The sequence below is a fragment of the Halopelagius inordinatus genome, assembly GCF_900113245.1.
Classification (GTDB): Archaea; Halobacteriota; Halobacteria; order Halobacteriales; family Haloferacaceae; genus Halopelagius; species Halopelagius inordinatus.
Genome location: NZ_FOOQ01000002.1, coordinates 606491 through 661182, shown reverse-complemented (window position 1 = coordinate 661182; position 54692 = coordinate 606491). Strand labels below are relative to the sequence as shown.

The 54692-nt window shown below is 65.9% G+C and carries 63 protein-coding genes and 1 pseudogene (2 of these 64 running past the window's edge); 32 read left to right on the top strand and 32 right to left on the bottom strand.

Features of this window, described 5'->3' with window-relative positions; all coding sequences use genetic code 11:
* A protein-coding gene (locus BM167_RS11190; protein WP_092892468.1) for a four-carbon acid sugar kinase family protein crosses the window boundary here: on the bottom strand, nt 1–527 show its beginning. The gene continues 874 nt to the left of window position 1, outside the view; only the first 527 of its 1401 coding nucleotides appear in the window; its start codon is at nt 525–527; the stop codon falls past the left edge of the window.
* A 347-nt stretch (nt 528–874) separates the two neighbouring features.
* Between BM167_RS11190 and BM167_RS11185 the strand changes: the two genes are divergently transcribed.
* Nucleotides 875–1180 carry an IclR family transcriptional regulator domain-containing protein gene (locus BM167_RS11185; RefSeq protein WP_092892466.1) on the top strand — a complete coding sequence of 102 codons (306 nt, stop codon included), beginning with the start codon at nt 875–877 and terminating at the stop codon, nt 1178–1180.
* 117 nt (nt 1181–1297) lie between these two features.
* Nucleotides 1298–1705: pseudogene (locus tag BM167_RS11180) on the top strand (ADP-ribosylglycohydrolase family protein); the annotation flags it as partial.
* Nucleotides 1706–2458: 753 nt separating this feature from the next.
* On the opposite strand, the gene BM167_RS11175 reads toward BM167_RS11180, so the two are convergent.
* Together BM167_RS11175 and BM167_RS18520 are read right to left on the bottom strand one after the other, a co-directional pair.
* Nucleotides 2459–2947 (bottom strand): YciE/YciF ferroxidase family protein, encoded by a 489-nt coding sequence (locus tag BM167_RS11175; RefSeq protein ID WP_092893079.1) that lies wholly within the window; start codon nt 2945–2947, stop codon nt 2459–2461.
* A 212-nt stretch (nt 2948–3159) separates the two neighbouring features.
* Nucleotides 3160–3330: a hypothetical protein gene (locus BM167_RS18520; RefSeq protein WP_177213338.1), complete on the bottom strand. Its 171-nt coding sequence runs from the start codon at nt 3328–3330 to the stop codon at nt 3160–3162.
* A gap of 212 nt (nt 3331–3542) precedes the next feature.
* Here BM167_RS18520 and mbhE point away from each other — a divergent pair, with 212 nt between their 5' ends.
* From mbhE to arcD, 8 genes are all read left to right on the top strand, one after another.
* Complete coding sequence (gene mbhE / locus BM167_RS11170; RefSeq protein WP_092892462.1) at nt 3543–5939, top strand: hydrogen gas-evolving membrane-bound hydrogenase subunit E; 2397 nt, start codon at nt 3543–3545, stop codon at nt 5937–5939.
* Nucleotides 5936–6400: an MnhB domain-containing protein gene (locus BM167_RS11165; protein WP_092892460.1), complete on the top strand. Its 465-nt coding sequence runs from the start codon at nt 5936–5938 to the stop codon at nt 6398–6400. Before mbhE ends, BM167_RS11165 begins: the two co-directional genes overlap by 4 nt.
* A 46-nt stretch (nt 6401–6446) precedes the next feature.
* A complete protein-coding gene (locus tag BM167_RS11160) occupies nt 6447–6791 on the top strand; it encodes a sodium:proton antiporter (RefSeq protein ID WP_092892458.1) in 345 nt (114 codons plus the stop codon).
* Nucleotides 6788–8395: a complex I subunit 5 family protein gene (locus tag BM167_RS11155; protein ID WP_092892456.1), complete on the top strand. Its 1608-nt coding sequence runs from the start codon at nt 6788–6790 to the stop codon at nt 8393–8395. The genes BM167_RS11160 and BM167_RS11155 overlap by 4 nt, the downstream gene beginning before the upstream one ends.
* A complete protein-coding gene (locus BM167_RS11150) occupies nt 8392–9069 on the top strand; it encodes a Na+/H+ antiporter subunit E (RefSeq protein ID WP_092892454.1) in 678 nt (225 codons plus the stop codon). The genes BM167_RS11155 and BM167_RS11150 overlap by 4 nt, the downstream gene beginning before the upstream one ends.
* Nucleotides 9059–9355 carry an MrpF/PhaF family protein gene (locus BM167_RS11145; RefSeq protein WP_092893078.1) on the top strand — a complete coding sequence of 99 codons (297 nt, stop codon included), beginning with the start codon at nt 9059–9061 and terminating at the stop codon, nt 9353–9355. The genes BM167_RS11150 and BM167_RS11145 overlap by 11 nt, the downstream gene beginning before the upstream one ends.
* Before the next feature lie 75 nt (nt 9356–9430).
* Entirely contained in the window at nt 9431–9772 is a 342-nt protein-coding gene (gene mnhG, locus BM167_RS11140) for a monovalent cation/H(+) antiporter subunit G (RefSeq protein ID WP_092892452.1), read from the top strand.
* 212 nt (nt 9773–9984) lie between these two features.
* The gene (gene arcD / locus BM167_RS11135; RefSeq protein WP_092892450.1) at nt 9985–11439 is read left to right on the top strand and encodes an arginine/ornithine antiporter ArcD; all 1455 of its coding nucleotides are present in this window, start codon (nt 9985–9987) and stop codon (nt 11437–11439) included.
* Nucleotides 11440–11620: 181 nt separating this feature from the next.
* Here the strand turns inward: arcD and BM167_RS11130 are convergent, their stop codons facing one another.
* From BM167_RS11130 to BM167_RS11110, 5 genes are all read right to left on the bottom strand, one after another.
* Nucleotides 11621–11863 (bottom strand): hypothetical protein, encoded by a 243-nt coding sequence (locus BM167_RS11130; RefSeq protein ID WP_092892448.1) that lies wholly within the window; start codon nt 11861–11863, stop codon nt 11621–11623.
* A 381-nt stretch (nt 11864–12244) separates the two neighbouring features.
* Complete coding sequence (locus BM167_RS11125; protein WP_092892446.1) at nt 12245–12964, bottom strand: fumarylacetoacetate hydrolase family protein; 720 nt, start codon at nt 12962–12964, stop codon at nt 12245–12247.
* Between the two features lie 66 nt (nt 12965–13030).
* The gene (locus BM167_RS11120) at nt 13031–13267 is read right to left on the bottom strand and encodes a hypothetical protein (protein WP_092892444.1); all 237 of its coding nucleotides are present in this window, start codon (nt 13265–13267) and stop codon (nt 13031–13033) included.
* Between the two features lie 179 nt (nt 13268–13446).
* Nucleotides 13447–14418, bottom strand: coding sequence for an aldo/keto reductase (locus BM167_RS11115; protein ID WP_092892442.1), 972 nt, complete (start codon nt 14416–14418; stop codon nt 13447–13449).
* Between the two features lie 77 nt (nt 14419–14495).
* Nucleotides 14496–15029 (bottom strand): SHOCT domain-containing protein, encoded by a 534-nt coding sequence (locus tag BM167_RS11110; protein ID WP_092892440.1) that lies wholly within the window; start codon nt 15027–15029, stop codon nt 14496–14498.
* A gap of 111 nt (nt 15030–15140) precedes the next feature.
* Here BM167_RS11110 and BM167_RS11105 point away from each other — a divergent pair, with 111 nt between their 5' ends.
* Together BM167_RS11105 and BM167_RS11100 are read left to right on the top strand one after the other, a co-directional pair.
* On the top strand, nt 15141–15878 hold the full coding sequence (locus BM167_RS11105) for a GIY-YIG domain-containing protein (RefSeq protein WP_092892438.1): 738 nt from the start codon (nt 15141–15143) through the stop codon (nt 15876–15878).
* 204 nt (nt 15879–16082) lie between these two features.
* The gene (locus BM167_RS11100) at nt 16083–17111 is read left to right on the top strand and encodes a DUF2334 domain-containing protein (RefSeq protein WP_245781344.1); all 1029 of its coding nucleotides are present in this window, start codon (nt 16083–16085) and stop codon (nt 17109–17111) included.
* On the opposite strand, the gene BM167_RS11095 is transcribed toward BM167_RS11100, so the two are convergent.
* The 4 genes from BM167_RS11095 to BM167_RS11080 all read right to left on the bottom strand — a co-directional run bounded on the left by BM167_RS11095 (nt 17108) and on the right by BM167_RS11080 (nt 22069).
* Nucleotides 17108–18172, bottom strand: coding sequence for a deoxyhypusine synthase (locus BM167_RS11095; RefSeq protein WP_092892434.1), 1065 nt, complete (start codon nt 18170–18172; stop codon nt 17108–17110). The genes BM167_RS11100 and BM167_RS11095 overlap by 4 nt on opposite strands.
* 80 nt (nt 18173–18252) lie before the next feature.
* The gene (locus tag BM167_RS11090) at nt 18253–18978 is read right to left on the bottom strand and encodes a bacteriorhodopsin (protein ID WP_092892432.1); all 726 of its coding nucleotides are present in this window, start codon (nt 18976–18978) and stop codon (nt 18253–18255) included.
* A gap of 7 nt (nt 18979–18985) precedes the next feature.
* Nucleotides 18986–21214, bottom strand: a complete 2229-nt coding sequence (locus tag BM167_RS11085; RefSeq protein WP_092892430.1) for a methyl-accepting chemotaxis protein — start codon at nt 21212–21214, stop codon at nt 18986–18988.
* Nucleotides 21215–21304: 90 nt separating this feature from the next.
* Nucleotides 21305–22069: a Nif3-like dinuclear metal center hexameric protein gene (locus BM167_RS11080; protein WP_092892428.1), complete on the bottom strand. Its 765-nt coding sequence runs from the start codon at nt 22067–22069 to the stop codon at nt 21305–21307.
* A gap of 80 nt (nt 22070–22149) precedes the next feature.
* On the opposite strand from BM167_RS11080, the gene BM167_RS18515 reads away from it, so the two are divergent.
* The 3 genes from BM167_RS18515 (at nt 22150) to BM167_RS18510 (ending at nt 23019) form a co-directional block, all read left to right on the top strand.
* The gene (locus BM167_RS18515; RefSeq protein ID WP_177213337.1) at nt 22150–22287 is read left to right on the top strand and encodes a hypothetical protein; all 138 of its coding nucleotides are present in this window, start codon (nt 22150–22152) and stop codon (nt 22285–22287) included.
* A gap of 102 nt (nt 22288–22389) precedes the next feature.
* The gene (locus BM167_RS11075) at nt 22390–22758 is read left to right on the top strand and encodes a DUF8097 family protein (protein WP_092892426.1); all 369 of its coding nucleotides are present in this window, start codon (nt 22390–22392) and stop codon (nt 22756–22758) included.
* A 93-nt stretch (nt 22759–22851) separates the two neighbouring features.
* The gene (locus tag BM167_RS18510; RefSeq protein ID WP_177213336.1) at nt 22852–23019 is read left to right on the top strand and encodes a hypothetical protein; all 168 of its coding nucleotides are present in this window, start codon (nt 22852–22854) and stop codon (nt 23017–23019) included.
* Here the strand turns inward: BM167_RS18510 and speB are convergent.
* Both speB and BM167_RS11065 read right to left on the bottom strand, forming a co-directional pair.
* Complete coding sequence (gene speB / locus BM167_RS11070; RefSeq protein ID WP_092892424.1) at nt 23016–23846, bottom strand: agmatinase; 831 nt, start codon at nt 23844–23846, stop codon at nt 23016–23018. The two genes, BM167_RS18510 and speB, sit on opposite strands and share 4 nt — an antisense overlap.
* Nucleotides 23847–23851: 5 nt before the next feature.
* Nucleotides 23852–24226, bottom strand: coding sequence for a translation initiation factor IF-5A (locus tag BM167_RS11065; RefSeq protein WP_092892422.1), 375 nt, complete (start codon nt 24224–24226; stop codon nt 23852–23854).
* Nucleotides 24227–24409: 183 nt separating this feature from the next.
* Here BM167_RS11065 and BM167_RS11060 point away from each other — a divergent pair, with 183 nt between their 5' ends.
* Nucleotides 24410–24964, top strand: a complete 555-nt coding sequence (locus tag BM167_RS11060; RefSeq protein ID WP_092892420.1) for a hypothetical protein — start codon at nt 24410–24412, stop codon at nt 24962–24964.
* 67 nt (nt 24965–25031) lie between these two features.
* Here the strand turns inward: BM167_RS11060 and BM167_RS18505 are convergent, their stop codons facing one another.
* From BM167_RS18505 to BM167_RS11045, 3 genes are all read right to left on the bottom strand, one after another.
* A complete protein-coding gene (locus BM167_RS18505; protein ID WP_177213335.1) occupies nt 25032–25520 on the bottom strand; it encodes a DUF5518 domain-containing protein in 489 nt (162 codons plus the stop codon).
* A 65-nt stretch (nt 25521–25585) separates the two neighbouring features.
* Nucleotides 25586–27265, bottom strand: coding sequence for an ABC1 kinase family protein (locus BM167_RS11050; RefSeq protein ID WP_092892418.1), 1680 nt, complete (start codon nt 27263–27265; stop codon nt 25586–25588).
* A gap of 12 nt (nt 27266–27277) precedes the next feature.
* Nucleotides 27278–27646, bottom strand: coding sequence for an Hsp20/alpha crystallin family protein (locus BM167_RS11045; protein WP_092892416.1), 369 nt, complete (start codon nt 27644–27646; stop codon nt 27278–27280).
* Between the two features lie 135 nt (nt 27647–27781).
* Here BM167_RS11045 and BM167_RS11040 point away from each other — a divergent pair, with 135 nt between their 5' ends.
* From BM167_RS11040 to BM167_RS11030, 3 genes are all read left to right on the top strand, one after another.
* Complete coding sequence (locus BM167_RS11040) at nt 27782–29047, top strand: molybdopterin molybdotransferase MoeA (protein ID WP_092892414.1); 1266 nt, start codon at nt 27782–27784, stop codon at nt 29045–29047.
* Complete coding sequence (locus BM167_RS11035) at nt 29044–30936, top strand: molybdopterin biosynthesis protein (RefSeq protein ID WP_092892412.1); 1893 nt, start codon at nt 29044–29046, stop codon at nt 30934–30936. The genes BM167_RS11040 and BM167_RS11035 overlap by 4 nt, the downstream gene beginning before the upstream one ends.
* An 84-nt stretch (nt 30937–31020) precedes the next feature.
* The gene (locus BM167_RS11030; RefSeq protein ID WP_092892410.1) at nt 31021–31704 is read left to right on the top strand and encodes a HalOD1 output domain-containing protein; all 684 of its coding nucleotides are present in this window, start codon (nt 31021–31023) and stop codon (nt 31702–31704) included.
* 4 nt (nt 31705–31708) lie between these two features.
* On the opposite strand, the gene BM167_RS11025 is transcribed toward BM167_RS11030, so the two are convergent.
* The 7 genes from BM167_RS11025 to BM167_RS10995 form a co-directional block, all read right to left on the bottom strand.
* A complete protein-coding gene (locus BM167_RS11025) occupies nt 31709–32401 on the bottom strand; it encodes an HAD family hydrolase (RefSeq protein ID WP_092892408.1) in 693 nt (230 codons plus the stop codon).
* A 90-nt stretch (nt 32402–32491) separates the two neighbouring features.
* The gene (gene lwrS / locus BM167_RS11020) at nt 32492–32860 is read right to left on the bottom strand and encodes an LWR-salt protein (RefSeq protein WP_092892406.1); all 369 of its coding nucleotides are present in this window, start codon (nt 32858–32860) and stop codon (nt 32492–32494) included.
* Nucleotides 32861–32864: 4 nt separating this feature from the next.
* Entirely contained in the window at nt 32865–33140 is a 276-nt protein-coding gene (locus BM167_RS11015) for a 4a-hydroxytetrahydrobiopterin dehydratase (RefSeq protein WP_092892404.1), read from the bottom strand.
* Between the two features lie 42 nt (nt 33141–33182).
* Nucleotides 33183–34547, bottom strand: a complete 1365-nt coding sequence (gene hemA / locus BM167_RS11010; protein WP_092892402.1) for a glutamyl-tRNA reductase — start codon at nt 34545–34547, stop codon at nt 33183–33185.
* Nucleotides 34544–35194, bottom strand: a complete 651-nt coding sequence (locus BM167_RS11005) for a precorrin-2 dehydrogenase/sirohydrochlorin ferrochelatase family protein (RefSeq protein ID WP_092892400.1) — start codon at nt 35192–35194, stop codon at nt 34544–34546. Before BM167_RS11005 ends, hemA begins: the two co-directional genes overlap by 4 nt.
* A gap of 22 nt (nt 35195–35216) precedes the next feature.
* Nucleotides 35217–36287 (bottom strand): siroheme decarboxylase subunit beta, encoded by a 1071-nt coding sequence (gene ahbB, locus BM167_RS11000; protein ID WP_092892398.1) that lies wholly within the window; start codon nt 36285–36287, stop codon nt 35217–35219.
* A 97-nt stretch (nt 36288–36384) separates the two neighbouring features.
* Nucleotides 36385–36783, bottom strand: coding sequence for a DUF5778 family protein (locus BM167_RS10995; protein ID WP_092892396.1), 399 nt, complete (start codon nt 36781–36783; stop codon nt 36385–36387).
* 142 nt (nt 36784–36925) lie between these two features.
* On the opposite strand from BM167_RS10995, the gene uppS reads away from it, so the two are divergent.
* On the top strand, nt 36926–37858 hold the full coding sequence (gene uppS, locus BM167_RS10990) for a polyprenyl diphosphate synthase (RefSeq protein ID WP_092892394.1): 933 nt from the start codon (nt 36926–36928) through the stop codon (nt 37856–37858).
* Nucleotides 37859–37889: 31 nt separating this feature from the next.
* On the opposite strand, the gene BM167_RS10985 is transcribed toward uppS, so the two are convergent.
* Nucleotides 37890–38342 (bottom strand): response regulator, encoded by a 453-nt coding sequence (locus tag BM167_RS10985; RefSeq protein WP_092892391.1) that lies wholly within the window; start codon nt 38340–38342, stop codon nt 37890–37892.
* A gap of 97 nt (nt 38343–38439) precedes the next feature.
* A complete protein-coding gene (locus tag BM167_RS10980; protein WP_092892388.1) occupies nt 38440–39048 on the bottom strand; it encodes an undecaprenyl diphosphate synthase family protein in 609 nt (202 codons plus the stop codon).
* Between the two features lie 136 nt (nt 39049–39184).
* Between BM167_RS10980 and BM167_RS10975 the strand changes: the two genes are divergently transcribed.
* On the top strand, nt 39185–40492 hold the full coding sequence (locus BM167_RS10975) for a DUF92 domain-containing protein (RefSeq protein WP_092892385.1): 1308 nt from the start codon (nt 39185–39187) through the stop codon (nt 40490–40492).
* A complete protein-coding gene (locus BM167_RS10970; protein WP_092892383.1) occupies nt 40492–40902 on the top strand; it encodes a GNAT family N-acetyltransferase in 411 nt (136 codons plus the stop codon). Before BM167_RS10975 ends, BM167_RS10970 begins: the two co-directional genes overlap by 1 nt.
* Nucleotides 40903–40933: 31 nt before the next feature.
* On the opposite strand, the gene dnaG is transcribed toward BM167_RS10970, so the two are convergent.
* Both dnaG and BM167_RS10960 read right to left on the bottom strand, forming a co-directional pair.
* Nucleotides 40934–42469: a DNA primase DnaG gene (gene dnaG / locus BM167_RS10965; RefSeq protein WP_092892381.1), complete on the bottom strand. Its 1536-nt coding sequence runs from the start codon at nt 42467–42469 to the stop codon at nt 40934–40936.
* A gap of 170 nt (nt 42470–42639) precedes the next feature.
* Entirely contained in the window at nt 42640–43371 is a 732-nt protein-coding gene (locus BM167_RS10960) for a sugar phosphate isomerase/epimerase family protein (RefSeq protein ID WP_092892379.1), read from the bottom strand.
* 146 nt (nt 43372–43517) lie between these two features.
* Between BM167_RS10960 and BM167_RS10955 the strand changes: the two genes are divergently transcribed.
* Nucleotides 43518–43736 carry a DUF3311 domain-containing protein gene (locus tag BM167_RS10955; RefSeq protein WP_092892377.1) on the top strand — a complete coding sequence of 73 codons (219 nt, stop codon included), beginning with the start codon at nt 43518–43520 and terminating at the stop codon, nt 43734–43736.
* 1 nt (nt 43737) lies between these two features.
* Nucleotides 43738–45240: a sodium:solute symporter family protein gene (locus BM167_RS10950; protein WP_092892375.1), complete on the top strand. Its 1503-nt coding sequence runs from the start codon at nt 43738–43740 to the stop codon at nt 45238–45240.
* 25 nt (nt 45241–45265) lie between these two features.
* Here BM167_RS10950 and uvsE read toward each other — a convergent pair whose 3' ends face one another.
* Nucleotides 45266–46186, bottom strand: coding sequence for a UV DNA damage repair endonuclease UvsE (gene uvsE / locus BM167_RS10945; protein WP_245781343.1), 921 nt, complete (start codon nt 46184–46186; stop codon nt 45266–45268).
* 136 nt (nt 46187–46322) lie between these two features.
* Between uvsE and BM167_RS10940 the strand changes: the two genes are divergently transcribed.
* The 6 genes from BM167_RS10940 (at nt 46323) to BM167_RS10910 (ending at nt 50767) form a co-directional block, all read left to right on the top strand.
* Nucleotides 46323–47120, top strand: coding sequence for a YqcI/YcgG family protein (locus tag BM167_RS10940; RefSeq protein WP_092892371.1), 798 nt, complete (start codon nt 46323–46325; stop codon nt 47118–47120).
* A complete protein-coding gene (locus BM167_RS10935) occupies nt 47120–47686 on the top strand; it encodes a cysteine hydrolase family protein (protein WP_092892369.1) in 567 nt (188 codons plus the stop codon). The genes BM167_RS10940 and BM167_RS10935 overlap by 1 nt, the downstream gene beginning before the upstream one ends.
* A gap of 47 nt (nt 47687–47733) precedes the next feature.
* Nucleotides 47734–48117 (top strand): DUF7994 family protein, encoded by a 384-nt coding sequence (locus BM167_RS10930; protein WP_092892367.1) that lies wholly within the window; start codon nt 47734–47736, stop codon nt 48115–48117.
* A 94-nt stretch (nt 48118–48211) separates the two neighbouring features.
* Nucleotides 48212–48481 (top strand): DUF7571 family protein, encoded by a 270-nt coding sequence (locus BM167_RS10925; RefSeq protein ID WP_092892365.1) that lies wholly within the window; start codon nt 48212–48214, stop codon nt 48479–48481.
* A 163-nt stretch (nt 48482–48644) separates the two neighbouring features.
* The gene (locus BM167_RS18145; RefSeq protein WP_143095497.1) at nt 48645–49631 is read left to right on the top strand and encodes a hypothetical protein; all 987 of its coding nucleotides are present in this window, start codon (nt 48645–48647) and stop codon (nt 49629–49631) included.
* Nucleotides 49632–49852: 221 nt separating this feature from the next.
* On the top strand, nt 49853–50767 hold the full coding sequence (locus tag BM167_RS10910; RefSeq protein ID WP_092892359.1) for an HFX_2341 family transcriptional regulator: 915 nt from the start codon (nt 49853–49855) through the stop codon (nt 50765–50767).
* Between the two features lie 15 nt (nt 50768–50782).
* On the opposite strand, the gene BM167_RS10905 is transcribed toward BM167_RS10910, so the two are convergent.
* Together BM167_RS10905 and BM167_RS10900 are read right to left on the bottom strand one after the other, a co-directional pair.
* Nucleotides 50783–51844 (bottom strand): enolase-like domain-containing protein, encoded by a 1062-nt coding sequence (locus tag BM167_RS10905; protein ID WP_092892357.1) that lies wholly within the window; start codon nt 51842–51844, stop codon nt 50783–50785.
* A 105-nt stretch (nt 51845–51949) separates the two neighbouring features.
* Complete coding sequence (locus BM167_RS10900) at nt 51950–52723, bottom strand: DUF1405 domain-containing protein (RefSeq protein WP_092892355.1); 774 nt, start codon at nt 52721–52723, stop codon at nt 51950–51952.
* 136 nt (nt 52724–52859) lie between these two features.
* Here BM167_RS10900 and pdxS point away from each other — a divergent pair, with 136 nt between their 5' ends.
* Both pdxS and BM167_RS10890 read left to right on the top strand, forming a co-directional pair.
* Nucleotides 52860–53768 (top strand): pyridoxal 5'-phosphate synthase lyase subunit PdxS, encoded by a 909-nt coding sequence (gene pdxS / locus BM167_RS10895; protein WP_092892353.1) that lies wholly within the window; start codon nt 52860–52862, stop codon nt 53766–53768.
* Nucleotides 53769–53878: 110 nt separating this feature from the next.
* Nucleotides 53879–54451 carry a DUF2238 domain-containing protein gene (locus BM167_RS10890; RefSeq protein ID WP_092892351.1) on the top strand — a complete coding sequence of 191 codons (573 nt, stop codon included), beginning with the start codon at nt 53879–53881 and terminating at the stop codon, nt 54449–54451.
* Between the two features lie 101 nt (nt 54452–54552).
* Here the strand turns inward: BM167_RS10890 and BM167_RS10885 are convergent, their stop codons facing one another.
* A protein-coding gene (locus BM167_RS10885; RefSeq protein WP_092892349.1) for a homoserine kinase crosses the window boundary here: on the bottom strand, nt 54553–54692 show its 3' end. Its footprint extends 736 nt past the window's final position; 140 of the gene's 876 nt are visible here — the last part of the coding sequence; its start codon lies off the right edge, out of view; the stop codon is at nt 54553–54555.

The window sequence follows — 54692 nt, the reverse complement described above, 5'->3', positions numbered from 1 at the left end:
GTCTGCTCGCCGAGGTGGTCTCTGAGGTCCGCTTCCGTCATCGGCGTGACCGGGTGTTCGCTCATCGTCGGGTGGCGGTCGATTCGGTACGTCTCGTCGCCGACCGTCGCGAAGAGAGTCCCGAACAGAACGTACCGACCGCGGGGTTCGAGCGACGGAGCGGAGACGACGACCGGAACGAACGGCGAGTCGAAGACCGATTGCCCGATGTCGATCGCTCGGCCGATGCTCCCGACGGTCGGTGAGGAGTCGAACGTAGAGCACACCTTGTACTGAACGAGTTCCGGGTCGAACTCGCCGAGTGCCTCGAAGACGGCGGGGAGCCGTTCGTCCATCTCGTCCGGCGTCATGCTTCGACTGGTTCCCGCGACGCCGATTGCCTCCACCTCTCCGAACCGTTCCACGTCGCTCCGGTCGGGAACGTCGAGAAAGAGGACGGTGTCGACGCCGTTGCGACTCAGCGATTCGAGCACGTCGGTCGACCCGGTGAAGTCGTCGCCGTAGAACGCCACCGTCGGTTCGCTCATCGGCTATCCCTCCCGAGGGATGCGTCGCGTGCTGTCTCCTCGGAGACGAACCGGTCTCCGCGCGTCGGTCGAATCATGCTACGTGATCTCACTGCGTCGAACGGACACATAAAACACACGTCCGCGGTTCCTCGGGACGGGCGCGTCGTCGATTCGGCCCGACGAAGCGGCGTTCGTTCGCGTTCGACGAGTTCCCTCTCCGTTCACTACTGTCGAACAGAGATGCGTCCCATCCGGAGACTTACCCCACCGCCTCGGTGTCCGCGGGGAACCGACGCCACAGAACCATCACCGGCGGTCGTCGCCGCGAACGGAGGTTTTTGTGGGATGGCTCCGAGTGGTGTGGTATGGACAGTCTTGACACGGTCAACGGCGGGAAGACGATCGGATCCTTGGAGACGATGTTCGATATCGTCGAACTCGTCGAGGGTGAAGTCGAGAAGTTGGCCCGGGAGGCGGAGACGACTGCTCTGTTCGCCGTCCACCGGCAGGGTCGGAGCGTCTTCGTCGCCCAGTCGTCGAGCGGACCCCTCGACGGAACGGAGTACTTCGGCAGGGAGCGATACCTCCACAACACGGCGTTCGGCAAGGTGTTGTTGGCGTGGGTACCGGCGGAGGCGGTCGTTACTATTATCGAACGCGACGCTCGATAGCGTCGTCGAAGTGATGCTAGAGCAGTCGTCCGACACCGTGTTCCGCGCGATGGACCTCTCGCTCGGACTCGCAGACGACAGCGACACCGTAGAGGAGTACGTCGAACGGTTCTACGACCGGTTCTCGACTGGCGGTGGCCCGCGGTCGAGTGGAACCGCGAGATGCACGCTCGAGGGAGAGTGTTCAGCGCGGACAGCATCGAGATTCTCCCGGCCGCCGTCGGCATCCTCGCCCTCTGTGGAGAGGACACCGACCGTTCTCTCGTCGAGGCGGCCAGTTTCGGACGAGACTGCGACACCGTCGCGTCGGTGGTCGGCAGTATCGCCGGGGCGCTTCACGGCGCGGACAGTCTCCGCGACGAGTGGGTCGAAGAGTGCGAGGCGGCGAACGCCGAGTTCTTCGACGACGTCCACGGCGGCGACCACGTAGACTTCGAGAGGGTCAGCAAGTGGTTGGTCGAGGCACTCGAAACCGAACGACAGAGCGCGCGCGAACGAGCCGAAACCCTCGATTCGCTTCTTTGAAATAATTACAGCGATAGTAGTGTAATGGCCACGACGGTCGTTCGCCGAACGCGGTCAGACGGTCGTCGATTTCTCCGGTCTGAGGTATCAGTTCGACGACCGTATCGCCTCTGTGGCGGACGCTCCGACTTCAGACGAGTTCGGCTGTGGTTGGGTACACATTACTAATTGCATAATCCTTTCTCTGCTACGAATGAGTGCTTTTCGACGTATATCCTATATATAGTCCAAAACTGGCCATATATGAAATATATTACAACTATCCGGTTCTTAAATCGAAAATAGAAGTATATACCGTGTATTTTGTATTGCTCTGATCCAGTACGCTCGTCGAATCCCTCGGCGATACTGTAGCACTCTCTATCTAAGGTATCGACAGTTCTACCGACGAATCAAGAGAGGTCAGATCAGGCATCTCGTTATAATTGGCTGGACCGGATCGAACTTTGATTCAATTATTTTTATCCACACCTGTCGTTCCCTCCTCTCCGCGAGTGACACCGTCGAGCCGTGGGCTCCGGCGACGTTTCGGACGATGTTGAGTCCGAACCCGGTGCCGTCCGCGTTCGTCGGCTGCTGATAACATGCCACGCGGATTCTGCTATCTACGCGACCGAGGGGCGAACGGCAGTACTCTCGCTTTGCCGGACGAACGGGTGTCAAAGGAGTCGCTGCTACCGGTAAGCGGAAAGAAACCGACCGTCGCCGCATCGGACTTCTCGCGCGGTCGGAAGAAAGAGAGTCGGCGGGGAATCAGTCGGCGACCTGCTCTTCGTCGAACTGTTCGCTCGCTTCGGTGACCTCTTCGAGCGCCTCCTCTTCCTCGCGGAGCGTCTCCGCGAGCATCTCTGCGGCGTCGTCGCGACCGGTCTTCTGAGCCAGCGAGGCGAGATTTCCGTAGGCGGCTATCTCGTAGTGTTCGGTCTTCTGTCCGATGCCCATGTTGTACCGGTCGAGCACGTCGCCGTCGTTCTCCTGCGCGAACTGCTCGTGTTCGTCGATGAGGGCTTTCACGACCTGCTCTTCTCTGGTCCGGGCTTCCTCCCCTATCTGCTCGAACACCTGCTCCAGTCGGTCCACCTGCTCTTGCGTCTCGTCGCGGTGCTCCGAGAACGCCTGACTGGCGGTCTCGTCGTCCGTCTGCTCCGCCAGCGTTTCGAGCGCGTCGACGAGTTGTTGTTCTGCGTAGTACAGTTCCTGAAGGCCTTCGACGAAGAGGTCGTCGATAGAGTCTGTGGTCATGATCGTTCCGTCTCTTCGTTGGCGTATCAGTTCCATCAACGACGTGGCTGTATGTGCAGGCCGCCGGATTCGGGTGGACTGTCGGCTGAGACACACTGTCTACGGTTCTCGACCGATGCCGACGCTCGCGGCTCTCGGTGCTACGGACGGTATCGGAGAGCGAGAAAATCGCAGTGTCGGCGGGCCTCGCCACGCACGCGGTCGCAGGCGGGTCAGTTCGCGATGAGGCGAGCGAGGAAGACGATGGGAATCACCGGTATCGCCAGCCCGGTCACGAGGAGGAACACGGCGATGATCAGTTTCTCTCCACGACTCGAGCCGCCCCAGACCGACCGCCACATCTCGTCGATGGACTGTGCGGTCCGTTGTACGAGTCCGGCCATACAGGGTAGTGACGCCACAGACAGTTGTACTATCTGGCCGTCCCGCCGTCCCTCCGTCGGTGCGGACTCTCTGCCTCGTCGGGGTCGGTTCGGAGGAGTCGTCGCCGTTCGGTACCGGGGTTGGTCAACAGGTACTTTGGAGGAGGCGTCCAACGGTGGGCAGAGGCCGACTACGACTGCAGCTGAGTACCGGCCGACACCGACGAACACCGATGGCACCAAACCTCACAGTCGTCTCGACTATCGTCGCGCTGCCCTTCGTCGCGGCGGCCCTCTCACCGCTCCTGTATCGCGTCCTCGGAGAGCGGACCGGCTACGCGGGGGCTCTCGTCGCGGCGGCGAGTTTCGGGCTCTTGGCGACGCAGGCCGACAGTTACGGCACCGTCAGCGCGTCGTGGGTCCCCGCACTCGACGTGGGAGTCCAGTTCACCGTGGACGGATGGGGGCTCCTCTTTGCGCTCTTAGCCAGCGGTATCGGCGTCCTCGTGTTCGTCTACTCGGCGCGGTACATGCACGGTGAAGAGGGCTTAGCGCGGTACTACGCGGCGCTACTCGCGTTCATGGGTTCGATACTCGGCGTCGCGCTCGCTTCGGACCTCGTGGTCGTCTTCCTGTTTTGGGAACTGACGAGCCTCTGTTCGTTCGTGCTCATCGGCCACTACACGGACGACGACGACTCGCGCTACTCGGCGCGGATGGCCATGGTCGTGACTGTCGGCGGCGGCCTGTGCCTGCTCGCCGGACTGCTCGTACTCTCGGTGGCGGCGCAGGACGCTCTCGGCAGGGCGACGTTCGACCTGACGGCGATGCTCGCGAACGACGAGGCGATGCGGGCCGCCCTGCGCGAGTCGGGGCTGTTCGTCCCGGCACTCGTCCTCGTCGTCGTCGCCGCCGCCGCCAAGTCCGCGCAGGTTCCGCTCCACTTCTGGCTGCCGAACGCCATGGTCGCGCCGACGCCCGTTTCGGCGTTCCTCCACTCGGCGACGATGGTCAAGGTCGGCGTCTACTTCCTCGGGCGCGTGCGCCCCCTCCTGATGAGCCCGGAGTGGGTGCTTCTCGTCGCGACGCTCGGACTCCTGACGATGACCGTCGGGGCGCTTTTGGCGGTGGCCGCGACCGACATCAAGGAGTTGCTCGCCTACTCGACGGCGAGTCACCTCGGGTTGATGGTCGCGGGCTTCGGATTCGACATCGTCTACGGCGGCGAAGCCGGCGCGTTCCACCTGCTCAACCACGCGCTGTTCAAGGCACCGCTGTTTCTCGTGGCGGGAATCGTGGCTCACGAGGTCGGAACCCGAAGTCTCGACGAACTGGGGGGACTCTGGCGAGAGCTTCCGGTGACGGCGGCCGTCACCGTGGTAGCCGCGCTGAGCATGGCCGGAATCCCGCCGTTCAACGGCTTTTACTCGAAGGAACTGCTGTTCGAGGCGGCCTACGAAGTCGCCCACGAGGCCGGCGGACTCGCCTGGCTGTACCCCGCCGTGGCGACGGTCGCGAGCGTGTTCACCGTCGTCTACTCGGTGAAGTTCCTCGCGATGTTCTTCGGCGAACGGCGAGCGCCCGTCGCCGACATCCACCGACCGCCGGTCGCACTCGTCGCACCCCCCGCCGTGTTGGCCGCCGCGGCGGCCGTCGTCAGCGTCGCCCCGCAACTGGCGGTCGACGCTATCGTCCAATCGGCCGTCGAAGCCACCGCCACCGGCGAGGCGAACCTCGAAGTGGGGCTCCCGACTCACTTCACACCCCCGGTGGGGATGTCCGCGGTCGCCGTCGTCGGCGGACTCGCCGCGTACCCGTTCACGGGTCGTCTCGCGGCACTCGTCGGACGCGGCGTCGAGGCTCCGGTTCCCGTGCGGCCGAGCGGGTGGTACGACTGGGTCGTCTCGACGGCCGAGACGACGAGCGCCCGGTTCGGGGCGTTCGTTCACAACGGCCTCCTGCGGACGTACGTGACGTGGGTTGCCGCGGCCGGGAGCCTGCTCGCACTCGCCGGCTTCGCCGCGGTCGGGGTGGTTCCCGAAGTGAGCGGACTCGGCGTGCCCCTCGCGGTGACCATCGTGTTGACGATCGCCGTCCTCGCCGGCGTGGCGGTGACGATCGCCTCGTCTCACGTCGCTGGCGTGCTCACGCTGTCGATTCTCGGGTTCATGATCGCCATCTTCTTCATCCTCGCGAGCGCGCCGGACCTGGCGCTGACGCAACTCGTCGTCGAGACGCTCGTCCTCTTGATATTCCTGCTCGTCCTCCAGCGATTGCCGTCGTTCTACTCGGACATCCAACCGCTGGTGCTCGCTCGCGACGCGGGCGTGTCGGTTCTCGTAGGGGCGATGGCGTTCGTCGCCGTGCTCTCGACTGCGCCCGGCCCCGACGCCGATCCGACGAGCGTCGCCGCGTACTACACCGAACAGGCGGTTCCGGGCGGCGGCGGAGCGAACATTGTCAACGTCATCCTCGTGGACTTCCGGGCGTTCGACACGCTGGGTGAACTACTCGTCGTCACGGTCGCCGCACTCGCCATTCTCGTGCTCGTGACGATGCGGACCCGAAGCGAAGAGGTCGCACCCGACAGCGAAGACGACCCGGTCCCCGACGGCGGTGACTCACTGTGACGACGACGATCACGCGGACGACGATTCGGGTGACCGTCCCCATCGTACTCGTCCTCTCGATTTGGCTCTTCCTGCAGGGACACAACCTCCCCGGCGGCGGGTTCATCGGCGGCGTCCTCACCACGACGGCGTTCGTGCTCATCTACGTCGCCTACGACCTCGACTACCTGGAGTCGGACGTGCTCGACAGAGACGTCGACCCCGGAACCAGCATCTTCGAGCACCGGACGGTCACCGCCTACCGTCGCATGTTGCTCGCCGGGTTGGCCGTCGTCGTCGGCAGCGGCGTCGCCGGAATCCTCGTCGGCGACCCGTTCTTGACACAGACGTACGTCCACTTCGAGCACGTCCCCATCTACCACGAGGTCGAACTCGCGAGCGCGCTCGTGTTCGACTTGGGCGTGTTCCTCGTCGTCGTCGGCAGCCTCCTGACCATCATCTCGGTGGTGAGCGGCGAATGACCCGACGCACGGAGACGCCGCCCGCCCGACGCGGAGGCGATAGCCGATGAGCGCCGTACTCGCGGCTACGGTCGGCGGGTTGTTCGCCGTCGGAACCTTCCTGCTGTTGCGCCGGGACCTGGTGCGGGTCGTCTTGGGAGTCGCCGCCGTCTCTCAGGCCACGTTCGTCTACCTCATCGCGATGGGCGGCGTCAAAGAGGGCTCTTTCGACCTCGTGCCCGTCCTCGAAACCCACGGCGGCGGGGTTCCGGAGGTGGCGGACCCCGTCGTGCAGGCGCTCGTCTTGACCGCGATCGTCATCAGCTTCGGGACGACCGCGTTGGCGCTCGTCCTGTCGTACCGCGCGTACGAGGAGAACGAAACCATGGATGTCACAGAGTGGATACGATGAGCCTGCTCGTCATCGCGCCGTTGCTAATCGTGCTCGGAACCGCCGTGCTCACACTCGCGCTCGGCCGACGACCGCGAGTACAGCGCGCGACGAGCGTCGCCGGTGCCGTCGGCTACGCCGCGACCGTGTTCGGTGCCGTCTGGGCGGTCGTTCTCGCGCCGACCGCTCCCGGCGCGGCGGCCTATCAGGTGGGCGATTGGTCCGCCCCCTTCGGAATCACCCTCGTCCTCGACGGGCTGTCGGCGTTCATGCTGACTATCGCCGCGGGCATCGGACTCGCGTCGATGCTGTTCTCGGTTCGGTACGTGACGCCCGAGAACCAGCGGGTGTACTACCACCCGCTTTTCCACCTGCTCTTGGTGGGCGTGACCGGCGCGTTCCTCACCGGCGACCTGTTCAACCTGTTCGTCTGGTTCGAGGTGATGCTCATCGTCAGTTACGTGTTCGTCGCCTTCTACGGCACCAGTCTCGCCACCGCGGCGTCGTTCCGCTATCTCGTGATGAACGTCTTCGGGAGCGCACTCATGCTCGTGGCCATCGGCGGCTTGTACGCCACGACGGGCACGCTCAACATGGCCGACATGGCCCGGCGGTTAGCCACTCCCGCGGCGTACGGCATCGACCCCGCGGCCGTCGTCGGCCTGTCGGCTCTGCTCTTGGCGGTGTTCGCGCTGAAGGCCGGTCTCGTCCCCTTCCAGTTTTGGGTGCCCGCCGCCTACACCGCCGCCCCGCCGCCGATCACCGCGATGTTCGCGGGCGTCACGAAGAAGGTCGGTATGTACGCCGTCGTCCGCCTCTACTTTACGGTCTTTGCGGTCACGCCCGTCTCCGTAGACGTACTCGGTATCGCCGGGTCGTCACCTCTCGCTTTCCTCGCGCCGGTGTTGGCGGCGATGGGAGCGGCGAGCATCGTCGTCGGCGGGTTCGGGGCCGTCGGTCAGAACCGACTGCAGGGCGTGTTCGCGTATTCGAGCGTCGGACAGGTCGGATTCATCGCCATCGCCGTCGCCGTCGCCGCGGCCGCCGACCCCGGGGGGACGCTCCGCGGAGTCGCCATCGCGGCCGCGCTGGTGTTCGCGCTCCACCACGCGCTCGCGAAGGGGCTTCTCTTTCTCTCTGCGGCCGCCGTCCAGGATGCGACCGGAACGGACGACCTGCGAAAACTCGGCGGCGTCGCCGGTCGCTCGCCGGTGCTCTCGGGGGCCGTCTTCGTCGGCCTCCTCTCGCTCGTGGGTCTCCCGCCGCTGACCGGCTTTTTCGGGAAGTTCCTCACGTTCGACGCGGCGGTTCGGGGACTCGCGTCCGGTTCCCGGACGCTGTCGGCGGTTTCGCTCGTCGCGTTGCTCCTCGGCGCCGTGCTCACGATTCTGTACACGACGCGAGTGTGGGCCGGGGGCTTTTGGGGGTCCGAGACGCGGGCGGTCGAAACAGCGACCGTCAAGCCCGGACAGATAGCGGTCATCGTCGCACTCGCGGCGGCCGTCGTCCTCGTCGGCGTCGGGTTCGACCCGGTCTACCGATTCGCCGAGACGGCAGCGAACGCCGCCGTCGATAGCGATGCCTACGTCGACGTAGTGGGGTTACACGGAGGTGAGAGCGCATGACGCGGAGTTGGCCGGTCGCCGGCGTCCTGTTCGGGATCATCTGGGTGTTCGTCGACGGACCACCGCTCGAACCCGAACCGGTCGTCGGGTCGCTACTGGTCGGCCTCGCGGTCGGATTCCCCATGGCCTACCTCTTCCGTCGCCTGTACGAGGATACGCTCACCCTCCGGCGGTCGTTCCGCGGCCTCCCGTACGCGGTTCTGTACATGCTAACGTTCATCAGGGAGGCCATCATCTCCAGTCTCGACGTCACGTACCGCGTGCTCGCGCTCTCGGAACCGCCGATCGAACCCGAGATAATACTCATCCCCCTGCGGGTGCGGACGGACCTCGGCGTGACCACCATCGCAAACAGCATCACGATGACGCCCGGATCGCTCACGCTCGACTACGACCCGACGGAGAACGCCCTGTACGTCCACGTCATCGACGGGAGAGAGCCCGAAGAGATAGTCGACCCGATTCGCGACTGGGAGGACTACGCGCTCGCCATCTTCGACGAGGAACTGTCGCCGGGCGACCCCGCGCCGGATTTCGCCGTCTACCCGCCGGACCAGACGCACCCCGTCCTCGAACAGGCGCTTCCCGACTCCGAGAGCGAGTCAGAGACGGGGGCCGAACCGTCGGCCGAGGCGGCCGAGGAAGAGACGGGAGGTGACGACGATGGTCGCTGAGGGCGGGACGATAGTGGCGGTCGTAGACGCCGCAATCGTCCTCGTGGTGGTGTTGAACCTGCTGTGCGGCTACCGCGTGGTCCGCGGGCCGACGATCCCCGACCGCGTGGTCGCACTCGACGCCATCGCGACGAACGTCGTCGCCATCGCCGTCCTGTTCGCCATCAAGACCGGCCGGGGTCTGTTCGTGACCGTCAGCCTCGTCCTCGCGATAATCGCGTTCCTCTCTACGGTCGCGGTTGCCAAGTTCGTCACCGAAGGCGACATCATCGTTACACAGGAGTGACCACTGCATGTACCACGAACACCGAACGCGACGGACCGTTCCGACGAGTCGGCGGGATACCGGAGGCGACCCCTGATGGTCGAACTGGAAGCGGTACGGACCGTGATAGTCGCGGGTCTGGTCGTCGTCGGGTCGTTCTTCCTCACGGTCGGGACGATCGGTCTGTTGCGGCTACCGAACGTCTACAACCGGATGCACGCGACGAGCAAACCGGCGACCATCGGGACGGTTTCGATCTTTCTGGCCGGGTTCGCGTACTTCGGCCCCGGGGGTGCCGGGCTCTCGTCGCTCATCGGCATCGTCTTTCTCTTCTTGACGGTACCGACCGGCGCGCACATGATATCGCAGGCGGCAGAAGAGACCGGCGTCCCGTTTCTCGGCTCCGTGACGTGGCCCGGTAAGTCCGACGACGAGTAGAACCGTCGCGTTCCGGGCCGATCGGCTCCGCCTAAGAGTGCGGAGACGTCTCTCAGCCGTCCGTCTCCTCCTCGGTTCCACTCAGACTCTCTCGACGAGGCACCAGCACTCTCGGCTCCCTCGTAGAGCGTGCGGTGTGGTACCAGTATTGATGCTCCCGAAGAATAAAATCCGGCTGTTTAATACCTTTCAGTTATTACTTCGCGGTACACGTGCCGTCTCCAAATTTCGAACCACTGACGTACGAGGACATCCCGGCGGAACGGCGGCCGAGTCTCGTGCAGGCGTTGGTCCCCGTTCTCGGGGTCGTCCTGTTTCTCGGCGTCGGCTCCGGCTATCTGAAACTGGCCCCTCACGGGCCGCTCCTCTGGAGTATCGTGCTGACCGGCGCGGTGGGTAAGTACTGGCTCGGCTACTCGTGGGACGACCTCTACGAGGGAGTGGCCGACAGCCTGTTGATGGGCTTACAGGCCATCCTCATCCTGTTCGTCATCTACGCGCTCATCGCGACGTGGATCAGCGCCGGAACGATTCCCGGACTCATGTACTACGGGCTCTCGGTGTTGACGCCGGAGGTATTCCTCCCGGCGACGGCGCTGCTCGCGATGGCCGTCGCCTTCTCCATCGGGTCCTCGTGGACGACGGCGGGGACGCTCGGCGTCGCGTTCATCGGCATCGGCTCGGGCCTCGGCGTGCCCGCCCCGATGACCGCGGGGGCCATTCTCTCGGGCGCGTACGCGGGCGACAAACAGTCACCCCTCTCGGACACGACGAACCTCGCGGCGGCGGTGACCAACACCGACCTGTACGACCACATCCGCGCGATGCGCAACGGAACGATTCTGGCTTTCGGCCTCTCGGTCGTACTCTACGCCCTCTTGGGCCTGCGTGCGGGAGAGGCGATTCCCGCCGGGCGCGTCGCCGAAATCCAGAGCGCTCTCGCCGGGACGTACGACCTCTCCGTGCTCGTCTTCGTACCGCTCGTCGTCACCTTCGGCCTGGCGCTCTACGGCGTCTCCGCGCTCCCGACGCTTGTCGCGGGCGTCTTCGCCGGAACCTTCACCACGATTCTCGTCCAGGGCCGTTCGTTCACCGCCTCTTGGGGGGTTTTCCTCGAAGGGACGGCTCCCGAGACGGGGATGTCGCTCGTGAACGACCTGCTGGCCAGCGGCGGCCTCTCCGGGTCGGCCTGGACCATCTCGGTCGTCGTCGCGGCGCTCGCACTCGGCGGACTCCTCGAACGAACCGGTGCCCTCGCCGTGCTCGCTCACTCGCTCGCGTCGGCCGTCCGCGGCCCGCGCAGCCTGGTCGCCGGGACCGGCGTCTCGGCCATCCTCGTCAATGCGTTCTCCGCCCAGCAGTACATGAGCATCGTCGTCCCGGGGCTCACCCTCCGGAACCTCTACGACGAGTACGGACTGGAGGGTGACGACCTCTCGCGAGCTATCGAATCCGCGGGCACTCCGACGGGGGCGCTGTTCCCGTGGCACGCCGGCGCAGTCTACATGTCCGCCGTCTTCGGCGTGGGAACGTTCGCGTACGCCCCGTACTACTTCTTCGGGTTCCTCTCGCCGCTCCTCCTGTTCGCGACGACGCTCTTCAGCGGGCGGTACGACGGGGCGGCGGACTCGGACCCCGCAGAGTCGCCGGTGGTAGCCGACGACTGACGGCTCGGATCCGACCTCGAATTCTCGGTCCGGCTACGATTGCGCCGCGACAAAAAGTCGGTCTCGGTAGTCGTAGTTCGTCACCGCGGGGCCTCCATCGGAGCGGTGCCGTCGCCGAACCACCGGCCATCTTCGGAGTAATCGGCGCTTCGGTCGGTGGTCTCCCTTCGTCCGTCGGTCGCTACAGGTTGCCGCGCAGGTGCAGTTTCTCCGACGCCTTCGTCTCGACTGCGCTCGCGTCGACGGTGTACGCGTCCGAGTCGGAGTCAGACCAGCCGATATCGGCCTTGATGGTGTCCGTGAGACTCGGGTCGGGGTCGACGTACGCCGTCTCGCCGTCTATCTCCGTGACGAGTCCGAGCGTGTTTCCGCTGGCGTCGACGACCTCTTTGCCTTCGTCGTCGTCGGTGAACGTGACTGTCATCACTCGATGGTCGGGCCGTCCCCATTAAGTCCTGCTGGCGGTCGGTTCTCACGGCGTTGACCGGAGAGTCGGTGTACTGGGTCGACTCGAACGAACGTGAGGCCGCACTCGTCTCCCGAACGTACTGGAAGAACGTGAGAGACGACGAGGCGAATCAGCGGCTGAAAGCACGTCACGGACATCGACGGGGCTGAGCGTCGGTGAGAAGTCGGCCTCGGCACTCATAGGGCTCGTCACCGCGGGTGCCACCCCGCTCGGAGCGGTGCCGTCGTCATCGGCCACGCGGTGGTACTCCCCGGGAGGGCAAGTCCGTTACCGTTCTGTCTCGCCGGTCCGGTGTGACTCGGTTCCGCTCTCCCGCCGGCGACCCGAACCGACGGGCTACGCCTCGACTATCGTGTTCCGAAGCGTTCCGACGCCCTCGTACCAGATTTCGACGTCGTCGCCCGGTTCGACGAGTCCGGGGTTCGCCGGACTGCCGAACGAGACGACGTCGCCGGGACGGAACGTGTAGCGCTCCGAGAGGAACGACACCACTTCGGCGGGCGAAAACAGCATCTGTTTCGTCGTCGCCTCTTGGCGGAGTTCGCCGCCGACGTGCGTCGTCATCTCGATGTCCGAGGGGTCCACGTCCGTCTCTATCCACGGACCCAACGGTGCCGAGTCGTCGAACGCCTTCCGCGCGGTTCGGCCCGGTTGGTCGAGGGCGTCCAAGTCGTTCAGAACGGTGTAGCCGCGAACCACGTCGTCGACCTCGCTTTCACCGATATCGTGGCACTCGCGGTCGATGACCGCCGCCAACTCACCGGCGTAGGTGAGTTCCTCGGTCCACGAGGGGTACGCCACGGGCGTCTCTGGGTCGCGGACCGAGACGGGCGGTTTGATGAACCAGTCCGGTTCGTCCGGTCGGTCGTAGTCCATCTGGTCCAACGTCGCCGCGAAGTTCCGGCCGACGCAGTAACACGCCGACGGTTCGCAGGGCGCCAGAAGCGTCGCGTCCCCGTCGTCTACGTCGTACGTGTCCCCGTCGGACGTGACCGTTCCGTCGTCGTACTCGCCGGTTCGGATGCCGTCCGGCGTCCGGACGCGTGCCAGTCGCATACGCACACACCGACCCCCGGACAACTTACGGTTTCGGTCGCGGCGACTGTCGCTCCGTGGGACCGGTCACTCGGGGTTCGGCATCGACTCGTTCGCCTCGTCGGCGAGGTTCCGGAGGCGGCGCGTGTCGGTCGAAGAGAACTGACGCTGACAGCGGTCCATTCGCGAGCGAACGTCGTCTGCGACATCGTCGGCGTCCGCGGCGTTCGGAATCTCACGCTCGCCGCTCGCGTCTCTCTGGCCGGTCGGTCGTGTCTCGGTTCTCGATTCGGTCTCTGCGGGTGTGCGGATGTGTGTGCTCACGTGTCGGGATGCGTCGGGAGTGGTCGTACGCCTGTGCGGGTCGAAAACGAGTCAACGGCGTACGCGTACGACCGACATCACGTCTCGACGGAGACGCCCGACTATAATGAACGTTACTGATAGAACAAAAACGACGGTCCGGCGGCGTTCGTCCCGTCCGTCGTCCGGGACGGACCCTCTCAGTCGTGTCCGGCGACCGGAACGGGCTCGTACGGGTCTTCGAGATACTCGATGTCGGATTCCGAGAGGTCGATGTCCAACGCCTCCACGGCGTCTTCGAGGTGTTCGACGCTCGACGTGCCGACGATGGGCGTCGTCACGTGCTCTTTGTGGAACTGCCACGCGAGCGCGATTTGCGCCATCTTGACGCCCTTCTCCGCGGCGAGTTCCTGTACGCGTTCGTTTATCTCCGGGCCGCCGCCCCGCGTGTACCCCCGTTCGAGAGACGCCTCGTGTTCGCCGCGCGTCGTCGCATCGAACTCCTCGTGCGGGCGCGTGAGAAAGCCCGCCGCGAGCGGACTCCACGGCATCACCGCGACGCCCTCTTTCTCACAGAGCGGAAGCATCTCGCGTTCCTCCTCGCGGTACGCGAGGTTGTAGAGGTTCTGCATCGAAGCGAACCGTTCGAGTCCGAGGCTGTCTGCGGTGTGAAGGGCGTCGGCGAACTGGTGGGCCCACATCGACGACGCGCCGAGGTGTCGGACTTTCCCGCGGCGGACGGCGTCGTCCAACGCGCGAAGCGTCGTCTCGATGGGCGTGTCGTAGTCCCAGCGGTGAATCTGATAGAGGTCGACCGTCTCCATGCCCAGTCTGTCGAGCGAGGCGTCAAGTTCCTGTTCGATGGTCTTCCGCGAGAGACCCCCCGAGTTCGGGTCGTTCTCGTCCATCTGGCCGTACACCTTCGTCGCGACGACGAACTCGTCTCGGTCGTACTCGGAAAGCACCTCGCCGAGAATCTCCTCGCTTTCGCCGTACGAGTAGACGTTCGCCGTATCGAAGAAGTTGATTCCGAGTTCGATTGCGCGTTCGATGAGTTCGCGGCTCTCCGCTCTGTCGAGCGTCCACTCGTCCCAGCCCGTTCCGAAACTCATGCCGCCGAGACAGATTTCGCTCACCGTCGTGCCCGTCTGTCCGAACGTGGTGTACTCCATAGGCGCTACGACGGGCAGGCGGTGCAAAAAGATGCCTCAGGGCCGCCGTTCTGCCGGTTCCCTTCGCTTCGACGGCGCTACCGGCCCCGACTCTCGTCTCGGAGCACCTCGCGACGTTTCCGTTCGGCCCGCGCGCCGTCCACCGAGTCGTTCGCCACCAGTCTGTCCACTCTCCGTTCGAACTCCCGTTCGTCCATCTCTCCGGCGACGTATCGCCGCTTCAGGTCTTCCAAGGCGTCCTGCGCCTTCTCCTCGGGCGACGGTTCGGGTTCCGAGAGCGCCTCGGAGAGACCGAGGGTTCGAAGCGGCGGACACGCTCGCTCGGCGTACGCGGCGAGGCGGTGGAGTCGGCCGCCGCGAGGGACGGACACGCGACGGGCGAGGGCGTACACCGCACCGACGCTTCCGAAGACGGTTCCGAGGAGGGAGACGGCCGCGAGAGCGACCCACGGGACGGCCAGTTCGAAGAGCGCGCCGACCACTGACGCGTCGGTGACGAACGCCGAGGCGAGGACTAACGCGCCGTAGCCGAGGACGACGACGGAGAGCGTCGCCGAGAGGAGGAAGACGACCACGGAGAGGCCGAACAGACGGTCGCGGAGTATGCCCATCGTCGGTCGGTAGTTGGTCGCCGGGAGAGCTATATCTGTCGGAAACCGAGCGACGGGATGCGGCGCGTCGGACGAACCACTAAATAGGGGGACGGAGCATCACCGGGTACGGTGACCGAGACGACACGGGCGGCCGATTTGGACCGTCTCTACGACCTGTTCGACGAGTTGGCGGCGCGCGTCGGCGGCCCTCGGCGACTGGCGGACTGCCACGGCCGCATGGACTGGCCGGACCGAGGCGTCTACTTCTTCTTCGCGCCGGGCGAGACGAGAGCGTCGTCGGGACAGAGACGACTGACGCGCGTCGGGACCCACGCCGTGACCGAGGGGAGCAAGACGACCCTCTGGGACCGACTGAAACAGCATTACGGGACGGGAGACGGGAGTTCCGCGCACCCGCACGGCGGCAACCACCGCGGGTCGGTGTACCGCCTCCGCGTCGGCGAAGCACTCGTCGAACACCACGGACTCGCCGACGCGTACCCCGACTGGGGAACCTCTCGAATCCCCGCCGACCGACCGCGCGCGGCGGTTCGAGACGAGGAGTACCCGATGGAACGGTGGGTGAGCAGTTACCTCCGGCACCAACCGTTCCTCTGGGTCGGCGTGTCCGACGCTCCCTCTTCGACCAGCGACCGGGCGCGCATCGAACGCAACGTCATCGCGTTAGCGAGCAACTACGGCGGCCCCGTCGCCGACGCCCGTTCGACCGATTGGCTCGGGAGACACAGCCCGAACGCCGAGATACGGGCGGGCGGCCTCTGGAACGTCGAACACGCCGACGAGTCCCACGACCCGAGCGCGTTGGACACGTTCGCGGAGTACGTCGCCGACGCCGAACCGCTCTGACCGCCGTCGGTGGCCCTCGTCCGAGGGGCGCGCCGCAGGTGGGCTACTTCTGTCCGGACCGTGGCAACGTAATGACCGATTTCGCCGGTCCCGAAGAGGACACTTTCGGAGACAGTGGCAGTAGCCCGTATATACTCATATCCGACGAGTCGAGAGTAGCGGACGACTATGCCCTCTCTCCGGCGACTTCGGAGGTTCGCGGTAGTGGCTCTCGCAATCGCTCTCGGTGCGGCCGTCGGCGTCGGCGGCGTCGGCGTCCTCGATTCGGCGGTCGGGTCCACCGAACCGTCGGCGTCCGCCGACGGTCCGCGGGTGACGGCGCACGAACTGACCGCCACCGGAACGGAATCGACGTCGTCCACTCCATCTGACGACGCGACGGCGCACACCGCCACGCCCGCCCCGTCGGAGGCGTCGAACACCACGTGGCGAGAGTACCGACTCGTCGTCGTCTTCCGGAACGACGACATCCAACCCTCCCACGAGTTCTCGACGATGAAGGCCGTCGACCGGGTGTTCGTGACGGAGGACGTTCCGGTGACGAACGCGGTCATCCCCTTCCTCGACGGGGCGGCCATCTCGTCGTCCGAGGAGACCTGTACGTATCTCCGGGAACTCGGCCGCCGCCACCCGGACACGTTCGAGTTCGCGGTCCACGGGTACAGCCACGAGAACCGAGCGGAGTTCTTCGGCGGCAGCGAGTTCGGCTCGATTCCGTACGAGACCCAACGCGAGTGGGTCGCCGCCGGGTCCGAGGAACTGGCGGCCTGCACGGGGACTCGCCCGACGACGTTCGTCCCGCCGATGAACACCTACGACGAGAACACGACGCGCGCGGTGGCCGACTCCGAACTCGAAGTCGTCTCCGGGGGGTCGTGGTTCACGCGATCGTACTACGGCGAGACCGGCGTCTTCCGAAACGGGTCGGCCGTCCACGTCGCCAGTACGAACGGGTACGTGAGCAACTGGACGACGATGGAGACGAAATCGCGGGCCGAACTCGAAGCGGAGTTCGACGAGTCGTACGCGGAGGGAGGGACGTACGCGATGATGATTCACTACCCCGATTTCGACACGCCGGACCGACGCGCCGACCTCCGAGCCCTTCTCCGCCACGCGAAGTCCCACGACGGCGTCCGCTTCATGACCGTCGGAGAGGTCGGGTCCCGACGCTCGAACGGGACGCTGGTGCGGACCGACGAGGGGTGGCGCGTGCTCGAAGGAGGCGCTTAGAACTCCAGTTCCTCGGCGCGTTCGCGCGCCCCGGCGGTGACCAACGGGAGCGTCACCGTCGCGTCGCCGACGACGGTGACGTTCTGCGCGGACTTCTCTAATTTCCCCCACGACCGAGCCTCGTCCAACGTCGCGCCCGACAGACCGCCCGTGTGGTCGGGGTCCATCGTGAGTTGGACGGCGTAGTCGTAGGCGTCGGGGATGGTCAACATCGTCTGGAGGACGTAGTTCTTCGGGACGCCGCCGCCGACGACCATCGCGCCCGCCTTCTCGGCTTCGAACGCGAGGTCAGAGAGGTGCGTCATGTCGCCCAGAGCGTCCAGCGCGAACTCCGAGGTCTGTGAGTATATCCACGCTTGAATCCCCAACACCGAGTCCTGAATCGCCGGGCAGTAGATGGGGACGTCGTTTTCGTACGCCGCGGCGGCGACGCCGGCGTCCTCTTCGACTCCTTCCGCACGATTCTGTTCGAGGTTCGCCCGGCCGAGTTCCGCGGTGAACTCTTGGATCGAAACCGTCCGTTCGACGTTCGGAAAGACGTTCTCGCGGAGGTGTCCCTCGAACAGCGCAAAGTACTCCTGCGGGAGGTAGACGTTGTAGATTCGGTCTACCTCCTCGTCTCGGAGATGTTCGTCGTGGTCGCGCGTCGTCTCGCCCGTCGGGTCGGCGTCCGCGTTCGAGGGGTGGGGGTCGTGCGGTTCCGCCCGGCCGTGGTGGTGTTTGCCGCCGACGGCTTCGATGGCGTCGTGGGTGAGGTTCGCGCCCGTCGTGACGAGAGCGTCGATGTGGCCGTCGCGAATCAGGTCGGTGACGATCTGGCGCATCCCCGTCGGCACCATCGCGCCCGCGAGGCCGAAGAAGTTCGTCACGTCGTCGCGGGCCAGCATCTCCGCGTAGGTGTCGACGGCGCGGTTGACGCTGGCCGCTCCGATGCCCGCCTTTCCGTACTCCGCGGCGAGTTCGCCGACGGTCATCCCCGCTTCGACGCGGGCGTGACCGACGGGGTTCTCCGCGAACTCCTCGCGGTTCGGCGGCTGGTACTCGTGGTCGTCGTCGCTCATGCTTACGACTGCGCGGCGGCCGGATTTGAACGCGACGATGCCGACTCGGGAAAAGAGCGCTCGTCTCGTCGCCGCGGGGGTCAGTCGGCGGTCGAACCGGGCCGTCGGGCGGCCGAGTCGGCGCGTCCCCGCACGTTCGTGAGTCGGTCCAGCGCGTCGGACCCGTTCACCGCGATGGCGACGAATCCGACCTTCGTGATGAGGTCGAGGTAGGTCACGACGAGTATCTCAGTCGAGGGGTTCAACAGACCCAACCCGGGCCCCGAGAGCACCCAGACGACGGGGTAGAGACTCCAGAGAACGACGGTGAGGTTCCGGAGTTTCGTGAACACCGTCTCGACTCGGTCGTCGCCGACGACTGCCCGTCGCTGGAGGCCGACGACGAGGAGGTACGCCAGTACCGCGAAGGCGACGCAGCCGACGCCGAACACGGCGATGCCGAGGAGGCCCCCGAGGAAGACGGCGGCGACGCCAGAGAGGATGACGACCACGTCGAGCCCCAAGAGCGCGGCGTACACCCGTTTCGACGGGCGACAGAGCATCCCGAGATACAAGACGAGAAGCGGCGTCGTGAGGAGCCAATCGACGTACCGAGGCACGAAAAACACCGCGCCGTCGACCGTCTGGAAGCCGTACCCGAGCGCCATCGCGAGGTAGGCGACGGCCGCGATGCCGGGAATGCTCGCGAGGACGGCGTAGTACGAACGATGTCTCGCGTCCGTGAACGCGCGCTTCAACGGCGGGAGCGTGCCGAGCGTCATCCCCACGGTTCCGATCCAGAGCCAGAGTGTGTACGTTTCGAACATTGTCGTCTCAGTCGTCCCCCGCTATCTTCCCGCCGCGACTCGACGCGGGCGGCCGTTCCCCTTCGCTTTCGACTTCGAAGTCGTCCAGCACGGAGCGCAGTCGAGCGGCCCTGACAGAGAGCGCGTCCGCGTCCTCGCTTACGTCCATCAGGGTGTCCGTCTGCCGTTCGGCCGCCGTCGCCACGCTGTCGGCTTCGGCGGTCGTCTGCTCGGAGATGCCCGCCACCTCGTCGACCACTTCGACGACCGACGCCGTCGATTTCGCCTGCTCCGCCGTCGCCGAACGTATCTCGCGGATGCTCACGTCGGCTTGCTCGACTCTGTCGACTATCTGTTCGAGCGCTTCTATCGCGTCTTCGACCGTCTCGACGCCCGACTCCATTCGACCGGACGTCTCGCGCATCTCCTCGACCGCGACTTCGGTCCGCGATTGGACGCCTTCGAGTCGGGTCTCTATCTCCTCTGCGGACTGTTCTGTCTTCTCGGCGAGGTTCTTCACCTCGTCCGCGACGACGGCGAAGCCGTCGCCGTCCTCGCCCGTCCGAGCGGCCTCGATAGAGGCGTTCAGCGCCAGCAGGTTCGTCTGTCCGGCGATTTCGCGGATGACCTCCGTGATGTCGCCGATGGCCTGCATCTCGTCCGAGAGCGCGTCCATCTCCTCTACGGTCTGTTCGGTCTGGCTCTCGACGGCGTCCATCTCCTCTACGGCCGCCCTCGCGGCTTCCCGGCCGTCTTCGCCCGCCGCCGCGGCCGCCTGTGACGTCTCGGCGACGGAGTCGACCGTCGCCGCGACCTCCTCTGCGCTCGCCGAGAGGCCGTCTATCTCGTCGTAGACGTCGTGGAGGTAGGTGGTCTGTTTGGCCGCGCCGGTCGATATCTCGTCGACGGACTCGCTGACCTCGCGATTTTCGTCGATGACCGCGCCGGCGCCGTCTTCGAGTCGCGTCGCCGCCTCGGCGACGTGGTCCGCGAACCGCTTGCCCTCGGCCACCGTGCGTGCGAGTTCGTCGAGCATCTCGTTGAACGCGACGCCGATGTCGTGCATCGCCTCGCTCTCGCTTTCCGTCTGGACTCGTCGGGTCAAGTCGCCGTCCGCCACGTCGGCCATCACGGACTCGTAGTCGGTGGCTTTCCGTTCGAGATGCTCGTTCGCCGCCTCGGTGCTCCGAATCTGCTCTCTGAGCGAGTCGCGCATGTCGGCGAACGACTCGAAGAGCGTCCCGATTTCGTCCTCCCGGGCCGTCTCGAGTTCGACCGACAGGTCGCCGTTCGCCATCGCGTCGGCCTTCCGCGACAACTGACGCAGCGAGATGACGGTGTTGCTGCCGATGGTGACGCCGATGAGACCGAGGCTGACCACGGTCAGGAGGATGAGCCCGAGGATGTTCGAGGCCACCTGCGACCCCAATCCGAACACGTCCTCGCGCGGGGCGCGGACGAGCACGGACCAGTCGGCGGACGACATCGTCGCACTCGCGGTGACCGTCTCTCCGTCGTCGGAGAACGACGTGCCATCTTCGACCCGCGAGAGCGTCGCGTCGTCGATGCGTTCGTCGCCCATCACCATCGAACTGTCGGGATGGGAGACGTACTGTCCGTCACCGTCGACGACGAGCGTCGATTCGGCCGCCGCCGCCCCCGAGAAGGCGGTCGTTCGCGAGTCGAGATTTATCATGTAGACGAGCGCGCGGTTCTCCGCGCCCTCGACGGGCGAGACGACTGCGACGACGGGGAACTCCACCGCGTCGACGCGGAACGGCGAACTCACGTACACGTCGTCCGCGCCGTCGAACGACGGCGGGTCGGTCGCGAACGGCGCGCCCTGTTCGGCGGGGCTGACGCCGACGAGTTCGTCGCTCGAACTCGTCAGAATCCGTTTTTCGGCGGTGTCGTAGTAGTGGACGGCGACCACGCCGTCGGGCACCTGCCCGCGTTCGACGGCCGACGAGAGGTGGTCGCGTATCTCGCCTCTGTCGTCGGACCGCAACACCGGGTGTTCAGAGTGCAGTCGCGTCTGCCGTTCGATGCCCGATAGCCACGTGTCGAGTTCCGCCGCCCGTATCTCTGCGGTGTTCGTCATCTCCGCTCGCACGTCGTCTTCCAACTCCGCTGTCGTCTGCGCGTGGACGAACCCACCGAACGCGACGGTGAGCGCCACGACGGCGACCAATGCGAGCGCGAGTTTCGCCCCGTAACTTCGCCTGATTCGCGCCAGTAGCGCGTTTCCCCTGGCCATTACCTGTCCGTTCTGGACACTGTTACTTTACTGTTGGACTCCGATTATCGAAGCTGATACGGCGACGGACGGGAAAACGCGCGACTCGGTTCAGAGACCGGTGGGATGGTCGAGGTACGTCGTCTCGACTCCCCACGTCTCGGCGATAGCCGCGAGGTTCCGAACGCCGAACGTCTCCGTCGCGTAGTGACCCGCGAGGAAGACGTTGATTCCGGCTTCTCTGGCCTCGTGGTACACCTTCTGTTTGCCCTCGCCCGTGACGAACGCGTCCGCACCGGCGTCGACTGCCTCGTCCAGCCAATCGACGCCCGACCCCGTGACGACGGCCACGTCTCTCACCTCGTCGGGGCCGAAGTCGAACACCCGGGTCGGGTCGCCGTCGTTGTCGAGGGCGTCGAGTTCCGCGCGGAGTTCCTCGACCGCGTACGAGTCGGGCGCGCGGCCCATCTGGCCGATATCGACCGGTCCCAACGACCCGAACGGCTCTCTGTCTTCGAGTCCGAGGTGGTCTGCGACGCCCGCGGCGTTCCCGTGCGTCTGGTGGCCGTCGAGCGGGAGATGCGAGACGTAGAGAGCCACGTCGTTCTCGACGAGTGGCGCGATTCGGTCGTACGTCCGGCCCGTCACCCGGTCGAGTCCGCCCCAGACCAGGCCGTGGTGCGTGACGAGGAGGTCGGCGTCGGCGTCTATCGCCGCCTCGATGGTCGCTTCCGCGGCGTCGACGGCGACGGCGACTCGTTCGACCGACCCCTCGTCGGGGCCGACCTGCAGTCCGTTCGCGCTCGCGTCCACGTCGGCGAACTCCTCGGTGTTCAGTTCCTCGTCGTAACGAGAGACGACGTCAGAGAGGTCCATGCGAACCCCGTCGGCCTCCCGACGCTTGTATCCTCCCGATTCGGCCCGAGAGGCCTCGCGGACGGCCGCGACGCCTTTGTGTGCGGCCGGACAACTACCGCCTCCCGATGGGCAAGTTCAGCAAGGCCGCACGCATCTGGCGACGACTCCCGCGAAAGTACAAGCGGCGCATCACCGGCAAAGCGCGACGCCTCGCCCGACGCGTCACCGGCAAGTGACGCGCTGAGGCCGACGCACGGGCCCTCGCTTCTCGTTCGCCGGCCGCCCGTTCTCCCGTCGTCCGCAGAAATGTATATACTCTGATAGCCACAGCGAGACATATGGTGACTCGCCGGCGGGCGGTCGCGGAGTGTCTCCTCTCGGCCGCCGCACTCGTCGTTCAAACGTACAGCCGAAACGCCCTCCATCGGCACGAGGAGTACGACGATCCGCCTCCGCTCTCGGCAGGCGGGGTATTTGCGGGCACGCTCTACCAACTCGCCTACCTCTGGGCGTACGACCGCGACTGGGGGCGGATGCGGTCGAACAGCTATCGACGACTCGCGTACGGCCTCTGTGTGACGACCGTCAAGCGGCGACTGTTCCCGAGCGACGAGTTCCGATTCGGGTTCGGGACCGGCGGCCTCGTCGGTTCGATTCTCTACCGGTTCTGGTACGGCGTTCTGCGCCCGGTACCCGGGTCGGCGTAGAGCGCTCGGAGTCGGACCGGCCGGAACGGCCGAAACCGCCGGTACCGCGGAACGAAGCAGAGAACCTATGAGCGAAGACGCGGACCGACGACCGTGTTCCGAGGCCCCCCCTGTCCGAACTGCGGAAGCGAGTGGTTGACGACGAAAAGTCGCCCGGACGACTCGTGGATAACGTTCGGCGGGCACGACGTGACGCACGACTTACACCGCTGTCTACGGTGTTTCGAGTCGTTCTCGCCGGAGAGCGACGAAGGCGACTAACGCTCCGCCGATTCGTCGGCGGCGGCGTGCGAGAAGACGAACTCGCGGAGGAGTTTCCCCGCGAGCGACGCCGCCTGTCCGTCGTCTCTGTCGTTGACCTCCACCACGTCGAAGCCGTCGGCGTGGGGGGCGACGGTCCGGACGATATCGCGCATCTCGCGGGGCGCCAGCCCGAACGGTTCGGGCGTTCCCGTGCCGGGCGCGAAGGCGGGGTCCGCGGCGTCGATATCGACGCTCAGGTAGACTGATCGACCGTCGAACCGGTCGCCGGGGTCCCACGCCGCCGCCTCTTCGGGCGGGACGACGGTCACGTCGTCCTCGTCTGCGCGAGCCCACTCGGCTTCGGACCCGGTTCGCGCGCCGACGATGACCGCCTCCTCCGCGCCGAGTTCGTCGAGGACGCGCCGCGTGACGGTGGCGTGACTCCACTCGTTGCCGTCGTACTCGCGTCTGAGGTCGAGGTGCGCGTCGAGACAGACGAACACGTCGGGTTCGACGGCGCCGACGCCCGCGGCGGTGACTGTGTGTTCGCCGCCGACGAGGAGCGGTACCGCGCCGTCCCAGACGACGTCGGTCACGGTTCCGCCGACCCACTCGACGTACTCCTCGGCGTCGTCCCACGGGTGGACGTCGCCCTCGTCGTGGACGGAAAGGTTCGAAAAGCGCAGGTCGGTTCGCCGGTCGTAGTCGTCGAACGTCCGGGCGAACCGCCGGACTCTCTCGGGACCGAACCGGGTCCCGGGCCGAAACGAAGTCGAGATGTCCAGCGGGGCGCCGACGACGACGTACGCGGCGTCGTCACGCGATGCAGTCGCCCCGGGAAACATCTCGATTATATTATCTTTCGCTGCCCTTCGTAGTCGAGGTACTCTATCTCGTCTTCGGGCGAGAGGTCCTCGCCCTCGGGGATGCGCATCGTGAACGTCTCGTACGTTTCGAGGTCCATGATCTGAGCGTCGGCGTCGGTGACGGAGACGACCTGTCCCTGCTTTCGTTCGATGATCGGGACCCACACCTTCGCGTCGACGGGTTGGGAGAGCGACCGCTTTCGGTCGTCGAAGACGCCTTTGCCCTCGATTCGGGCCTTCGCGCTGCCGTGCTTACCGGGCTTTGCGGTGCTGTAGGCGTTTATCTTACAGGGAGAGTCGTCCATCATCACGTAACTTCCTTCCTGCAGTTCGCGGACCTGCTTTTGCTCTTTCGCCATGGTTCCGGGTTATCGTGTGGTCGGTATAAACGGTTTGGAAACGCCGCGAGAGGGCGGTAGCCGATGTGTGACACCCGACAGATAGTTTTCGGACGGACCCGCCCCCGATGCCGGTCCGGCGGCGTTCTCGCTTCCGATAACCGCGTCCGAGCCTATACATACTGTGACGCCGTGACTGGCGATATGTGCGCACCCACGTCGAGACCCTCTCGCACAGCGGACCCGGTCGAAGCCGTCGCGGACCGACTCTCGGTTTCGAGCGGTCGAGAACTCGCTCGCTCCCTGTTGAACGGCGTGGGGGCGGAGGCGGTAGAGCGCCACGGCCCGTTCTCTGCGGCGTTGGGCGCGGTTCGGGCCGTCTGCCGTCGTCTCGACGCCGACGTTCCCGAGGTGTACGCCGCCGCGTCGGCACTCGACGTCGACCCCTGCGACGCCGTCGCGGCCGAACAGAAACTGGAGTCGGAACTGTCGCCGCCCGGTCGGCGAGAGGACGTCGAACGACTCACTGAGAGCATCACGACGTACGCCGTCCTGTTGGACGCGTTAGAGAACGGCGTGGCCGCCGCCGACCTCTCGGCGTCCGTCGACGTCGATTCGGAACTCGTGCGTCGTCTCGACGGCAACGTCACCGAGTTCGACCCGGCGGCCGTGCGGGAGCATCTCACCCGACTGCGGGCGGACAGAGCGATGGCTCAACTCGGCTTTCGGCTGTACGACGTCGCCCGCGACGACGCGTAGTACGCGACTTTTCGACGCCTCCGGACGGCCTCGTCTCCCTCTCCGATCGGTCCGTTCGGCCTCTCTGTCAGGTCTCTTCGTTCGAACCCAACCACCCGACGTCGTCTCCGTTCGTCCCGCGGTCCGTCGCTCTCGTCGCGCGACCACCGGTCGTTCCCGTCGCCGCGCCGCCGTCGCCGTCGTCGCGGGCGTCCGAGGCGACACCGCCGACTGCCCCGGCGATGGCGTTCGGAAGCGTCACCGAGAGCAAGATTCCCGTCGTCGCCGCGCCGGACGTGGTGAAAAGGGGGGCGAGATACTCGTACGGGAACGGAAGCGTCCCGTCGCCCGTCACCGCGAGGGCGACGAGTCCGGGGATGAGGAGCGTCCCCCACGCGAGAGACGAAAGGAGGCCGTGCCACGCCCCGTCTGCGGGTTCGGGGCCGACGAGATAGCCGGCGAAGGCGCTTCCGGCGAGTCCGCCCACGAGCGTCACGCGCCCGGTGAGTGCGAAGACGAGAGCTTCGCTGCACGCCGCTAACGCGAATCCGGCTAGCACGGCCCGCCAGCGAGTCATACCGACCGTATCGTGACTTCTCTGATATAAACGCACCTCCCCGAGAATCAGACGTGATACCGAAGTCAGTCGTCGCCGCGGCGGTCCTTGAGGTTCTGGCGGGTGAACTGCGGCGTGGCGCGAACGCCTCGCTTCGTCCGGAACGACCGATAGAGGAGGACGACGACCGGAATCGTCAGCAACGCCGCGACGGCGGCGGGCACGACGCTCGTCTGATCGAACGCGTAGAGAATCGCAGTCGAGAGCGCACCGACCGAAAGGAGGATGCCGTAGACGATGCGGCGCGCGAGTCTGTCGAAGACGCCGTTTTCGTCCTCGATTCGGATGTTGACCGCGAGGTTCTCGCGTTCGACCCGGTCCAACGCTCGGTCGAGTTTCGTCGGGACGGTAAACAGCGCTTGGGAGGTCTGTTGGACCTGTCTACCGGCGTCTCTGGCGAGTTCCCTCGCCGTCTCCTCGTAGTAGCCCTCCTCGCGGAGGTACGCAGTCGCCACCGCGATGAAGTCGAACTTCGGGTCCAACGTGACGCAGACGCCCTCTACGACGGTGGCGACGCGCAGGACCAACGCGAGGTTTCGCGGCAGGCGAAGTGGGAACTCGTAGATGGTCGACTCCACCTGTTCGATTATCTGCTGGACGCGGTACTGCTCTATGTCTTCCCCGCGGGCGTCGGCGATGGCCAGTTCCATCACGTCGCCCATCACCTGTCTGTCCGCCTCCGGCGAGAGCGTCCCCATCTCGACGAGTGCGTCGAGGATGCCGTCGATGTTCTGGTTCGCGATTGCGACGTAGAAATCCACTATCTTCTCTTGGACGAACGGGTCGACCTGACCGGACATGCCGAAGTCGTAGAAGATGATGCGCCCCTCGTCGTCGACGGCCAGATTCCCGGGGTGGGGGTCGGCGTGGAAGACGCCGTCGTCGATTATCATCTGCAGGTAGACGCGTTGGAGCGTCGTCGCGAGCTGCGTCCGGTCGATGCCTTTCTCGTCTATCGCGGCGACGTCGTTTATCTTCGTCCCCGGGAGATACTCCATCGTGAGGACGCGCGGACCGGAGCGCTCCTCGACGGGTTCGGGGATGCGGATGGCGTCGTCCTCTTCGAAGTTGGCCCGAATCTCGTCTAAGATGCGGCGTTCGCGAGCGTAGTCCATCTCCTGTCTGATGGTTTTTGCGAACTCGTCCGCGAGGTTCTCCAAGGAGAACGCCCGCCCCTCGCCGATGAAGCGTCTGACGATGGGAAGCGACCACCGGACGACTCGGAGGTCCGCCTCGACGAGTTTCTCGATGTCGGGGCGGCGAACTTTCACCGCGACGGGGTCCCCCTCGTACTCCGCGGTGTACACCTGCCCGAGACTCGCGCCGCTTATCGGGTCGGGGTCGAACCCGTCGAACGCCTCCGAGACGGGGCCGAGTTCCGCTTCGAGCACCTGTCTCGACTCCTCCCACGGTGCCGGGGGAACGTCGTCTTGGAGACTCGACAGCACCTCGATGTACTCCGGCGGGAGGATGTCCGGACGCGTCGAAAGCAGTTGACCGAGTTTGATGAACGTCGGCCCGAGCGTCAGAAGCGAGTCGAGGAGAATCCCCGCCCGCCTGACCCGCATATCCGGGGTCACTTTCCGGGACCCGCCGAACAGGACGAACCGATTGCGGTCTCTCGCGTAGGCGACTATCAGCGGGAAGAACTGGTAGACGACGACGAGGAACCGCCAGTACGCACGTAAGTTGACCAGCGTCACCACCTCACCGCGCTCTCAGGACCCGTCCTCGTTTGCGGTGATCGGGATGGTCCGTTCGGGCGCGGCGTCGCGCTTCGGGAGGCGAATCGTGAGGACGCCGCGTTCGACGCTGGCCTCCGCGCCCGCGCCGGTGGCGTCCGGGGGAAGGGGCAACTCCGCGTCGAGAAACAGCGCCCGGTCCTCGCGGACGTACTGAAACTCCGCTGGCAGCCGTTTCTCGCGCCGGGCCTCGATGGCGAGTCGGCCGTTCTCCAGGCCGATGTCGGCCGTCTCGGCCGTCACGCCGGGGAGGTCCAACACGAGGAGGTACGCGTCGTCGGATTCCAGCAGGTCGGCGAACACCGCGTCCGGGAGTTCCTGAAGCGCGTCCCGCAGTGCAGACATACGCCGACGTAAGGATGCCTCGGGCTAAAACCCCCCGGTCGGCCGCCGCAACCGGGGCCACAAAGCACTTGAGTTCGACCGCTACCCTCGCCGACTCGGCACCCCTTTTTGGTTCCGGGCGCGCAACCGTCCGGTATGGACGCAGCGGACTCCGACTCCGACGACTCGGGCGCCGAGCGACGCGCGGCCGGGTTCAAAGAGCGGACTCGGGTTGCCGCCGCCAGAGAGACGCTTCTCTCCGCGGCGACGCCCCACGAACGGACGGAACGACTCCCCCTCGGACCGGCCGACGGACGGGCGCTTGCGGAACCGGTCACTTCGCCGCGGCCCGTCCCCGGCTACGACCGGGCGGCGATGGACGGGTGGGCGGTCCGCGCCAGCGACACGTTCGGCGCGTCGGACCGGTCGCCGGAGATACTCCGCGTCGGTTCCGAGGAGGCCGAAACCGGTGCGGAAGTCGCCCCCGGCGAGGCGGTGCGGGTCCACACCGGGAGCGAACTCCCGCCGGGCGCCGACGCCGTCGTGATGATAGAGGAGACGGAGACGGTAGGCGACGAACTCGAACTGTTCGACGCCGTCACCGAGGGCGAAAACGTCGGTCCGGTCGGCGAGGACGTCGCGGAGGGCCAACATCTGTTCGACGCGGGCCACGAACTCCGGCCGTCGGACCTCGGACTGCTCAAATCCGTCGGCGTGGACGAGGCACCCGTCTACGAACGGCCGACCGTCGGCGTGATTCCGACGGGCGAGGAACTCGTCCAACGGGACCCCGCCCCCGGCGAGATGATAGAGACGAACGGGCTGACCGTCTCGCGCCTCGTCGACCGGTGGGGCGGCGTCCCCACCTACCGGAGCGTCGTCACCGACGACGAGTCGGCCCTCAGGGCGGCCATCCAACGCGACCTGACGAAAGATATCGTCGTCACCACCGGCGGGTCGTCCGTCGGGGAACGCGACTTGGTCCCCGAGGTGGTCGAGGAACTCGGCGAGGTTCTCGTCCACGGCGTCGCCCTCAAACCCGGCCACCCCGTCGCTCTCGGGGTGGTCGAGGAGACGCCGGTCGTGATGCTCCCGGGCTACCCCGTCGCCTGCATCGTAAACAGCGTGCAGTTCCTCAGACCCCTTCTCAAGCGCGTCGGGCACCTCCCCGCCTCGCCGTTCCCGACGAGTGAGGCGCGCCTGGAACGGAAGATTCCGAGCGAACCCGGAATCCGGACGTTCGCGCGCGTCCGCCTCGATTCGGACGGCGGAGAGAACGTGGCCACGCCGACTCGCGCCTCGGGGTCGGGCGTCCTCTCGTCTGTCGCCCTCGCCGACGGGTGGGTCGTCGTCCCCGAGGACAGAGAGGGGTACGCCGAAGGCGAGACGGTCGCCGTCGAGGGCTGGGAGTGGTCTCGATGACGGAGCGAAAGGAGTTCCGCGACCTCGCACCGCCGGAGGAGGCCCACGAGGCCATCGCCTCGTTGGACCTCGAACCGGACCCCGAAACGGTCCCGCTCTCGGAGGCCCGCGGCAGAGTCCTCGCCGAGCGAATCGACGCCGAGTTGGACGTGCCCGGGTTCGACCGCGCGAGCATGGACGGCTACGCCGTCCGCGGGCGCGACACCTTCGGCGCGGGCGAGGCGGACCCGGTGGAGTTGGACCTCGTCGGCGCGGTTCACGCCGGGACCGAACCCGACGTGACCGTCGCGGAGGGCGAGGCGGCAGAGATATCCACCGGTGCGGTGATGCCGCCCGGCGCGGACGCCGTCGTCATCGTCGAACGGACGGAAGAACGCGACGGAAACGTGGTCGTCCGAACTGCCGTCGCCCCCGGCGACAGCGTGATGCTCGCCGGTGCGGACGTGGCCGCCGGCGCGCGAGCGTTGGGTCCGGGGACGCGGGTGACGCCCCGCGAAATCGGCCTGCTCTCCGCGCTCGGAATCGACGAGGTGCCCGTCCGCGGGCGACCGGTCGTCGGCATCGTCTCGACGGGCGACGAACTCGTCCGCCCCGGTGACGAGTTGCGGAGCCGAGCGGGGCAGATATACGACGTGAACAGTTACACCACCGCCGCGGCCGTCGAAGAGGCGGGCGGCGAGGCGCGTCTCTACCCTCACGCGGGCGACGACTACGACGAGATGGAACGCATCTTGGTCGAGGCCGCGGAGGAGTGTGACTTGGTGCTCTCGTCGGGGTCTACCTCCGCGTCCGCCGTGGACGTCATCTACCGCGTCATCGAGGAACGCGGCGAACTCCTGCTTCACGGCGTCGCGGTCAAACCGGGCAAGCCGATGCTCGTCGGCCGGGTGGGGTCGTCGGCGTACGTCGGCCTGCCGGGCTATCCGGTCTCTGCTTTGACCATCTTCCAGACGTTCGTCGCGCCCGCCGTCCGCCGGGCCGCGGGCCTCCCCGAACCCCGAACCGCGACGGTCGAGGGGTCGATGGCCGTCCGCGAACGCTACGGCGAGGGGCGACTCCGCCTGATGCCGGTTGGCTTAGTCGAGGACGAGGCGGGCGAGACGCTGGTCTACCCGGTGGACAAAGGAAGCGGCGCGACCACGTCGCTGGTCGAAGCCGACGGCGTCGTCGAGGTTCATCCGGACACCGAGTACCTCGCGGAGGGCGAACGGGTGGAGGTGCGCCTGTTCTCGCCCGACGTTCGGACGCCGACGCTCTTCGGCGTCGGCGAGGACGACCCCGCTCTCTCGCGCATCCTCGATAGGCTCGAACGCCCGCGCTACCTCGCGGTCGGCAGTCGCGACGGACTGCGCCGCCTCCGGGGCGGCGTCCCGGACGTGGCGGTGGTCGCCGGGCCGACGGACCGAGACGTCGAGAGCGTCGAACTCGGCGGGTGGACCCGCGAGTGGGGACTCGTCGTCCCGCCGGGCAACCCCGACGGCGTGACGGGCCTCTCTGACCTCGTAGACCAGGACTTGCGGTTCGTCAACCGCGACACGAACTCGGGGCTCAGAGCGAGTCTCGACGACGCGGCGGCCGCCCTCGCCGAGGACCGAGGGACGACCCGAAGCGACCTGACCGACGACGTGGACGGCTACGAACTCGGGACGAAAGCGTCCGAGAGTCCCGCCCGCGCCGTCGTCTCGGGGTCGGCCGACGCGGGCCTCGGCCTGCGCGAGACGGCCGAATCGCTCGATTTGGGGTTCGTCTCTCTCGGGACGGAGGCGGTTCGCGTCCACGCGAACCCCGACAGAGTCGAGAAAGCGGGCGTCCGCGAACTCGAACGCGCGCTTGGGGACGCCGGAGACGTGTTCGATTCGCTCGCGGGGTACGGCCTCGACCGAGACTGACGGGGCGAAATCCGGTGCGAGAAGCGTCAAAGCCGGGACACGACTGAGAGAAAGCGCTTTGTACCCCCGTTTGCTGCTACTGTCATGGCACGAGCACAGACAGTGTTACACGTGGACGACGACCCGAATCTTCTCCAGTTGTCTCGGGAGTCGTTCCGACGGGCTGTCGGTGCCGACGTGGAGGTAGTCACCGCGGGGACGGCCGAGGAGGGGTTGGCCGTCCTCGGGTCCCGTCCCGTCGACTGCGTCGTCAGCGACTCGGTCGCCCTCCCGGACGGGACGCCGTTCGTCGTGTCGGCGCACCGTTCGCGCCCCGGCGTCGGTATCGTCCTGTTCACCGCGAAAGACTGGGACGACGTTCGCGCAGACGCCGACGCGGGCGGCGTCGGCGCGTACGTTCAGAAAGCCGGCGCGGGCGACTTCGCGCGGGTGATAGCCGAGGTGAGCGCACTCGCTCACCGACCTCGGCGAATCGGAGACGGCGGCGAGGAGTGGGAGTTTCTCACCACGCACGACTGGAACGCCGGCGGCGAAATCGGCACGACCATCGCAGTCGCGTTGGCGTCGTACGTCGGCGCGGCGGTCGACGAACTCGAACCGCTCTTTCCGGCGGTGGACGTCGACACCTTAGAGGCGTTGCTCCGGCCGAAGAGCGGCGACGACGGCCGCGACGTGCGGGTCCGCTTTCCGTACCGGTCGTGGGAGTTCGCCGCGTCGAGTCGCGGCGACGTGGCTATCCGGTCGGTGAGAGACGGGACCGAGGAGTAGCAGGTCAGGGCCGTTCGTCGGAGTCGCCGCCGTCCGCGGCGACGGAGCGACCGTCGAGGTCGGTGAACGATTCGACGCGGTAGTCCGCCAACACGCAGTGACCGCGCCGTTCGGGCGGATGGCGTTCGACGTGGACGCCGTGGAGTCCGGCGTTCCACGCCGCGCCGATGTCGCTGGCACCGTCGCCCGCGAGGACGCCCACTCCGGCGTCGGCGGGGTCGAGGTCCAGTCCCTCGATGGCGTGGCGAACGGGCGTGGGGTCCGGTTTCCACCCGAGGTCCGAGGTGCAACAGACGATAGTGTCGAACCACTCGCGGATGTCGAGATGGTCGACGACGGGGTCCGTCAGGAACTGCTGGCAGTGCGTCACCACGCCGACCGGTACGTCCCGCGCTCTCAGGTCGGCTACGAGCGCCTCGGCGTCGTCGTGGACGAACGTCGCCTCCGCGCGGGCCTGCGGGTCTTCGACGGCGTGGAACGCCTCCCAGAACCGTTCGGGGTCGAACCCCCACTCGCGGAGTTGCGGGTCTCGCGCCCCGCCGAGGCCGTGCCAGAGGACTTCGGCCTCGCGGTCGGTGAACTCCCGGCCCAGTCTCTCTCCGACCCGGTCGAACGTCTCGCGAGTGTACGACCACTCGACGTCGACGACCGTTCCGTCGAGGTCGAACAGCCAGAAGTCGTACGCGTCGGGAATCATCGGGCGAACTGATAGGTCGCGACGATGTAAGTCTGTTGCGCCGGTTCGCACCGTCGATACCGGCCCGTCATCGCGCCGACGCGACTCGGTTTAGGGTCTGACGTGGATGGAACTGCCGAGATACTTCGTCAGTGCCTCGTCGACGGCGTCGGCGTTGAACCGGTCGAGGCTGTCGGATATCTCGTCTTTCAGGGCGTCGAGATACTCCTCGTCGGTCCGCAACTCGCGGAACGAGACGGACTCCGCGGGGACCGAGAGCCACTCGGAGGCGAGTTCGCGAGCGTATCGCTCGTCGTTGACCTCGCCGCGCCAGAGGGCGTCGCGGAAGAACATCCACCCGTCTTCGCCCGGGGGGTCCGCGCGGACTTCGACGACGGTTTCGAACGTTCGCGGGTCGGCGTTGACCCCCGACGCCGTCTCGACGCCGAACCGGACCGAAAAGACGTACTCTGCGCGCACGGCGCTACACCTCGTCGTCGAACAGACCGGCCAGACGGACGTCTTTCTCCGTGATTCCGCCTTCCTCGTGACTCGTCAGGCGGATTTCGACTTCCTTGTACCCGACGCGGATCTCGGGGTGGTGAAACTGTTCTTCGGCCACCTCGCCGACGCGCGTGACGAACTCGACGCCTTTCAGGTAGTCGTCGAACTCGTACGTTTTCACTATCTCGTCGCCCTCGCGTTCCCATCCGTCGGGGGCCTTTCGGGCTATCTCGTCGTCGGTGAGTAGGTCGGCCATGTGAGGAAAACTCGGACGGACCCGGGATAACGCTTCTCCCCGTCAGTCGTCTGACAGGCTTTCGAGGACGTGTTTCGGGATGTCGGCGTTGGGATTCGGCTCCGACCGCGCGTCGCCCGCCCGTTCGCTCGGGTCGGGGCCCGAGGAGAGGCCGGGCATCTCGCCGCCGAACTCCGGGTCGAAAAGCTGCATCGCGGTCTGGATGGTCGACCAGTCGTCCTCCGCCGCGGCGTCGCGGAGACTCTTCGTCGGCGCCGACAGCAGTTGTCCGACGAGTGCGTCCGCCATCGACGCCACCGTCTCGCGTTGCTCCGGCGTGAGCGACCCCTGCGACTCCAGTTTCGAGAGGGCGGTCTGGAGTTCGCGCTCTTTGACTCGCTCTGCGGACTCGTACATCGCGCCGATGGCCTCGTCGGCGCGCTTTCGCTTGTAGGAGTCGAGCAGTCGGTCGAACTCGTCGTCTATCATCGCTTCGACCCGTAGCGCCGCCTCCTCGCGAATCGCTCGCGTCTCGTCCGTCACCGCTTCGAGCGCGTCGATGTCGCGGACGACGACGCCCTCGGCGTCGCTCGCGGCGGGGTCTACGTCCCGCGGTTGGGCGATGTCTATGAGCATCGTCTCGCCCGCGTCGCCCACCTCGCGTTCCGAGAGCACGTACGTCGGACTTCCCGTCGCAGCGATGACGACGTCGGCGTCGGCGACGGCGTCACCGACATCGTCCAACGGGACGGCGCGCGCGGGACTGTCCACCAGTTCCGCGAGATGTTCGGCGTTCGAGAGCGTCCGGTTCGCCACGACGACTTCCGCCACGTCCGCCGCCGCCAACGCCTCGGCGGCGAGGCGGCCCATCTCGCCCGCACCGACGACGACGGCGGTCGCTCCCGCGACGTCCAGTTCGGACGCCGCGAGTTTGACCGCCGCAGAACCGAGGGAGACGGCTCCCTCGTTGATTCGCGTCTCCGTCCGGGCGCGTTCGCCGACGTGAACCGCCTTCGTCAGGGCGTCGTCGAGAACCGGCCCGACGCCGTCGACGGCGCGGGCGGACTCTACGGCGCGTTTGAGTTGGCCGAGAATCTGGTCCTCGCCGAGGACGAGCGATTCGAGTCCGGCGGCGACGCGCATGAGATGCCGCAGGCTCTCTTCGTGGTCCATCTCGACGACAGAGCCGTCGCGGACGTCCGGCGCGAAGTCGCCGAGGACGCGGCGCCCGTACGCGACGGCGTCGGTGACGACGTACGCCTCCGCGCGGTTACACGTCTGGATGGCGAACGCCTCGTGGACGCCGTCGCGGGCGAGGAGTCGTTCGACGACGGCGTCCGCATCCTCGGCCGACGCCGACTCTATCTCCTCGATACTCGCACTCTCGTGCGAGACGCGGACGCCGGTTATCACTCCGGCGTCTCTCATCGGTCACCTCCCATCGTGTTACGTATCACGCGGTCTGCCTCTTGGCGGGGCTTAGATTCCCCCGTACGTAAAGCCTTCCAAACCGCAGAGGACCGCACGACCGCTCGGACGGCGTCTCGCCGTTCCTCCGGCGAGCAGTCCCCGTCCTTGAGCGTCTCGCGAATCTCTCCGGTCAACTCGGCCATCGCCCCCGCGCCGTCGAGTTCGGCCTCGACGCGTTCCCGGAGGTGCTTCGAGAGCGCGGGGCTCGCGCCGCCCGTCGAGATGGCCGCCGTCACGTCGCCGTCGGTCACCGTCGCGGGGACGACGACGCTCCCGGCGTCGCGCCCGCCGCTTCTGTCGGCGCGGTTGACGAGCACTCCTCGCTCTCGGGCGGCGCGTTCGGCCGCCTCGTTGACCGCCTCGTCGTTCGTCGCGGCGACGACGAGAGCGGGGTTCGTCCGGTCTATCCACCCCGCCACGTCGTCCGGTGACGGAGCCTCTCGGACGCGCTCTGCCCCGCCGAACGCCTCGTCCACGAAGTCGGGACTGACGACGACGACGACGTTCGCTTCCGCGGCGAACCGGCGCGCCTTCCGCGCCCCGACCGAACCGCCGCCGAAGACCAGAACCGTCTCGTCCGTGAAGTCGTGGTACAACGGTATCACCGGTTGTCCTCCGTGCTCCGTCTCACTCGGTGTTCGCCTCCGCGCGTTCCTCCATGCGGATACCCGTCTTCTTCAGGATGCGCGTCGAGAACAGCGTGTCCCAGTCGTCGTCGCCCACGTCCCAGTACTTCGCCATCTCCTCGCGCACCCGTTCGATTCGCTCCTGGCTCTCTTTCTCGTCTCGTCCGTGCGTCATCGCGAAGAAGTTGTACGGCCAGACGCCGTCGTGTCGGGGGCGCCTGTAACAGTGGGTGACGAAGTCGAGTCCGGCCACGGCGGGGCCGACGTCGTCTACGACGTCGTCGGGGACGTTCCAGACGGTCATGCCGTTCTCCGTGTAGCCGAGCGCGTAGTGGTTCGGGATGACGCCGACGCGGCGGACTTTCCCCTCCGTGTCGAAGCGCTGTATCGTGCGGACGACCCACTCCGTCTCCGCGCCGATGGCTTCGGCCACGTCGGCGTACGGCGTCTCGGTGAGGGGGAGGCCGCCCTGAATCTCCAACACCAAGTCGCGTTCGGCGGGCGTCAGCGTCCGCCGCGACTCCGGTTTCACCTCCGGACCGGCGTCCGAGAGGTCGATGTCGCCGTCGGGAACGGGACCGTCGAGCATGAACTTCGCTTCGACGCGGAACTCCCGTTCTTTCGGCAGGTTGTACGTCTCCTGCCCCGTCTCGGCTTCTATCTCCGCGAGAACCTCCTCGACGCGCGACTCGTCGGCCACGCTCACCACGAACCAGACGTTGAGATGCGGATGTTCGCGCTCGTAGTTGTGCGCGACTTCGCGGTGAGCGTTCACCGACTCGACCACCTCGTCGAACCGGTCCTCGGGGGCGTGCATCGCCACGAGCGTCGCCGTCCCCCCTATCTCTTGGGCGTTGACGAGAGCGCCGAACCGGGTGAGGACGCCCGACTCGTCGAGATGTCGGACGCGTTCGAGAAGTTCGTCGGCGGTCACGTCGATTCCGCGTTCGCAAAGCGCCGCCGCGGCCGGTTCGAACGGGCGTTCGACCACGGGGAACCCCCCTTGGAAGGCGTTGACGATGGCGCGGTCGAGTTCCGTCAGTTCCTCGACGTCGGCGTCGGCCCTACTCATTGTGTTCGGTTCGGGGTTCCGAGAGGATAAGCGTCTCGAAGGCGGTGGCGAGTGCGGCGTTCGACGGCGGTTCAACCCGATCAACCGTGTCGTTTCGTCAGGGGACGGGCGTCACGCCTTCGACGTTGTCCATCGCTTCGAGTGCCTCGACGATGGCGTCGTGGTCGGCGGTGGCCTCGTAGTAGAACACGATGTCGAACGACCCGTTTCGGAGGAGTTGCTGGCACTCCCAGACGAACTCCTCGTCTTCGAGCGTCAGTCCCTGAAACTGGTTCGAGGCGAAGTCGGTGTCGTCGTTGCCCGCGTAGATGTACGTCTCGCCCTTTTCGGCGTGCGCCGAGATGGCCTCGTTCGCGTCGACGGTCAACTCGTGCATCTCCAAATCCTCCTGTCCGCCGAGGGTCGTGTGGACGATAGCGCCCACGAGTTCGATGTCGCCGGGTTCGATGAGCGCCATCGTCCGCTTGTAGAGGTCGTCGTCTACGGCGTCGGTCATAGCGGAGAGTCGTCACCCCCGAGATAAACGGGTGGCGGTTTCCGTCAACGCCGGCGCGCCCTCGACCGCGGGACGTGTTGGCGTGTCAGTATCTCACGAGAACGAAAAGACACATACCTCCTCGGAGAGATGCACCCTGTATATGCTGGAGTGGGCCCGTCGGCGGTTCGCCGGTTCGTACGAGCGAATGCTCCGGCGAGAGATAGGCGACAGCCCCGCCCACGTCGCCATCATCCAAGACGGCAACCGGCGGTACGCCCGGAAGAACGGGAGCGACGCCCCCGACGGCCACCGCGAGGGCGCGAAGACGACGGAACGCGTCCTCGATTGGTGCGACGAACTCGGCGTGGAGGAACTCACGCTGTACACCTTCTCGACGGAGAACTTCGACCGCCCGGAGGACCAACTCGAATCGCTGTTCGACCTCATCGAGTCGAAACTGTACGAGTTCGCGGACGCAGAACGCGTCCACGATGGTGAAGTCCGAATCTCCGCCATCGGCGAGGTGGACCTCCTCCCCGACAGGGTCCGCGAAGCCGTCGAGTACGCCGAAGGGCGAACCGAAGCGTACGACGACTTCCGACTGAACATCGCTCTCGCGTACGGCGGCCGCGCGGAACTGCTCGGGGCCGCCCGCGACGTGGCCCGCGCCGTCGAACGCGGCGACCTCTCGCCGGACGACATCGGCGTCGAGGAGATAGACGGCCGACTCTACCGTCAACCCGCCCGCGACGTCGACCTGATCATCCGCACCGGCGGAGACGAGCGAACCTCGAACTTCCTGCCGTGGCACGCCAACGGCAACGAGGCGGCCGTCTACTTCTGTGCGCCCTACTGGCCGGAGTTCTCGAAGGCGGACTTCCTCCGGGGTCTCCGGACGTACGAGTCCCGCGAGAAGTCGTGGCAGCGCACCCGGTCCGAACGCGCGGTGGCACTCGTCCGCGCCGTCGCGGAGACGGAACTCGCCGAGGCGAAAACCGTCGGCGGGCGTCTTCGCGAGCAGTTGTCCTCCGCGGGGGCGCGGGAAGTCTCCGCCGAGTTAGAGCGACAGGGCGAGTCGGACGTCGTGGACTGAACGGGCACCGACCGCGCTCTCGGAGAGCGACTTACGCCGGGGTGGGCGGCGTTATCGCGGCGTCGAACCAGAACCCCTCGATAGTCTTCGCCATCGTGGCGAACCCGTCCGGGCCGTCCGGCTTTGCGAGGTACGCGTTCGCGTGGCGGTCGTAGCACTCTGTGACGTCCTCCTCCGACTTCGAACTGCTGAGTACGACGACGGGAACCGCGGGGTAGCGGTGGTCGTTCTTCATCTCTTCGAGGACCTCGAATCCGTCTACGCGCGGGAGGTTCAGGTCTAAAAGAACCAAGTCCGGGCAGGCGGGGCGGTCCTCGTCCGAGCACTCTCGGAGGAACGACAACGCCTCTCGCCCGTCGGAGACGGTGTGAAACTCCGGGTTCATGTCCGCGTCCGCGAAGCCTTCGCGCACGAGTCGAACGTCGCCGGGGTTGTCTTCGACGATCAGAACCATCGCCGGACCGTCACGCCGATTCGAGGTCATTACTCCAAAAAAGAATCCCTCGTGCTTAGGGCTCTGCCCTAAAATCATTGAACGCTCCGTTCGCGTTCGCTCGCGGCGGTCCGGGACGCGATTCGGCCTATCGACCGAATCTGCGCTGGCGATTCTGGTAGTCCAACACCGCTCGCAGGTAGTCCCGCTTTCTGAAGTCCCGCCAGTTCACGTCCGTGAAGTACAGTTCCGAGTAGACCGACTGCCATATCATGAAGTCCGAGAGGCGTTCGGCGCCGGTCTTCAGAACCAAGTCCGGTTCGTCGGGGAAGACGAGTCGCTGTTCGACGTGGTCTTCGTCCACGTCTTCGGGGGCGAGTTCCCCGGCGGCGACTTCCGCGGCGATGGAGCGGACGGCTTCGGCGAACTCGTGTTTGCCGCCGAGTCCGATGCTGACCTGCACCGGGGCGTCCGCGCGTTCCGTGTCCTCGGGCCCGCGGACGGCGAGCGTTCTCGGGCTCTCCACCTCGGCGAACTCCCGTTCGAGCGTCGGGACGACGGCTTCGTCGAGGACGCTCACCGAGACGGTGACCCGCTCTGCCCCGTACTCGAAGGCCCACCCGAAGAACTCCTCTAACGTGTCGTACGCGCCCTGTTCCAACAGGTCACGCTCGGTGATGACCACCGCGACGTGCTCCGGAGGGTCGGCCTCGTGCCGCCTGTGGCGGAGGGCGAGATACCGGTCGTACACTCCCACACAGCCGACTCTCTCGCGCCGAGAGTAAATCCCACCGGTTCCGCGGACGGCGTCCGACGCCGTGCCCGAACCGCGGCGTCAGACGCACACGGCCCATGTCGGGAGGGTTAAGTGCGAGTCGCAGATATCGAACGGTGTGCATTCGACGCTTCGGCGAGCGGGCGGGTTCGCCGTGGTGGGGACGCTGGCTCTGGCGGCGCCGGTTCTGAACGGTGCGGCGTTCGCGCCGTTCGTCGCCGTGGCGCTCTTTGCGGCGTTCGTCATCACCGACGGCCCGCTGTTCGAGCTGTTCGCCCGGCCTGGGGACCGACAGGACGGCCGGTTGAACGGTCTCGCGGGGTTCGCGCTCGCGGCGGCCGGACTGGCCATCCTCGTCACCGTGATGGACCTCCCCGTGGACTTGTTCGTCGCCGCCGTCCTCGTCCTCGCCTACGGGAACCTCGGCGCGCAGTTCGTCGCCGAGTCGTCCGACGACCCGTTCCTCGGCACCGCCGGGTTCGTCTTCGGCGGCTTTCTCGCCGGTATCGGCGGCCAAGCCGCCGTCGCGTCGTTCGTCGGCGACGCGATTCTCCTCCCGCGGTTCGCCTTCCTCGCGGCCGCCGCCGCCCTCGTCGCGGCGCTCGTCCGCGAAGTGCTCTTCGAGCAGGACGACCCGCTCGTCATGCTCTCTACGGGGCTTCTCCTCTGGCTGTTCGACCTTCTGGCCGACGCCGTCGCGCCGGTGGAAATCGCCGTCGCCTTGGTCGTCACCGTCGCTCTGGGCTACGTCTCCTACGCGCTCGGGACGGCGTCCGTCGCGGGCATGCTCACCGGCGTCCTCCTCGGGCTTCTCACCATCGTCTTCGGCGGGTTCGCCTGGTTCGTCGTCCTCATCTCCTTTTTCGCCATCGGCGGTCTCTCGGCGAAGTTCAAGTACGACGCGAAGAAAGAACGCGGCGTCGCCGAAGACAACGACGGCGCGCGCGGCACCGGCAACGTCCTCGGTAACGCCGCCGTCGCTCTCGTCGCCGTCGTCCTGTTCGCGGCGAGTCCGTGGCTCCCCGTCGAGGCGAACGTCTTCCAGTTCGCCTTCGCCGGGTCGCTCGCCGCGGCGATGAGCGACACGCTCTCCTCGGAAATCGGCGGCCTCTACGACAACCCGCGGCTCATCACGACGTTCGAAACCGTCTCGCCCGGCACCGACGGCGGCGTGACGTGGCAGGGCGAACTCGCGGGCGTCGCGGGCGCTGGCGTCGTCTCGGCCTTCGCGTACCTCCTCTTTCCGGGCGTGACTCTCGCGGGTGCGGCGGTGGTTCTCGTCGGCGGCGTCGTCGGTATGACCGCCGATAGCCTCCTCGGTGCAACCATCGAAGGCGACAGAATCGGCAACGAGGCGGTGAACTTCACGGCCACCGTCGTCGGCGCTCTCGTCAGCACCGTCGTGGCCCTCGCCGTCCTCGTCTGATGGCCGTCCGCCCCGCCCGTCCGGCCGACCGGTCGGCGCTCGACGCCCTCCAGTCGCATCTGCCGGAGCCGTCGCCGTCGCTCCTCGCCGCGGGCGACGACGTGGGGACGATCCTCGTTTCGACCGACGGCGACCGACCGGTGGGCTACCTCCTCGCGGTCGATTCCCCGGCGGAGGGGCACGTCTCGGAACTCGTCGTCGCGCCCGACTCCCGCCGGGAGGGCCGCGCCTCGGCCCTCCTGACGGCGTACCTCCGGACCCGACCCTCCGGAACGCGCGTCTCTCTGACCGTCGCCCCCGAAAACGAGGCGGCGCGGTCGCTCTACGAGAGACACGGCTTCGCCGTCGCGGGTCGCAGACGGGAGTTTTTCGTGTCGGGCGACGCCCTCGTCTACGAGCGAACGGCGTAAAACGAGCGACGCGACGGGGACGCCGGGGGCGTCACTCGACGGTCGCCAAGAGGTCCGACGCGGCGAGAATCCGAACTCCGACGGGTCGTTTCACGTACTCCCCGGTGGAGGCGGCGACGGCGTGACTGACGCCGCGTTGGGCGGCCACGTCGAGGACCCGTTGGGAGAGTTCGTCGTCGAGGACGATGGCGTAGGGTGCCGTCTCCGCGCTCTCTACCGCGTCGAACGCGTCCTCGGCGGGCGCTTCGGTCATCGTCGAAAACTCCTCGTCGAGGAGGCGGACCGACTCGGTGGACTCGCCGACGACCGCTCGGACGTGGTCGCGCAACGACGAGGGGAGCGACTCCTCCCGTTCTTGTTCTGGGTCTTCGTCGGCCGAGTCGGCGGCGTCGGCGGCGTGGTCCGATTCCGTCGAAGCCGTCCCGTTCCGTGCGGCCCCGTCGGCGGTTCCGACGGTTTCGGCGTCCGACGAGGCGTCTGCGGACTCGCCTCCGGCGGACGCCGACGCGTTGCTCGCGGCCGTCGCCACGACGGCCGCAGAGTTCGAGGCGTTCGCGTCGGTGGCGTCCACCGTCACGTCGGCGCTCTCCTCTGTGACCGACCCGTCGGTGGGCGTCGATTCGTCGCCGCGTCCGTCGTCTGGCCCCGTCTCGGGGGAGGGAGTCGCCGCCTCAGTCGTCGGCGACTCCTGAAGAGGGTCCGTCTCCCCACCTCCGGCGTCCGCCGCGGATTCCGGTCCGGCGGCGTCTCTGAGACTCCCCTCTTCGGGCAGCATCTCGAACGCTAGCTTGTTTCGGAGGACGGACATCACCTCGTCTCGGGGGAGGTCCTCGACGGACTTGCCCTCCGGGGCGAACGCGACGTAGTCTACGTCGCCCACCTGCGACAGTTCCCGCAGGATGAGTTCTCCGCCGCGGTCACCGTCGAGGAAGGCGGTGACCGTCCGGTCCTGCGTGAGTTCCGCCACCTCGGAGGGGACGTTCGTCCCCTCGACGGCGATGGCGTTTTTGATGCCGTACTTCAGCAGGGTCAGAACGTCCGCGCGCCCTTCGACGACGATTATCGCGTCGGAGTCGACGACGCGCGGCCCGGCCGGGAACCCCTCGTACTCGGTGATATCCTCGACGCGGACGCTCTCTCTGACCTCTTCGAGTATCTCCGTCGAGGTCATGACGGTGTCGTCGAACGACTCAGTCAGCAGTTCCTTCGCGCGTTCGACGACTTCGCGGCGTTTCGCTTCGCGCACGTCTTCGATGTCTGTGACTCTGGCGTCCGCCTGACAGGGACCGACTCGCGTGATGGTTTCGAGCGATGCGGCGAGGATGGCCGTCTCGACTTTGTCGAGACTGGTCGCTATCGTGATTCGCCCGAACGACTGTCCGTTCTCGCTTTCTATCTGTACGTCTATCCGACCGACTTTCGACGACTGTTGGAGGTCGCGGAGGTCGAGTTCGTCTCCGAGCAGACCTTCGGTCTGCCCGAAGATGGCGCCGACGACGTCCGACCGTTCGACGACGCCGTCTGCGGTGATGGCGGCGTGTATGAGATATTTTGCTGTATCGTCCATTGATGAAACCCCCTCTCGGGGCGTGATGATGTGAATGACCGTGTCACGGGAAGCCCGATGACACCCTTATATTTCGTTCGCTGACGGCAAATAACTATCGTACTGACGACGGGATTCGAGGCCCGTGTGATAGCTATTGTCAAACCCGGGCGAAACGGCGGGATGAGCGGTCACAGACCGCGTTCTGCCAGCCACGACGCCGCGCGTTCGAGTGATTCGGCCGCGTCTTCGGGGTCGTCGTGTTCGAAGACCACCCACTCGACTGACGCCTCGCGGGCGGCGTCCAGACAGGCGTCGAGGGGGACGTCGCCGGACCCGAGGTCCGCGGGTCGGCCGCCGCGCGGCGCGTCCGCGTCGGCGACGACGTCTTTCAGGTGGATGCGGTCGATTCGGTCGGCCCACCGTTCGACGAGTGCCGCGGGGTCCGCCCCGGCGGCGTGCGCCCACCCCACGTCGAGTTCGAGTGCGACGTCGGCGTCGGTGACGACGCGTTCGAGTGCGTACGCGCCGTCGACGTCGACGAACTCGTGTTCGTGGTTGTGGTAGCCGAGGCCGGGAACGTTCTCGGCGACGGCGGCCAACCGGGCGGCGGTTTCGACGACGGCGTCGCCGTCCGCGAACTGTTCGGCGTCGAGATAGGGAACGACGAGCGATTCCGTCCCGAACCGTTCGTATCTCTCTCGCTCTGCGGCCGGGTCCGATTCGAGGGCGTCGATGCCGACGTGCGCCGAGGGCGCGGCGAGACCGGTCGCGGAAAGCGCGTCCGCGACGGCGTCCTCGTCGGCGTCGCCCAAGCCGGCGAACTCGACGCCGTCGAATCCGGCCTCGGCGACGAGGCGAACCGTCTCCGGGAGCGAAGCGTCCATCGAACGGAGCGTGTAGAGTTGGACGGCCGTCTGCATGGAATCTGGGTCGTCCGACGACCGTTTATATCCCACCAGAGTCGATACGTGACCGGTTCGCCCTTCCGAAGAAAATATCTCTTCGGTTCCCGCAATCGAATTAGGAATGATAATATTTACGTCCGTAGGGTAACAGATTATTCGTAATGGCGAGGTCGAAGACAGATTACCTCTGGTACGGGGTGTTCGCCCTCTTGGTCGTGTTCGCCATCCCCTGGTTCATGTGGCGCGACGCGACGACGTGGGCCGGACTCCCGGTGTGGTTGTGGTGGCACATCGGCTGGATGCTCGTCGCGTCGGCGGCGTTCTACGCGTTCACCCTCGGCGCGTGGGACCGACTGATGGAGACTGCGGAGGTACCCTGAGATGGTCGCGACGGACCTCCTCGTTCAACTCGGCGTCGTCTCCGTCTACCTCGTCGTCTCCGTCGTCGTCGGCGCACTCGCGTACCGCCTGACGAGTCGGGACGCCGAGGACTACTACCTCGCGAGTCGGTCGCTCGGAACCGTCGTACTCCTGTTTACGACGTTCGCGACGCTTCTCTCGGCGTTTACCTTCTTCGGCGGTCCGAACCTCGCGTTCTCCGCCGGGCCCGAGTGGATTCTCGTGATGGGGCTGATGGACGGCATCCTCTTTGCCATCCTCTGGTATCTCGTCGGCTACCGCCAGTGGCTCATCGGCCGCAATCGAGGGTACGTGACCCTCGGCGAGATGCTCGGCGACCGCTTCGGGTCCAAACGCCTCCGCGCGGTCGTCGCCGGCGTCAGCCTCTTTTGGCTGTTCCCGTACGTGATGCTCCAACAGATGGGCGCGGGCGAGGCCATCGTCGGCCTGACGAACGGCGTCGTCCCGTACTGGGCGGGTGCGGCGCTCATCACCCTGTTCATGATCGTGTACGTCGTCCTCGCCGGACTCCGCGGCGTCGCGTGGACGGACACCCTACAGGGCGTGTTCATGCTCTCTATCGTCTGGGTGGCCGTCATCTGGGTCGTCTCCGCCGCCGGGGGACTCGACGCCATCTCGTCGTCGATGGCGTCTACGAACCCCGAGTTTCTCGCACTCGGCGGCGGCCTCTACTCGCCGCAGTGGATGATTTCGAGCGCCGTCACCATCGCTTTCGGCGTGACCATGTTCCCGCAGATAAACCAGCGCTTCTTCGTCGCGAAGGACGCGACGGTGCTCAAGCGGTCGTTCGTCCTCTGGCCGATACTCGTCCTCCTGCTTTTCGTCCCGGCGTTCCTTCTGGGGTCGTGGGCGGCCGGGTTGGGCGTCGCCGTCCCCGAGGGGGCGAACGTCGTTCCCGTCCTGTTGAACGAGTACACCCCGGTCTGGTTTTCGGCCCTCGTCGTCGCCGGTGCGATGGCGGCGATGATGTCGTCGTCGGACTCGATGCTGCTTTCGGGGTCGTCGTACCTCACTCGCGACCTCTACCGCCCGTTCGTCGCCCCCGACGCGACGGCCGACAGAGAGGCGTGGGTCGCCCGCGGCGGCGTCGCCGCCTTCGCGGTGCTCACCTTCGTCGCCAGCCTCTTTCGACCCGGGACGCTCATCGAGGTGGGCGACACGGCGTTCGGCGGGTTCGCTCAACTCACGCTTCCCGTGATGGTCGCGCTCTACTGGTCGCAGACGACGAGACGCGGGATGTTCGCGGGCGTCCTCGGCGGACAGGCGTTCTACCTCGCGCACGTGTTCCTCCCCGAGGTGACCGTCGCCGGAACGACGGTGCTCGGCGCGACGTACCTCACCTGGGACTTCGCGCTCTGGGGGATGGTGCTCTCTCTGGTCCTCACCGTCTCCGTCTCGGCGGTGACGACGGCCGCCGTCGACGAGGACGCCGACCGCTTCGCCGTCGGTCTCCGGGCGGACTGACGGCGAACCGAGTACGCGCTCTCGGCTACGACGTACCGACGGTCGGTTCCGTTCCGTCCCGGTAGCGAAGTAGCGCTCGCTCCTTCGCCTTGGCTTCGAGCATCACGTCCGCGCCGTCGAGAAGCCAGTCCGGGACCGAGGAGACGTACTCGGCGTGCATCTGGGGGCGAGCATCCCGTCCGTACAGTCGCGCGGGCTCGGAGTAGTGTGCGACCGGTCGCACGTCACCCCACGTCCGTGCGGCCAACTCGAACGCCTCTCTGTACGCGAGTCCGCGACTCGTGAACTGGTGGTGGTGGTAATCGAAGACGATGGGCACGCCGAGGGGTTCTGCGACCGAATCGACCAGTTCGGGGACGCTCCAGAGTCCGTCCGTGTCGTCGTTCTCGACGGTCAGACGCTCGCGGGCGGCGGGCGAGAGTCGGTCGACGGCCTCCCGGAATCGAACAGCCGTCGCCTCCTTGTCGTTGTAGTGGGCCCCGATGTGGACGTTGATGCTGTAGTACGGCGTCCGCGGGAGGCCGAGCAAGTCGAGCCACGAGCCGTGGACTTCGAGGTCTCGAATCGAGTTCTCGACCGTCTCCGCCGACTCGCTCGCGAGTTTGCACCAGTGACTCGGATGAAACGTAAATCGCACGTCGTTGTCTCGAACGACTCGGCCGCAGTCTGCGGCGAGTCGGGCGATCTCCTCGTAGTCCGGTAGGTCCGTCAGTTCGAACTGGGAGTTCCACGGTACCAGACCCGAGGTACAGCGATAGAAGTAGATATCGTGGGCCACGTTCCAACGCAGAATCTCGTACAGGTCCGAGAAGTTCTGCACGGCGAGTTCGGACGCGTACTCCAGGCCCTCTGACTCCCACGTTTTCCGTTGCATCCCGCGGTTACATCTCAGCGGCGAGTCGCGCTCTCTCAGCGTGAGATTCATGCAGGCGTAGCCAAGCGTCAAGACAGCGTTCGGTTCGTGCTCTACGCGGATAACTACACAGATACGCCCGAAGCCTCCACGCCCCGTCTGCGGGAAGACCGTAGTCCGAGAGCCGAACGAACGACACGTTGAAACTCGGTCGCTCCAACGGACTCGTATGAACGAGCGGGGACCGCAGGTGCTCGTAGACCAACCGACGATGGTCGAACGCGTCGAGTCCGGGGCGCTCCCCGACTGGGCCGTTCGACACTTCGAGACGTTTCGAGAGGCCCTCCTCGGCGAGCGAAACGAGACGCCCTTCCCGTGTTTCTTCGGCGCGCAGTCGGTCCGCGACGGCGACCCACTGTACACCGTCGTCCCGTCGACGACGGACAAAGACGCGCTGTTCGGACTCAGAGACGCCCTCGTGGAGTATCTCGACGTCTACCGGGACCACAGCGACGCCGCTTCGCTCGTCGCGTTCTTCCGACCGCCCGAACGGGAGTTCTCGGAGAGCGACTACCACGAGACGCTCTGGCACGTGCTCCAGTTTCTCCACGTCTACGACCCGGAACCGTGGCCCGAGGGGATACCGACCGACCCGGACGACTCCCGATGGGAGTTCTGCTTCGGCGGCGAGCCGATGTTTCCGACCTGCCGCGCGCCGTTCTACGACGACCGCAAGAGCCGGTACTCCCCGGTCGGTCTGGAGATAACGTTCCAACCGCGCACGCTGTTCGAGGGCATCACCCACGACACCGACGCCGGACGAGAGGCTCGCGAAGTCATCCAGGGACGCCTCGAATCGTACGACGGCGTCTGTCCCCACGCCGACTTGGGCGACTGGGGCGTCGAGGGCGATCGCGAGTGGCCCCAGTACATGTTCTCTGCGGACCCCGAACAGGCCCCGGACGAGTGTCCCATCGAGATAACGCGCGAGCATCCGAAAGTGCCGGCGGTCGCGGGAGGCGACTGATGCCGACGTCCCCCGACGCGTTCGGTGAGGCCGTCCTCGTTCTCGTGGATATGCAACTCGGGTTCGACGACCGGACGTGGGGCGACAGGAACAACCCCGACGCCGAGGCCAACGCCCGTCGACTCCTCGACGCGTGGCGCTCCCGGGACCGGCCGCGCGTCCACGTCCGCCACGACTCGACTGAGGCGGACTCGCCGCTTCGACGCGGTTCGCCGGGGTTCGAGTGGAAGCCCGAGACGGCCCCCGAAGCGGGCGAGTCGGTGTTCACGAAGCGAGTCAACAGCGCGTTCGTCGGCACCGACCTCGAATCGTGGCTCCGCGAACGGGGGTACGACCGCCTCGTCGTCGCCGGACTCACGACGGACCACTGCGTCTCGACGACGACGCGGATGGCCGACAATCTCGGTTTCTCACCGGTCGTCGTCTCGGACGCGACGGCGACGTTCGGCCGAGAGGGAGCGAACGGCGAACGGTACGACGCCGAGACGACGCACCGAACCGCCCTCTCGCACCTCCGCGGCGAGTTCGCCGACGTGGCGACGACCGACGAGATACTCGCCGAGTAAGCGCCCGCGTCGGCACGTTTAGGCCGCCGCGCGCCCACCCCGACGGTATGAACCGCCGCCTGTTTCTCGTCCCCGGCGTCGTCGTTCTCTTCGGTCTCGCCCTCTTCGTCGCCGCGTTCGGTCCGCCCGCCGCGCCCTCCGGGGTGGCGGCGGTGTCGTGCTTCGCCGCCGCGGGCGTCGCCTTTCTCCTCTCGGGACTACGCGAGTCGATTCGGGTCGGGTCCTCGTCGGTTCCGTGGTACGTCCTCGCGGGCGTCGGCGACGTGGCTCTCGCACTCGGACTGCTTGTCAACGGCGTCGTGATGGTCACGCACGGCGGCGGAACCCTCGTGACCGCTCTCCCCGTCGCCGGAAGCGCGCTGTTTCTCCTGTTCGTCGGCGCGGACTACATCCGCGGCGGCGTCCACTTCGACGTCTCCGTCTTCGAGTGACCACCTGACACTCGACTCACAGTTTCGGGGGACGGCGTCGCCGTCGCGGGGACAAGTATTTATATCGGGGTCGTGTGTGCCAAAAGGTACCACTATGCAACCGTGCCACAGTTGTCAGGCGGTCATCGACGAGTACATCCTCGATAAACAACTCGAACCCCTGCGCGACCTCACAGTCGACGACTTCAACCTCTGTGCGGACTGTGTGACCATCGAAGACGACGCGTGCGTGGAGTGCGACGGCGCGGTGTACGTTCCCCGAAAGAAATCCGAGACGCCCGACTACTGCCCGGCGTGTCGGTCCGACCTCATCTCCCGGACGGGACGGGACCCCGGGTGGAACTGCGACACCCTCTCGACCTGAGCGGTCTGAGGTCTGGTACTTTTTATACCGACCCCGGCGACGTACCACGTATGCAGACCTCCGTCGTCTCGGCCAAAATATGATAAAACAGGCGATTGCAGAAGTATATCAGATGATGTAACAAATACTTTTAGAGCCGGTTCTTGATTGCCATACTATACAGATGGTCAATCCCGCCTACTTCTTTTCTACCTTAGCACAAGTTTCTGCAACCATTGTAGGATTCATTATCGCTTTCAGCGTCGGTCTATACCCTCTTGAGAGGCGGCGACGTGAAGATCGGACAGATAGGTTAAGAAAGGTCTTACGCGACTTCCGTGATGAGTATAAAGGAGTAGTACAGGTAATGTCCCTCATCGCTCACGACGGTAGAGTCACCACGAAGGCGTACCTGAAGGATTTTAGCAAGGATGTAGATGAACTCCGAGATGAAATTGATAATGATGATGACCAAAGAAGCGAGGATGCTCCGATTGTATGGGCGCATCTCTATAGGATAGATGAATTACTAGATAGAGCCTCAGCTGAAAATGACTTCTTACTGTTACCCGATGAACTTGATACTCTTCAGAACAGTTTGAATTGGTTATATTCCTATTTCAATGCGAACAATGATTCTAACAAGCAGTTCTATTTTGAACTATCCGATTTATTCGACAAAGACGATATTCCTAAAAACTACTATACTAATGATGTCTACGACTCTGGATCAGGTGCTTCAAATCCAGAAGGAAACCTGAGACAATGGATTCGTGTGGAGTCAGATGGACGTCATAGGAGTTGGCTGACCTACAGCGCCGATGACTCAGGAATCTCAGGAAGGAACCTGTTCAGTTTTGCTACGGTACTTGAGTATATGAAACAGGATTTTGATGAGGTTGAGGCACGGAACACCGGGACAATACTTGATTACGAGCCCCAGATCAAGTACATAATACGCGGTGTATTGGGCACGAGCGTCCTCGGAGTTCTCCTGCCGATGTTGTTCCTATTTACCCCACCCCAAACACTCAACACCTTGTTTGTGAGCGGGTGGCCACTATACATCGCAGAATGGATCATCCTAGTACTCACTGCTGTTGCATTTGTGTACCTGATGTATCACGTTGTGAAACAATTCAAGCAGATTTCCGAGATAAATAGAGGCTAGCGGCCCGGTTTCGGAACCAAACCTACGCTCGGATATTCTCAAAGTCGTTCATCTTCTTCTAAAAGATCCTCCCTGCCGGTTTCGGCCACGTAGAATTAAGACCGCAGCGCCTGCCGATTCTTACGAAGCCCGTGACGGGAGCAGGCACGCACACGGACAATGTGCAATTGAACGGTATGCTACTTGAGGGGATATATAAACGCCCCGACGTAGTCTAACGTATGCAGACCCACATCGTCCCGGTCGGGTTCGACTACGACCGGCTTATCGCGCCTCTCATCCGCGACCAGTTGGACGTAGACCGGGTCATCCTCTTGGAGGGTGCAGTGGGAAGCGAGGCGAACGTCGAGTACTCCAGACGCCTCTCGGGGAAGCTAGAGAAGGATTTCACCAACCTGCTCGGCGCGGAGACGGAACGCGTCGTCGTCGCCGACGTGTACGACTACGACGCCGCCTTCGAACAGGCGTACGACCTCATCAACGCGGAGTTAGACGACAGCGAGACTGGCGAGGTGTGGGTGAACGTGAGTGCGATGCCGCGGCCCGTCTCCTTTGCGTTCGCCACCGCCGCCCACTCCATCATGGTCGAACGACAGGAGGACAGAGACCGCATCCACACTTACTACACCGCCCCCGAGAAGTACTTAGAGAGCGAACTGGCCGAGGAACTCAGAGCGGGGCGCGACCTGTTGCAGGACCTACTGGGCGGCGAGGACGTAGACGACGAACGCGTCAGAGAGCGCTTCGAGACGGCGTCCGACCTCTTATCGGAGTTCGACGAGCGCGGGACGACTATCGGCGCGAAGCGAATCGAGGGGGGACACATCGTCGAACTGCCGGTCGCTTCCTTCTCGAACGTCAAGCCGTTCGAGGAAGTCATCCTGTTCGCACTGGGCGAACACGGCGAGTTCGCCTCCGTCTCCGAACTCGCGGAACGACTCGCCCGAGACATGAACGAAGAGTACACCGACTCCTTTCGGTCGAAGGTCATCTACAACGTGGACAGACTGGGGCCGGGCGGGAAGGGCTACATCGAACAGGAAGAACGCGGGAAGTCCTACCAAACGCGCCTCTCGCGCATCGGCGAACTCTGGGTCCGCGCCCACGCCGACGAGGACGACGTCCTCGAAGACTGAGCCGCTTCGACCGGCTCAGGTCCACTTCAGGCCGATTTCGTTCTCCGGCGCGTCGAGCGGACTCGTCTGCAGTCCCTCGGGCGTCTCGGCGTCGTTGTAGCCGCCGGGGGCCACGTCGTTCGGACCGTCGGGGTAGAAAAGCGACGCGAGAAGTTGGATGTGTTGTCGTCCGACGCCGAGTTCGAACTGGCCGCCGCCGTAGAGCGTTATCTCCTCTGTTCTCGCGTACTCGATGGTCTCGAACAGGGACTCGACCGTTCCGAACCGCGAGGGCTTGACGTTCAGCCACGACGGTTCGAAGGGGAGGTCCTCGACGGACTCGACGCCCGTGATGGGGGCGTCCCACGAGACGCGCCCTTCCTCGCCTTCGAACAGCGACCGGGTGTCGTCGGTGAGTCCGGGGTCTTCTATCACGGCCTCCGGGAACCCCGACAGCACGAGTCTGTACAGTTCCGGGTCGGGTTCTTGGTCCACGTCGGTACCGGCGTAGTGGCCCTTCAGGTCGAGGATGCGGGCGGCCCCCGTCGCGGCCACCGCTTCGACGACGTTCTCCGTCCACTCCGTCGTGGGGTCGAGTTTGAACTCCGTGCCCGGATATCTGCTCAGTATCGACTCGACGCGGGTGCTCAACGGCGGGTCGCCGAGGCGCGTACTGACGACGAACCGGACCGGGTCGGGGTCGACGTCGAGAACGTCCGAGAGCGACCGGTCGTTCTGACGCAGTGCGAGGTCCAACCCCGCCGACTCCAGCCCCCACCGGCGGTAGTGTTCGCTCGCCTCGCGTTCGGGACCGCCGGTCGGAAACAGGTCCGCGTCGTCGAGAGACGCCGAGAAGTCGGCGAAGGAGTCGTACGCGCCGACCAACTCGAAGGCGTCCGCGGGCGCGTCTTCGAGAGCGTCGTGGTCCGCCGTGTCGTAGGTCACGTCCTCGCCGCGGCCCTCGACGCCGTCGCCGCGGAGGTGGAACGTGGTCGTCGTCCTGACGAAACCGCTCGACGTGTCGCGGTCGCGGCGCGTCCGTTCGGTCGCCTCGATTTCGAGGGGCAAGTCCGCCACCGCGTCGAACAGAGTGCTCATCGCTCGTAGTTCGGCTTTGCGTCGGAAAAACCCATCACCGAAACCCGCGACGGCGGTCGGGGCGGGCGACGCACCACGGGCGGTCGAGTGGGGCGAACGCGGCGTTCAGTTCTCGTCGGTCTCTCTCTCGTACCGGTCCCAACCGAGTTCGAGCTTCTTCACGCGCGTGCTCAGAGAGAAGAACGTCGCCGCGAGAGTGAGAACGACGGCCGCGCTTGCGGCGACTTGGAGCACGGTAGACCCCCAGACGCCGACGACGTCCGCGAGGGGGAGCGACGTGTGGTGCGGGCTGCCGACGATGGGGACGAAGTAGTCGACGACGTCGTTGAAGCCGTACCAGACGACGGCGACGGCGACGGCCCGAACCGGGAAGTCAGAAAAGCGATGGAGGACGAACGCCTCCACGACCATCGCGAGGTGGCTGAAGAACAAGAACAGATACATCGGAAGCGGCGTCGTCTGGAGGAACGCCTCCGAGAACGCCGCGAGGACGAACGGCGTCCAGAGTCCGAGCTTCCAGCACCCGAAGAACGCCAAGGCGTTGAGGTACTCGTTCGGCCTGCCGAGTTTCCACGCGGCGAACGCCCCGGCGATGAAAAGCGTCGCCACGGGACTGTCCGGGACGAACGGCCACATGACGATCGGTTCGCTCGCGAACTGCCACGTTATCAGCGGGTCCGAGAGCGGAATCGGGTGAAAGCCGTAGTACCAAAAGCCGAAGGCGGTGCCGACGAGATTGATGGCGACGACGACCCACGCAAAGCGGAGTCCGACGTCTTCCACCGCCCGCGGAAGGGGAGCGAGCCAACGGGGGAGTTCGTCGGGTTCGGGGAGTTCGTCGTCGTCGGAGACGAATCTAGAGAGCCCGGAGCTAGCCATGGGACAGGCGAGGGCCGGTCCGTTGAAAGGAATGCCGGTTCGGTACCTCGGGGTCGATACGCGGGGGTTCGACCGCGGTGCGGCCGGTTCGCGCCGACCGGTTGGCCTTAAGTAGGTCCAACCGTAAGCATCGAACATGGCTGAGGAGACTGATTTGGAGCAACTCCGCCGCGGGACGGACCTCGTCAAGCGCGGATTCGCGCAGATGCAGAAGGGTGGCGTCATCATGGACGTCGTGAACGCCGAACAAGCGCGGATAGCCGAGGAGGCGGGCGCCGTGGCGGTCATGGCCCTCGAAGCCGTCCCGGCCGACATCCGCAAGCGCGGCGGCGTCTCTCGTATGGCCGACCCCGAGAAGGTCGAACAGATAATCGACGCCGTCTCCATCCCCGTGATGGGAAAGGCCCGTATCGGACACTACACCGAAGCGCAGATTCTGGAAGCCGTCGGCGTGGACATGGTAGACGAAAGCGAAGTGCTCACCATGGCCGACGACCGGTACCACATCGACAAGCGCGAGTTCACCGCGCCGTTCGTCTGCGGCGCGCGAAACCTCGGTGAGGCCCTCCGCCGCATCAACGAGGGCGCGGCGATGATTCGAACCAAAGGCGAGGCTGGCACGGGCGACGTGAACCAGGCCGTCCACCACCAGCGCAACATCAAAGGCTCCATCCGCAAACTCGAAGGGATGAGCCACCAAGAGCGCGAGAAGTGGGCCCGCGAGAACGAAGCGCCCGCGGAACTCGTCCACGAGACGGCCGACATGGGTCGCCTCCCGGTCGTCAACTTCGCGGCCGGCGGCATCGCGACGCCCGCCGACGCCGCCCTCATGATGTACCACGAGTGCGACGGCATCTTCGTCGGGTCGGGTATCTTCGGCGCGGAGGACCCAGAGCGGATGGGCGAAGCCATCGTCGAGGCGGTCAACAACTGGGACGACCCCGAGACGCTCGCGGCCATCGCCTCCGGTATCGGCAAGGGGATGAAGGGCGAAGCAAACGCCGACATCCCGGAAGAGGACAGACTGCAAGGCCGCGGCGTCTAAACTCGACTCCGGGCTTTCTCTTTCGACGCTCTCGGACCGCCTGGGTCGGTCTCTCCGATGGCCCCGGCGAGTACCTCTATCCGTTCCGGCCGCGTCCGTGGTGACAGACGATGGCGAGAGCAACGCGAACTCCTACTGAGGAGGCGGTCGACCTGAGCTTCAAAGGAGCGACTCTTGCCGTGTTCGTCGAGGCGGTTCGTCGGCGAGACCCGAACGCCACGGCCAACGCCGTACTCGTGTTCGGCGCGATGTTCCTCCCCCGACTCGCCGAAACACTGTACGGCGTCGAACTCCGACCGTGGCAGCGAGTGTACGCGGAGTCTGCGATGCTCGCGCACGCCGTCGGGATGCTCGGTCTCTACGACGACACGTGGTGGTGGGACCACCTCACACACGCCCTCTCGGCGACCGTTCTCGGGGGGGTCGCCCACGTCGTCGCGGACCGCCGCGGCCGCAGTCACCGGCGGTGCGTTCTCGCGTCCGTCGCTGTCGGCGGCGTCCTCTGGGAGGTCATGGAGTACGCCATCCACCGACTGTCGGACCGCCTCGGCGTCGAACCCATGTTGGTCTACTACGGCCGTCGAGACACGCTCGGTGACCTGCTTTTCGACGTCGTCGGGGCGGTTTTCGTCGTCCTGTTCGGCGACCGTCTCCTCGAAAACCTCGTTCGGGACGCCGACTGAGTCCCCGAACCGCGCGTCGGTCGGCGGGGTGCACCCGGTACGCTCGCGCGACGCGTCGTTCGGCGTCGGTGAGCGAACGCGCCCCGACGCCGCGAGGCGACTCAGTGAAACGTCGCGCCCGCGCCGACTTTCGTCTGGTACGCGCGAGCGTCCACGCCGACGTCTTCGAACGCGTCGAGCATCGCGCTGGCGACGCGGGCGCGGTCGGTACCGCGACAGACGGCCAGAAGCGACGGCCCCG

Coding starts and splice junctions, on each gene's coding strand:
- BM167_RS11185 (WP_092892466.1), top strand. CDS start 875: ATGGACAGTCTTGACACGGTCAACGGCGGGAAGACGATCGGATCCTTG.
- BM167_RS11175 (WP_092893079.1), bottom strand. CDS start 2,947: ATGACCACAGACTCTATCGACGACCTCTTCGTCGAAGGCCTTCAGGAA.
- BM167_RS18520 (WP_177213338.1), bottom strand. CDS start 3,330: ATGGCCGGACTCGTACAACGGACCGCACAGTCCATCGACGAGATGTGG.
- mbhE (WP_092892462.1), top strand. CDS start 3,543: ATGGCACCAAACCTCACAGTCGTCTCGACTATCGTCGCGCTGCCCTTC.
- BM167_RS11160 (WP_092892458.1), top strand. CDS start 6,447: ATGAGCGCCGTACTCGCGGCTACGGTCGGCGGGTTGTTCGCCGTCGGA.
- BM167_RS11155 (WP_092892456.1), top strand. CDS start 6,788: ATGAGCCTGCTCGTCATCGCGCCGTTGCTAATCGTGCTCGGAACCGCC.
- BM167_RS11150 (WP_092892454.1), top strand. CDS start 8,392: ATGACGCGGAGTTGGCCGGTCGCCGGCGTCCTGTTCGGGATCATCTGG.
- BM167_RS11145 (WP_092893078.1), top strand. CDS start 9,059: ATGGTCGCTGAGGGCGGGACGATAGTGGCGGTCGTAGACGCCGCAATC.
- mnhG (WP_092892452.1), top strand. CDS start 9,431: ATGGTCGAACTGGAAGCGGTACGGACCGTGATAGTCGCGGGTCTGGTC.
- BM167_RS11130 (WP_092892448.1), bottom strand. CDS start 11,863: ATGACAGTCACGTTCACCGACGACGACGAAGGCAAAGAGGTCGTCGAC.
- BM167_RS11125 (WP_092892446.1), bottom strand. CDS start 12,964: ATGCGACTGGCACGCGTCCGGACGCCGGACGGCATCCGAACCGGCGAG.
- BM167_RS11115 (WP_092892442.1), bottom strand. CDS start 14,418: ATGGAGTACACCACGTTCGGACAGACGGGCACGACGGTGAGCGAAATC.
- BM167_RS11110 (WP_092892440.1), bottom strand. CDS start 15,029: ATGGGCATACTCCGCGACCGTCTGTTCGGCCTCTCCGTGGTCGTCTTC.
- BM167_RS11095 (WP_092892434.1), bottom strand. CDS start 18,172: ATGAGCGACGACGACCACGAGTACCAGCCGCCGAACCGCGAGGAGTTC.
- BM167_RS11090 (WP_092892432.1), bottom strand. CDS start 18,978: ATGTTCGAAACGTACACACTCTGGCTCTGGATCGGAACCGTGGGGATG.
- BM167_RS11085 (WP_092892430.1), bottom strand. CDS start 21,214: ATGGCCAGGGGAAACGCGCTACTGGCGCGAATCAGGCGAAGTTACGGG.
- BM167_RS11080 (WP_092892428.1), bottom strand. CDS start 22,069: ATGGACCTCTCTGACGTCGTCTCTCGTTACGACGAGGAACTGAACACC.
- BM167_RS11075 (WP_092892426.1), top strand. CDS start 22,390: ATGGTGACTCGCCGGCGGGCGGTCGCGGAGTGTCTCCTCTCGGCCGCC.
- speB (WP_092892424.1), bottom strand. CDS start 23,846: ATGTTTCCCGGGGCGACTGCATCGCGTGACGACGCCGCGTACGTCGTC.
- BM167_RS11065 (WP_092892422.1), bottom strand. CDS start 24,226: ATGGCGAAAGAGCAAAAGCAGGTCCGCGAACTGCAGGAAGGAAGTTAC.
- BM167_RS11060 (WP_092892420.1), top strand. CDS start 24,410: ATGTGCGCACCCACGTCGAGACCCTCTCGCACAGCGGACCCGGTCGAA.
- BM167_RS18505 (WP_177213335.1), bottom strand. CDS start 25,520: ATGACTCGCTGGCGGGCCGTGCTAGCCGGATTCGCGTTAGCGGCGTGC.
- BM167_RS11045 (WP_092892416.1), bottom strand. CDS start 27,646: ATGTCTGCACTGCGGGACGCGCTTCAGGAACTCCCGGACGCGGTGTTC.
- BM167_RS11040 (WP_092892414.1), top strand. CDS start 27,782: ATGGACGCAGCGGACTCCGACTCCGACGACTCGGGCGCCGAGCGACGC.
- BM167_RS11035 (WP_092892412.1), top strand. CDS start 29,044: ATGACGGAGCGAAAGGAGTTCCGCGACCTCGCACCGCCGGAGGAGGCC.
- BM167_RS11030 (WP_092892410.1), top strand. CDS start 31,021: ATGGCACGAGCACAGACAGTGTTACACGTGGACGACGACCCGAATCTT.
- BM167_RS11025 (WP_092892408.1), bottom strand. CDS start 32,401: ATGATTCCCGACGCGTACGACTTCTGGCTGTTCGACCTCGACGGAACG.
- BM167_RS11015 (WP_092892404.1), bottom strand. CDS start 33,140: ATGGCCGACCTACTCACCGACGACGAGATAGCCCGAAAGGCCCCCGAC.
- hemA (WP_092892402.1), bottom strand. CDS start 34,547: ATGAGAGACGCCGGAGTGATAACCGGCGTCCGCGTCTCGCACGAGAGT.
- ahbB (WP_092892398.1), bottom strand. CDS start 36,287: ATGAGTAGGGCCGACGCCGACGTCGAGGAACTGACGGAACTCGACCGC.
- BM167_RS10995 (WP_092892396.1), bottom strand. CDS start 36,783: ATGACCGACGCCGTAGACGACGACCTCTACAAGCGGACGATGGCGCTC.
- uppS (WP_092892394.1), top strand. CDS start 36,926: ATGCTGGAGTGGGCCCGTCGGCGGTTCGCCGGTTCGTACGAGCGAATG.
- BM167_RS10985 (WP_092892391.1), bottom strand. CDS start 38,342: ATGACCTCGAATCGGCGTGACGGTCCGGCGATGGTTCTGATCGTCGAA.
- BM167_RS10970 (WP_092892383.1), top strand. CDS start 40,492: ATGGCCGTCCGCCCCGCCCGTCCGGCCGACCGGTCGGCGCTCGACGCC.
- dnaG (WP_092892381.1), bottom strand. CDS start 42,469: ATGGACGATACAGCAAAATATCTCATACACGCCGCCATCACCGCAGAC.
- BM167_RS10960 (WP_092892379.1), bottom strand. CDS start 43,371: ATGCAGACGGCCGTCCAACTCTACACGCTCCGTTCGATGGACGCTTCG.
- BM167_RS10955 (WP_092892377.1), top strand. CDS start 43,518: ATGGCGAGGTCGAAGACAGATTACCTCTGGTACGGGGTGTTCGCCCTC.
- BM167_RS10950 (WP_092892375.1), top strand. CDS start 43,738: ATGGTCGCGACGGACCTCCTCGTTCAACTCGGCGTCGTCTCCGTCTAC.
- BM167_RS10940 (WP_092892371.1), top strand. CDS start 46,323: ATGAACGAGCGGGGACCGCAGGTGCTCGTAGACCAACCGACGATGGTC.
- BM167_RS10935 (WP_092892369.1), top strand. CDS start 47,120: ATGCCGACGTCCCCCGACGCGTTCGGTGAGGCCGTCCTCGTTCTCGTG.
- BM167_RS10930 (WP_092892367.1), top strand. CDS start 47,734: ATGAACCGCCGCCTGTTTCTCGTCCCCGGCGTCGTCGTTCTCTTCGGT.
- BM167_RS10925 (WP_092892365.1), top strand. CDS start 48,212: ATGCAACCGTGCCACAGTTGTCAGGCGGTCATCGACGAGTACATCCTC.
- BM167_RS18145 (WP_143095497.1), top strand. CDS start 48,645: ATGGTCAATCCCGCCTACTTCTTTTCTACCTTAGCACAAGTTTCTGCA.
- BM167_RS10910 (WP_092892359.1), top strand. CDS start 49,853: ATGCAGACCCACATCGTCCCGGTCGGGTTCGACTACGACCGGCTTATC.
- BM167_RS10905 (WP_092892357.1), bottom strand. CDS start 51,844: ATGAGCACTCTGTTCGACGCGGTGGCGGACTTGCCCCTCGAAATCGAG.
- BM167_RS10900 (WP_092892355.1), bottom strand. CDS start 52,723: ATGGCTAGCTCCGGGCTCTCTAGATTCGTCTCCGACGACGACGAACTC.
- pdxS (WP_092892353.1), top strand. CDS start 52,860: ATGGCTGAGGAGACTGATTTGGAGCAACTCCGCCGCGGGACGGACCTC.
- BM167_RS10890 (WP_092892351.1), top strand. CDS start 53,879: ATGGCGAGAGCAACGCGAACTCCTACTGAGGAGGCGGTCGACCTGAGC.